Source organism: Pseudomonas fluorescens (assembly GCF_001307275.1).
Lineage (GTDB): Bacteria > Pseudomonadota > Gammaproteobacteria > Pseudomonadales > Pseudomonadaceae > Aquipseudomonas > Aquipseudomonas fluorescens_AA.
Genome location: NZ_CP012831.1, coordinates 173,015 through 230,685 on the forward strand (window position 1 = coordinate 173,015; position 57,671 = coordinate 230,685).

Genomic DNA, 57,671 nt, shown 5'->3' on the forward strand with positions numbered 1-57,671 from the left:
ACCCTGGCGTTTTTCTGCGTGATGTTCCCGCGCTCGACCTACGAGCAAATCGGTGGCCTGTGCGAAGAGTACGGCCTGGGGTTCTTCGAGGATGACGATTACTGCCGTCGCGTACAGCGGCGTGGCATGCGCGCAGCCTGTGCCGAAGACGTCTTCGTTCACCACCACCTGTCCGCCTCGTTCAACACCTTGGGAGCCAGGAAAAAACAGGCCCTTTTCGAAAAGAACCGGGCGATCTACGAGAGCAAGTGGGGATCCTGGGTTCCGCACACGTACCGAGACGTGTAGGCAGCCCCTTTGCATGCAAATTCAAGGGAGCCGATGAATCCGTGGCGAGGGAGCTTGCTCCCGCTGGGCTGCGAAGCGGCCCTGAACCCAGCCTCCGCAGCGTGTCAGGTTGGTCGCATCCTGCCTTTTTTGGGGCTGCTGTGCAGCCCAGCGGGAGCAAGCTCCCTCGCCACGGATCTTGGTTTGCCTTAATGGACAGCGTTATCCCTTTAGCCGAGACGATATTTTGCCCAGATTCAGCCTGAAGTACGCCGTGGTATTGTTGGTTTTACTGGCGAGTGCAGTGGTCGGCGTGTACGGTTTTTCTACGCTTGAACTGGCGTCCATGAACAGCGGCACCCGGACGATATTGCTGTCGATGGCAGCCCTGGCCGCCCTCACCGTCTTCACGCGCAAGCCACCGATCCTGCTTTGCCTGGGTTTGCTGGCGTGCCTGGCCATCGCCTGCGCACAGATTTGGCCGGTGCTTGTCGTAGCGGTGTTCGCGCTGTCTGCCACCGTGCTCGGCAGGTGGGTGCTCAGGCAAGCAGCCTCGGCCGACTGGAGCGTCCACCTGCTGGTGGGAGCAGGCGCGTTCGGTACGCTGACAGGCCTGGCGGCCTACTGGCCGATCAACTACCCCGGGCTGTATGGCGCGCTGCTGTTGTTGCCGCTGGCCTTGGGCCACAGACACGTCACGTCGATAGGCCGTGAACTGCTGCGCCACATCCAGGCCAGCCGATCAACGCAAACACCGGTCCAAACGGCGCTCGACGTACTGATCTGCAGCTTCGCCTGTCTTTACGTGTTGGTCGCCTTCATGCCAGAGGTCGGGCACGACGCATTGGCCATGCACCTCTTCGTCCCTTCACACCTGGCCCAGCGGCATCAATGGTCGTTCGATGCCAGCACCTATGTGTGGGCGGTCATGCCCATGCTGGCCGACTGGATCTATAGCATCGTCTATATGCTGGGCGGTGAAACGGCAGCGCGCCTGAGCAACAGCGCATTCACCCTGCTGCTGGCGTGGCAGATCCGCAACATGACCCTCTGGGCCGGAGGCTCTGCCACAAGTGCCCGTTGGGCAAGCCTGATCTTTGTGTCGACGCCCCTCGCCTTCGCTGAAAGCAGCAGCCTGCATATCGAGTCGGCGTGGACCGCCTTCATGATGGCCGGGACACTGGCGATCATGAAGGTCTCACGCTTCACGCCGGATCCCACGGAGCGCCTGTCGCAACTGCTGCTGGCCGGCATCCTGTTGGGCTTCGCCATGGCGACCAAGGCGGTGACCCTGAGCGTCCTGCCGGTGCTGTTGGTGATGCTGCTGGTGCAGTACAAGGCCTGGGCCGTCCCCGGCATCGTCAAGACTCTCCTGCTCGGCAGTGCCGGGCTGATACTGGCCGGTGCCACCCCTTACGTCTCTGCCGGGTACTTGACCGGTAATCCGGTGTTTCCGTTTTTCAATGCGATTTTCCATTCGCCACTGTGGCCGAACATCAATTTCGAACCGCCAGCCGCTTTCGGTACAGGGATGACCTGGGACACCCTCTATCGAATGGTCTTCAAGTCGCCTCAGTTCATCGAAGGGCGCGTCGGCGCGGCAGGCTTTCAATGGCTGTTGCTGCCCACGGCCGCCGTCGCCGTGCTGTTGAGCGGCAACAAAAAAGCCCTGTGCATCCTCCTGGTCGGCGCCGGCGCGATGTTCATGACGTTCCACTCAACGGCCTACCTGCGTTATGTGTTCCCCTCCTTCGCGCTGTTCTCAGTGATCCTGGCCCTGCCCTTTTCCGACCCCAGGTTCTTCCCCCGCAGCCTCGCCATCGTCGCCGGGGCCGTGTTGGTCCTGACCAATACCCGTTTCATCCAGGCCGCGACTTACTATGGCGACATCAACCCCTCTGCACTGTTGAGCCAGGCCGGTCGGGACGCCTACCTGTTGGAACGCCTGCCCATCCGAAACATGGTCGACACCGTCAACGCCTTGAATAGCGCAAACCAGCCCGTGGCAGTCTTTGCATCGCCCTTGATGGCGGGTTTGCATGGCGATGCCCTTTACACGTCGTGGTACAACCTGAAGTGGAAAAACGAATTCGACACGGTGACCTCGCCCTCGGAGCTTGCCCAACGCTTGCGCCGGCGCCAGGTGAACTGGCTGGTGATCGACCTCAAGTCCCTTCCCCAGGTGCAACTCGATCGGCTGCTCACGGTGTCCACGTCCTATGCCAGACTGGGTAACCTGGAGCTGCGCAAACTCAATGTCACCCACGACGAACACCTGCTCGACCCGCAGCTGTCCAGCCTCGAGGGCTGGAGCCTGACGTCACCCTCGACCTATGACGCGTCGCGCAAGATCCTGACCGTCAACGTCAAGACACCGGCCACACAGCGGGTCGAAGTGACGCCGGGACTGACGTACATCAACAGCGTGTCCGCACGCTGCGCAACGACGACCACCGCCGGAAGAATCCAGGCCAATTGGATGGACGACCAAGGCGACTTCATTACCACCAGCATCGAGACGTTTGACTGCACCACGCAATGGGAGACCCATGAGATGAGCGTCGTTGCCCCCGCAAATGCCACGTCCGTGATCATTTATGCATCCGGGCACACCGACACACCCCTGGAGTTCAAGTCACTTTCATTCAGGCAATAGCGGGCGATATCGATGAACTCAAAAACAGCGCTTTTCACGGACGAACAACGCGTCGCCGTCGTCATCCCCAGCTATCGGGTCACCGCGCACATCGTCGGGGTCATCGAGGCCATAGGACCGGAGGTCTGGCGCATCTATGTCATCGACGATGCCTGCCCGGACGGTTCCGGTGGGCATGTCCTGGCTTCTTGTAACGACCCCCGGGTCAAGGTGCTGCCCCATGAGGTCAACCAAGGCGTGGGCGGTGCGGTCATGACCGGTTACCGAGCAGCCCTCGCCGACGGTGCGAGTATCATCGTCAAAGTCGACGGGGACGGCCAGATGGACCCGACCCTGATCCCGCTGTTCATCGAACCGATCCTGGCCAGAGAAGCGGACTACACCAAGGGCAATCGGTTTTTCGACCTGGAAGAAGTCCAATCGATGCCGCGGCTGCGCCTGTTTGGCAACGCGGTACTGTCGTTGATGGCCAAACTGTCGACCGGTTACTGGGATCTGTTCGACCCCACCAACGGCTACACGGCGATTCACCGTGACGTCGCCAGGCTGTTACCCCTGGACAAGGTCAGCCAGCGCTACTTTTTCGAGACCGACATCCTGTTCCGCCTGAACACCGTGCGCGCCGTGGTGGTGGATATTCCGATGGAGGCCCGATACGGCGACGAAGTCAGTCACCTCAAGATCTCGAAGATCGTTGGCGAATTCCTGTTCAAACACCTGCGCAATTTCACCAAGCGCGTGCTCTACAACTATTATCTTCGCGACATGTCCCTGGCTTCGATCGAACTGCCGATCGGGATTGTCATGTTCTTGTTCGGCATCTTCTTCGGCAGTTATCACTGGTATGAATCGGCGCAGAACGGCATCGCGACACCCGCCGGCACGGTGATGCTCAGTGCACTGCCCATGCTCATGGGGTTGCAACTGATCATGGCGTTCCTCGGTTACGACATCGCCTCGGTGCCCAGCCGGCCACGGCAATCCAGGCGTGTTAAAACAACGTCATTGCGGGAAGAAAACTCATTAAAGCGCTGAGAGATTTTTTATCGGACCCGTCGCTCAAGGCATTGGATGTCGATGGCGGCGAGCGCCTCGAACTTCACGGCAAAGTGCTTGAACGCAAGCGAATGCTCCGGGAAGTCTTCGTGGAGTTCCACCACGCATTTCATCGCCTGGCAGACCGTTACTTCAAGGTCGAAGGCCTTGAGGTGGAGTTGGGGGCGGGCATCGCGCCCATGCGTCATTCATACCCTGAAGTACTGGCCACGGACATTGTCTCCACCGAACAACTGGACATGGCACTCGATGCCGAGGCAATGAGCCTGGACGATCACTCGGTCAGGGCCTTTTATGGCCAGAACTGTTTTCACCACTTCCCTCACCCCGATCGGTTTTTCACGGAACTGGAAAGAACGCTCAAGGTGGGCGGCGGGGCCATTTTGATCGAGCCCTTCCACGGCCCCTTTGCCGCTTTTCTCTATAAACGCCTGTTCAAGTCCGAAGGCTTCGACATGCACTTCCCGTCCTGGGAAACACCCTCGACCGGCCCCATGAACGGCGCCAACCAGGCGCTCAGCTACATCATCTTCGTTCGCGACAGGCAGGCGTTCGAGGGCAAGTACCCAGGCCTGGAAATCGTCCATCAGGAAATCTGCGGCAATTATCTGCGCTACCTGGTTTCCGGCGGCTTGAACTTTCGCCAGTTACTGCCTGATGTGTTGATCCCCGCGCTCAAAATCGTTGAAAAGCTGCTGCTCCCGTTGCGGCGGGTATTGGCGCTGCATCACATCGTGGTCATCAGGAGGACGTCTTGACCTTTATTCGGTATGGCGCCATCCAACTCGTGGCCTATGCGTTGGACATGGGCGCCTTTCTGCTGTTGATCGCGCTATTCGAGGAACAACCCGTGCTGGCCAACATTGCCGGCAAAGGCGTCGCCGGTGTGTTCGCGTTCTTTTTGCATCGGCACTTCACGTTCCAGTCGAGCCATGGCAGCAGCAAGGCTCAAGCGGTGCGCTATTTCTCGTTGCTCGCCATCAATATCCCGGTCGCGTCGGCGCTGTTCAGCGTGGGGCTGGCTATCGTCGACAACCCTGCTCCGGTGAAATTCGTCTGCGACGTGGCCTGCGTGGCCCTGACTTACTGGATCAGCAAACTGTTCGTATTTCATTCCGCGACGCATCCGCCGGTTCCCCCTGACCGCGCCGAAGGCGCATGACGATGAAGCTATTGATCACCGGCGCGACAGGCTACATCGGACAACGGGTGTCCGCCCTCGCGGCAGCAAGGGGACATGAGGTCATTTACGCGACGCGCCAGCCGGGTCCGGCCTCCTCTGCCTGGCTGCCTTATGACCTGCGGGGCCCGGCCCCCGCGTGCCCGGCCGGCATTCAGGCGCTGATCCATTTGGCCGCCGACACCTCGACGGGGACCGACGCCGGCGTGGACGACGAAGTCAACGCGGCCCAAGCGCTGATCCAGTGCGCCCAGCGAGGCTCGGCCAGGTTCATCTTCATCTCCAGTCAAACCGCCGAGGCCACGGCTCCGAGCAGTTATGGCCGGACCAAGTGGCGTATCGAGCAACACGTGCTGGCCGCCGGAGGCACCGTAGTCCGTCCCGGTCAAGTCTACGGCGGCCCCGAACGTGGGCTCTTCGGCTTGTTGTCAGGGCTGGTTCGTCGAAGCCCGTTCATTCCGATCCTCATGCCCGCGCCTGGCGTGCAACCCATCCATGTCGACGACCTCGCGGCCTCGATACTGGCCGTTGCCGAGCGCGACGACCTGCATGCCGAGGTCCTCAACCTGGGCGCCGTGCGGCCGATTGCCTTTGGCCGTTTCCTGAAGTCGATCGCGACGCACCGGGTCCGTGCCACTCGCCTGCCAATCCCCCTGCCAGTGCCATTGCTCAGGTTACTGCGCCGGTCACTCGGACGATCCTTGAGCACGAAACTGGGCCTGGAGCGGATTTTCTCCCTCATCCACCTGCCGCCCATGGACAGCGAGCGTTCCCTGCAAAAACTCGGCATCCAACTGCGCCCCCTTGCCCACGGCATGCATCGCTCCGGCCATGGGCAACGTCGAGGCCTTCTCCAGGAAGCCACGGTGCTCTTGCACTACCTGCTCAAACGCCCGCCGCACAGCAGCCTGGTCAGTCGCTATGCCCGGGCAGTGGAGCGTGCGGGAAAAACCCGCGCCGTCATTCATTCGCCCTTGATGATGGGCTGGCCGATACTCCTGACGCTCCTGGACAACCCCGGCGTCCTGCGCAAGCCCGACGGCCAGGAACTTGCCTGGCGCCTGCAGGTTGCACTCGCTATCGCCGAAGCCAGTCCCCAGGGCGCCCAGGTGTTTCTCGGCGTCCAGCAGTCGCGCAGCCCTGTCGTCACGCTGGTTGCGTTGGGACTCACTGCAGTCAAAGCATCGGTGTGGCAGCTAGCGGCGCTGTCGTGCCGCTCCTTTGCCCGCCAGCTGTTGCTTGGAAGTGAAGCCCACCGTGAAACCTGAATTCGATGTGATCATTGTCGGCAGTGGCCCGGCCGGGACTTCGGCGGCCTATCCACTGGTCAAGGCGGGCCTGAAAGTCCTCATGGTCGATGCCCAGGCCAGTAGCGGCTCATCGGAGCCGCCAACCCGCCCATTCCTCAACGCCAGGAGCAACGACGCGCAGCAGTGGAAATGGATGATCGGCGAAAACTTCCACGCCTTGAACCAACCGGACGCGGTATCGCCCAAACTGAAGACACCGACCCATGCCCATGTCTTCGAAGGGTTCAGCGCCGGCAATCGCATCGAGACCGACAATTTCATCGGCATCGGCTCGCTGGCAACCGGAGGCCTGTCCAATGCCTGGGGTTGCGGCGTGGCAACGCTGGGTGCCAGCGACTTTGCCGAGCTGCCCATCGATTATTCCGAGATGCAGGCGTCCTACGAAACGGTCGCCCGCAGGATCGGCATCAGTGGCCGGATCGACGACGATCTTTCAAGCTATTTCGGCCTTGATGAGTGGTCGCAACCGCCGCTACCACTGGACGCCCTGCATCAACGCCTGCTCGATCACTACGCCCGACGTCGTACAGCGTTTCCCGGCCTGGGGTTCCGCCTTGGCCGCTCCCGGGTCGCGGTCTTGAGCCAACCCCTGGACGAGCGCAAGGCCTGCGACCTGGCGGGAAACTGCTTGTGGGGCTGTCACAACCAGGCCTTGTACAGCGCATCGCAAGAGCTGCAAAAACTCAAGCAATACCCGGGATTCCAGCACGTCCAGGACTTCCTGGTGGACGAGCTGCAGAAACAGGACGGTTCATGGACGATCATCGATCCTCGCTCCGCCCGGCGCTGGCGCGGCACACGCCTGTTGCTGGCGGCGGGCACCCTGGCCTCGACCCGGCTCGCCCTCAAGGGCCTGAACCATTCGGCCCCGATACCGCTGCTGTCATCGCCGACGGCAGCCTTCCTGCTGTGGCTGCCGAAAATGCTCGGGACCCCAAGGGCGCCGGCATTTGGTCTGGGCCAGTTATCGTTTGCCCTGGCGCTGACACCCAGTGCCACGGCGTTCGGTTCGACATTCAGCACCACAGGTTTGCCCATGACCGAGTTTGTCAGCCGGATCCCCCTGAGCAAACGCTACAGCATCGAACTGCTGAAAAACCTGCTCAGCGCCTGCGTCGTCGGGAATCTCTTCCTGCCCGGGCACCTGTCTCACAACACGGTGGTCTTGCGCCCTGACGGTTCGTTGAGCATCAACGGCCACGAGCATCCGGAGCTCCCCGGGCTCATGAAGGCAGCCGAGGCAAAGCTGCGCCGGATCTATTGGAAAATGGGCGCGCTCTTGATGCCCATGAGCTTCACCGTCGGCAGGCCGGGGGCGGATATCCATTATGCAGGCACCCTGCCCATGCACTCGACGCCCAGGATCGGGCAGACTGATGGCCTTGGCGAAGTCGCGGGTCTTGGCGGCGTGCATATTGTCGACGGTGCCTGCCTGCCCAGTCTTACCGAAAAATCCCACACGCTGACCCTCATGGCCAACGCAGACCGGATAGCACGCTCACTTGCCATCACGATAGGAAATCAAAAGGCATGACCCGCAAGGTACTTTGCATCGTTGGTACGCGTCCGGAAGCCATCAAGATGGCCCCCGTGATCAAGGCACTCCAGGCCGAAAATAATATCGATTGCTGGGTACTCGCCACCGCCCAGCACCGAGGCCTGCTGGATCAGGTGCTGGAGGGGTTTGCAATCACCGTCGACCTGGACCTGGACCTCATGCGCCCCAACCAGTCATTGACGGCACTGACCTCACGCTTGCTGCTTGAACTCGACGGCGTACTGCAAGCCGAGAAACCGGACGTCGTACTGGCTCAAGGCGACACGACCACGGTCATGTGCGCCGCACTGGCGTGTTTCTACCTGCGGATTCCCTTCGGTCATGTCGAAGCGGGCCTGCGCACCTGGGACCTGTGCAATCCGTTCCCCGAGGAAGCCAACCGGGTGATCGCCGGCAAACTGGCTCGCTGGCATTTCGCGCCCACCCCGCATGCCGTGGACAACTTGCTGCGCGAGGGGGTCGCCGCCAGCGATATCACCCTGACCGGCAATACCGTGATCGATGCCTTGCTGATGACCGCGGCACGGGACTCAACCTTGGCTATCCCACTGGACGCCAGTAAACGCCTGGTGCTGGTGACCTGCCATCGACGGGAAAACTTCGGCGAACCGTTCCAGAATATCTGCCAGGCCCTCAAGGACCTGGCCGAGCGCAACCCAGGCATCCAGATTCTCTACCCCGTCCACCCCAACCCAAACGTCAAGGATGTCGCCCATCGATTGCTCGGCCAGACGCCGAACATCCTCCTCTGCGCACCGCTGGATTACGCGCCATTTATCGCGGCAATGAAGCGCTCTTACCTGATCATCAGTGACTCCGGGGGCGTGCAGGAAGAAGCCCCGGCCCTGGGCAAACCCGTGTTGGTATTGCGGGAAGAAACCGAACGCCCGGAGGCCGTCGAGCTCGGCGTGGTCAAGCTGGTGGGCACCAACCGGGACACCATCATCGAGCAGGCACAGCGTCTGCTCGATGACCCACAGGCTTACCAGGGCATGGCGCGTGGGGTTTCCCCCTATGGCGACGGCAAGGCCGCAGCACGCATCGTCGACGCTCTAAGACAGTACTTCCAGTCATGCGCATGATCTACCTGTCCCCGGTGCCATGGGCCAGCTTCAGCCAGCGCCCCCATCACTTCGTCAACTGGTATCACCAGCAGGCCGGGGCGTCGGTTCTCTGGCTCGATCCCTACCCGACACGCTTACCGACGCTGACCGACTTCAGGCGCAAGCCGCCTGTTGCCGATCAGCAAAGCGTCAACGTTCCACCCTGGTTGCGGGTCTGCAAACCCCAGAGCCTACCCATCGAGCCCCTGCGAGGCTCGGCTATGCTGCTCAAGCGACTGTGGCGCAACCTGTTCAAAGAGGCCGTGGCATTTTCCGCCCAAGGGCCCTGCATGATCTGCGTGGGAAAACCTTCCGAGCTGGCCTTGCAACTGCTGGCGCTGATCCCGCAAAGCCCTGCCGTCTACGATGCCATGGACGATTTCCCGGCCTTTTATCAGGGCCTGTCACGCGGTTCCATGGAACGTCGCCAGGCGCAGCTCATTCGCCGGGTGGGCACCGTACTGGCGTCCTCCAGCCCGCTTCGCGACAAACTCCTGGGCATGACCGACCAGGTTGAACTGGCCCTCAACGCCTGTGACATGCACGCATTGGCGCCGGTCGAGCGCCTGGACCTCGGAGCCAAGCAACAGGTGCTGGGTTATGTCGGCACGCTGGGTCGTTGGTTCGACTGGGACCTGGTCATAGCCCTGGCAAAGGCCAATCCCGGAAACCAAATCCGGCTGATCGGCCCCGTCTTCACAGCCGCGCCGTGCGTATTGCCTGCCAACATCGAGTTGCTCCCCGAGTGCTCCCACGCCAGTGCAATCGCGGCCATGGCAAGGTTTTCGGTGGGTTTGATCCCGTTCAAGCTCAATCGCCTGACCGCCTCGGTCGACCCGATCAAATACTACGAATACCGTGCCCTCGGCCTGCCCGTCATCTCCACCCGCTTCGGTGAAATGGCCCTGCGCAGCCAGGAACCGGGCGTCTGGATCGTGGATGAAGACAGCGATTTGCGTAAAACCGCCGTCGAAGCACTCGCCAGCCCAAGCGACCGCTCGACGGTTCATCAATTTCGTCAGGCGCACCTCTGGGCCCAGCGTTTTTCTGCGATCAATCTCAAAAACCGCCAATAACGGCCGATACCCAGGATAAGACCCCGCCACTGGGGCGCAGGACAGAACGGTAGGTCAGTCATGACAGAGATTTATTTGCTGATAGCGCACGGCACGGACCAGGGCGAAGCTTACGTGCTGGGCTGGTTCGACGACCGGAGCAAAGCCCGGGAAGTGGCCGAGCAGAAAGAATGGGAAGCGTACCGCGCCAGCCTGAAGGAGAAACACCCATGGTCCAGCCACAAGCCGCTGGCACCGGACCAGACGGACTACCGCCGCTACTGGATCAAGACCATTTCCAAATTCGAACATGTGCCAGTGCCAAGGTCCTTTGCGGTCCATTGATCATCACGCATGAATATTCGACGAAACGAGCGCTATCGGTGGCGGTCTAGACGATTAAGCCCATCCGATGAGAGCGTTCTTATGTTGAAATTCCTTGGCGGTACCGTAGGTATCATTTTCCTGATTGGCCTGATCGTAGTGATTGCGCTGTTCAAGTTCATTTTTTGAGCGTGGCGGCGGGGATCTTTGACTTGGTGTTCCACCTACCTGGAGAGCAGATCGCAATAAATGACAATCACAGGGACGGATAAGGCTGACTGGGAACCGCTGAACCTTGAATGGCATCAAGGCTTCGCATTCTTGGACGGTGTGCTGCTGGGCGATGGGCAAGTGCCTGATGTGTACATCATGCTCAACCCTCAAGGCACACGACCCAGCGAGTTGGCACAATGTGCCAGCGCGGGGCACTATCCGCCCTCGCCCTTGCTGGCCGGTCAGCCGGTTTGGCGGCATCGACGCAACCCGTGGGTGTTGCGCGAAGCCCTGCGTGATTACTACCTGCTTCCGGCCTACCGGGAGCGCCACGGCTACCAGGCGCTGCAACCCCTGCCGTTTCGGTTCGACAAAGGCCTGGAAAGCCTCGGTCACCAGTACTGGCGTGACGCAACTGGCGCCTATTGGTTCGGCGAGTACGCGATCACCCAAATCCACGAAGCGCGACCCGACAGGCTGGCCCTGTTGGCCTCGTCCCCGGCCTCGGTGACTTCAGCGTCCGCGCTGTTCTGCGACGGTGTGCATCTCTTTTTGCAGGGGCACATTATCGCCAGCGCCACGGCGCAGGTGCGGTATTGCAACCACCCGTCCTATCGAGTGATCGACGATCACGTCTATAGGGGCTTCCAGCCCCTGCACCAGAAGGACGGCACGCCACTGCCGGTCGCCAACCCGGACGACTTCCAGATGCTCGCCCAACGCTGGGGCACCGATGGGCAGTCGATCATCGTGCAAGCGCAGCAAGGCTCGAGCATTGCCTATGAATACTTCTACCGCATCGACAATGCCGACCTGGCGACCTTCACCGTGCTTAACGAACGCTACGCCAAGGACAAGCAACGCGCCTATTACCTGACCGGAAAAACCATTCGCTACGTGGGCGACTTCCACCTGCTCCAGTGCTGGCAGCCAGCGTTCGATGAAGGCGGCCGCGTGGTCAGCGCCATCGAATACGAGGATGAGTATTTTGCCGTGGACGACCAGTACATCTACGCCGCCGGGACCCGCCTGCGCGATGCCCATGGCCCGAGTTTTCGTCACTTGGGGTTCGATTACTACCGGGATCACCTACACGTCTACCAAGGCCGGAAACGCCTCGATGTCGACGTGGAGAGCTTCGTCGTGTCCCAGCCCTGTCGTAGTGACCAGGATTACTCACCCGTGCTGGCAGGTGACAAGCACGGCCCGCTGGGCTCTGGCGGCATCATCGATGCGGCCATGCAAGCGGCGTGGGCGCCTTACTTCGAAGCCCATCCGCAGTTGGAGGGTTATTGGTGGCACCGCTTGCAGGCACCACCTGAAGCCGCGCAAACATACACGGAAACGCTGCCGTTACAGGCCATCGGTCTCGGTTTTGAGCTGGGCGACCAGGTGTATTTCCATGGACGCGTGATCAACGGGCTGGACGCTGCGAGTTTCAAATTGCTGGACACGCATCTGTGCGGTGATGCCAACGGTTTGTATCTGATCCCATTCCATAACGCCGACACGGAAGTACCCGAACGTTTTTCCCCGGAATCGGCGGAACATTTTCGCTCACTGGGCTCACCCTACCTGACTGACGGCAAGACGGTGTTCTGCCACCGGATTTTTTACCATCCCCCGGAGCCGATTCGTAGGGCCCAAGCGGCTACGTTCGAATCCTGCGGCCATGGCTGGGCCAAGGATCAGGACACGGTGTATTACTACGGTGAGGCGAAAAAAAAGCTACCTCCCTCGGATACCCGCATGCTCGGCACCTATGCTGTCAGCCCTACGCTGATCTTCTCGGAAGGTAAGCCGCTGGACGTGGCGTTCGATCCCGATGAGGTCCACGTGCCCCACCCTGATTTTTTGCAGTTGGGCACGCGCAAGTTGTTCTGTCATCGACGCCCGTTGAGCGCCAAGCGGATCGACCTGGCCACCCTCGAGTTCCTGAATGACCGCTACGCCCGTGACCAACATCGCCTCTATCACTACGACGGTTATGCAACCCTGACCGAAGTCGACGAAGCGCATTACCGGGAATCCCTCGGCCAGCCAGCGGCAAGCGTTTAGAACTGCGTCACAACCGTAACGCCTGCGGTGTCAAACCGGTCCATGTTCATGAGCGCATCAATCGATTGCTCAAGGCTGATGGTCTTACCCACCAGTTTTTCAGGCGCCAGCTTGCCGGACGTGATCATCTCCATCATCGCGCCGTAACGGTGAGCCTGCATGCCATGGCTGCCGCAGATCTCCAGCTCGTAGGCAATGACCTTACTCATTGGGATCGAGGGCGTGCTGTGGTCCGCCAGCATCAAACCGACCTGGACATGCCTTCCACGCCGTCTCAGATTATTGATGGAGTTGAAGCAGGTCGTAGGATGGCCCAGGGCATCCAGCGAAACGTGAGCGCCGCCCTTCGTAATCTCGAGTACCGCCTCGGTGACATCCGCCACCCGGCTTGCGTTGATTGTCGCGACGGCACCGAGCGACTGGGCAAGCTTGAGCTTATCGTCGCAGATGTCGATGGCGATGACGTTCGCTCCGATAGCGTGGGCGATCATCACGGCGGAAAGCCCCACGCCACCACAGCCATGAACCGCCACCCACTGGCCCGCCGTGACCTTGCCTTGATCGACAACCGCACGGAACGAAGTGACGAACCGACAACCAAGGCTCGCCGCCGTGGCGAAGTCCATGTTTTCCGGCAACGCAACCAGGTTCAAATCCGCCTTGTGAATCCCCACATACTCGGCGAAAGAGCCCCAATGGGTGAAACCCGGCTGAAACTGGCTGTGGCACACCTGCTGGTTGCCGCTATTGCATTCCGGACACGCGCCGCAGCCGCCGACAAAAGGCACGGTGATACGATCGCCCACCTTCCATCGGGTGACATCCCGCCCCACCTCCGCCACGATTCCCGCCAATTCGTGACCGGGCACATGGGGCAGTTGAATGTCAGGGTCATGACCTTTCCAGCCATGCCAGTCGCTTCGGCATACGCCCGTACCCAGGACTTGAACAACCACACCGTGACGCTCGGGGGTCGGGTCTTCGACTGTCATCAAACGTGGGGGTTGGGAAAAGGCTTCGTAAACTACGGCTTTCATGAGAATCCCTCTACTTTAGAAAAGCGCTCTGTCTGAATCCTGGCTCGCGGACCGACCTTGCCGCGAACCAACGCCAACAGTAACCACAAATCCCCCGACACGTAAGAATCCCTGTCACTTATAGGTTACAGCTGTACTGATATTCGAAGGGGAAGAATACGGTATCGACCACCAGTGAGAACGGTGCGTCGATAAGCAAGAAAGGGATCAGCTTTCCTTTGGACGTGCCCACCAGCCACCAGTCAAAGCGCAGGCCAATATAGGGGCACCGATGCTTGTCGTAATCCATCCGCATCGCGGTGGCCATGCAGCTGCTTAAGCTGGCGACCAGAATCAGCAGAATCACTTTCTTTAGCACGTAATGTCCTTATTACTTCTTTTACTTCTTTCCTGAAAACCGCCGCCACTGGACAAAAAAACCACTCAATTGAGTGGCTTTTCTATCGCGATGAAACAACATCGGTCTGAGCCTTTCGAATACATCACCTACGCCGTTCAAGACTCTCAATAAATCGTTTGGCCCAAGGAGAAGCCTCACACACCTTGTTCGGATCGATAAGCCCCAACAGCTTGAAGGAGTGTTCTCCCTTGCTGCCAATCGTCCGAACCCGCTGGTTTTTGCCAACCATCACCCTGACGTTCCTGCAAATGCTGCCACGGTAACTACCGCGCACGACCATCAGGTTGCTGAGCATTCGTCCACCCTTCGCGCCAAACTGTGTTCAACGATGCAGCGCCCCCTCTACGTAGAGTTCCACCAGCGCGTTCCTCCAATCTCACCCCGCGTCCACAACTGCCCAAGCCTGTACTTCTCAAGCCAGGGTTTCAGTTTTTCGGCATCCAGCCGCGTCAGGGTCGTACCGGCTTCCGTTTTTTCGACCCTAGAACAGATTCCGGCTGATCGCTCATCGCATCTACCAGCACATCGGAGTGCGTAGTTACTATAGGTTGATTGGTCTTCCGCTTCGCAGCCCATCATAGAGAGAGCATTTGAGGATACCCACAAAAAACAGGTTTTCTGCGAGCATGAAAAAGCCCAACTGCTAAAGCTGGGCCAGATCAATGAAAATATGGTCGGGACGGAGTGATTCGAACACTCGACCCCTAGCACCCCATCTTCTTTTTCATACTTCTCGAAAGCTTTCAAAACTCTACTCTGGCTTTTACTAAGCTAGTATTTACTTGAGTTCCAGCGGTGTTCTGCTCCACGAGAGTCCAGTAACATCCATCGAGAGCCGACGGTTTTGTGGGGGAAAAGTAGGGGTAACTCATTTCCGACCAAAATCGCCATTAAAGAAGTCGAGTCACTGACGCTCAACGATGCCGGCCGCTCCCTCCGGGAGGATGGCAATCTGGCCGTCGAATCTCAGTTCGTAAGGACGATGTGTCACTCAGACTAATTCGTTGGCAGCCCAAGCTTCTCGAAAAACGCCTTATTGCGCTCCGTCGCAGACTTAATGACACCGTCAAACGACATGACCTCAACATAGGCGTGGAAACTACTCTTGTACCCAAAATACCCCAATCCGTCCGCGGCACGAGTCAAGTCATGCATCTTGCATCGCCTCTCCATCGAAGGCGTAAGATCGCAGATCACGTAGCAGAAGCCTGGGATCTCATTTCCTTTGGGAATAGGTCGCCCTGCGGCGGTTTGAGCGTTACCATCACGAATACGCTGCAGATAGCCAAGCGCCTGCTCAATCGGGTCTTTCTCCTCTCCCTCGCCAGCGTCATTTCGCATCGGACGTTTGATCTCTACAATCGTCAGAGCCGCCGGTGGCATCCTCTTGTTATCGGAAACCAATAATGGCTCATCAAAAACATTCAAAACACAAATATCAGGTTCTTTTGTGTCCGTTGAATGAGTAATCGGAAAGGACCGAAGTGACTTATCCGAGGCTAGAAAGTCGTGGAACGCCAAACGCTCATCGACTAACCAGAGATTGCAGCTATCCAGAAAAACATCATCCGACGTTTTACGCATTGGCATGATGAGCTCATGGATCAACTCCTCCTTGGCGTACTTGCCGTCTTCCCCACGCTCAAGCGCTTTCGCCAAAATGTCCAAAGTCACCTTGCGATGGAATACATAATTGGCTAAGTCCGACTTCTTGATGTCATCCGCTTTCTCAAGATAGCTTACGAGCCTTTCCTGGTACTGAGCAGTGGTTTCACCACTCCCGAAACTCATCACATCATGCCCCTCTGACAGTAAAGCATTCTCAATCTCGGAGAGCTGTTTGTGGAGCAGAAGGTCCAAATCTTTATCTGAAATGTCCGGGTCGACGCTGAGCTTCTCTTCATCAATTCGACGGAGAATTGGTCGATACCGTGGCGCACGTACAGACACAAACTTTTCGACTCGTTCGCGCCCAGTTTTACGGATCTCTTGCAGATAGCCTTCGAGGTAGCCGCTAGACGAAGCAATGACTGCCCTGCGGATGTCGCTCAAGCTGACTTCCGTTTCCGAAAAGAGATCGTCGCTCAACTCTTCGATATCAAAACCGATACGTTCGGGACGTACATTTTGATCAAGAAAGGGAGACGTTACATAACAGGCGTAGATAAAATCACCGTCGTCATCACGAATTTTCCCGTGCAAGCCAGGAACCTTACCGGAGAGCGTTTCCTCTTCAACCACGCGACTGGCAGCACACCAGGCAATGAAAGGCTGTTTCGCCGAACTGGCCTTGAGCTTAAGATGGGTAAGCTCAAATGTCTGCCCCTTGATTTCAATCTGTTCCTTTTTCGATGAGGTGAACAGGTATTGATCGAGCACCTCATCAAGGTCAATTTCTTCCTCACCATCCTTGATGTGGATTTTCGGCGCACCAGAATCACGAACGAAGTACCAAAGGCAATGTTCGAAAAGACTTGTGGCTATCTTCCTAGCTGTCTTGGCGGAATTTTCTCTATACGGTTTATTGAAACCTGAGAGATGGACGCAGGTCTGCAATGCAAAATCGGCTGGCTTCATGGTCGAAGGGAGGCTAGATACCCCTTGCGCCGCCGTGAATGCGAATGAACGGTGCTTGATAGCACCACTTTCATCTTTGTAATCACTGCTGATGTTGACCGCCTCGAACGCTTTCAACCAGAGCAGACGCCCTACACCCCGACAGCCTTGCTGAGCTTTGTATTCACTATCGAGCGTCTCAAACGAGGCCATGTTCTTGTCGTGAAAGCCCGCTCCGTTATCGGTGATCTTGAACCCCATGATAGGTTCTTGGGAAGGCGCACCCCGTTTCGCCTTACTTACGTCCAAGGCCAAAGTGGATTGAGGCACACGCACAATCTCGATCGTGATCCGTCCATACTCGGGATCGCTGCTGGTTTCGGCAATCGAGTGAATGGAATTCACGACAGCCTCGAACAACGGCATCAATCCATGACTGCGGGGTAGCGGCGTGTTACGTAGCCGCCCCGGCAAATATGTGTTTAGGCTCACCTGATCCCTTCCTCCCGATCCTTTGTCATTATCATGGCCCTGTTCATTCTGGTCATGTACGCCCTCGAGGAAATTAACGCATTCGCTCTGCGGTATGCCATTGCCGCTAAAGAAGAAAGCCCCTCAATTCGAACACCTTGATCCTATCGCATCATCGGGATATCTGCCTGGCTGAGAACTAGATGTTGGCGCTGGTGCGATATTGACCCAGGCTACCGGAGTTCATTGCCTCACCGACTGCTCAAAAATGATGAAACTCGCGGGTGATCTCGGAGATAGCATGTGGGTCAGTCAAAATCAGCAGCCTTATTCAAAATCGCACCAGCGCCAACGAAGTACTCTTTCAGTCCCCTTCCCGTCATTTCATCGTTTGAATAACGAGCTGCACAACACACAAGCGGCCCGCAAGAGCCAGACCGTTTACCACCGCCTCACTTCAATTTTGTAGAAATTGCTTTCTACTTGAATCCGGCGCTTGTCAGAAGTCGGAGCGTCCTGAATCTGACTCGCAAGACGGACGTAGTACTTACACCCGTTCGCGTTGCCAAACGCATTAATCGCTTGGGTGGCGCGCAAAAAATCTTCATAGCCTCTATCTTTATTAACCATGAGCGCATCGAAACCTGGCAGCGCTTGTGCGTCCGCAAGTCGTGAAACTGGCCAGGCTGGCTCGAACGTCAGATTATTTTCCTTGAGGTAGACCGTGAGGAACATCTCAGGCTTGCCGGTATCGGGGTTAGCCCAGCACGGAGGGAGATCTCCTCCCTTACCCCGGTTAATTTTGTTCTGTAGAAATTGCACCTGCCCTTTCAGATCGCTGTTCGTCTTCTGCAGTACAGTCGGATTCAGCCCCGCTTTCTCCGCTTCCGCGTATGCCTGCGAATCATGAAGCAGTTTATGAACCTGATCAGTCTTCGGATCGCCCTCGGTGTTCAGAGCATCCTTAATCATCTGCTCCGTAGCCTTCATGTCGGCGATACGCTTCACGATTTCGGTAGGCTTAACGTCTGCGTTTGGATCTGCGACCAGCTGCTTCAACTGGTCATAGGTCATGAGCGTTTCAAGTATCAAGCGTTTGGCTTCTTTGCCTTTGTCTTTACTCCCTGACTGTTCCAACGCTTTGTCGATCGCAGCAAGCGCCGACAACTCTTCGTCTTTCTGAGTGAGCAGTACCTTCAGGCGCTCTGACTCGTCCCGTGCTTTGGAAGCATCTGTCAGTTTTCGGATAAGCTCATCAGGGTTTTTCAAACCCATTTTTGAAAGCTTAGTCTTGAGCGCTGCGGTCGCTTCATTGATCGCCCTCTCACGCTCATCCAGGCTTTGGTAGTCAGCGACTTTTTGCTCCAACGATTTATTGGCATTGGTGAGCTTCCACACTTGCCAGCCGCTCAGAAGTAGCAAAATGAAAGCCAGCACCATCCAAATTTCAGTAATCGACAGGTTGAAGACCTGGTCGTTCTTCTGACTCATCAGGCAGGTCTCACATCTGAGGACATCCGATCAGATGGAAGCAAGGCCACAGAACTGGCCTCGGATGCGATGAGAGGCTCATTAACCGCGGGCTGGCGAATCTCGATTTGATTCACGTGATCGATCTTGCGAACGAGCTCATCAAGGTGCGCATGGGCGGTGTCTATAGCACTGTTCCTCTGAATGACCTGACTGGCCAAATCTTTGTGCGTTTCGTTGCTTTCGTTGATGGCCTGAATGAAAGGCATCAGGGTCGACTTGATCGACTCAGAAAGGGCTTCGTTGGCCCGGAAACTCGCCTCGCCTGCAGCTCTGAACGCTTCGCCCATTTCCTGGCTTAGGACTGCGACAGAATCGTCCCGCTCAAGTCTTGTGTGAAGCCCGTCAAGCTTCTCGACGATCTGTGCAATGACTGCGCGGTTTTCTTTAAGCTCTTGCTCGAAGTCATTTTGATAGTCGTCTAGGGTGTCCAAAAACTCTTTCTGAACCCGCTCGATTCCGCCCACTAGGCTGGCGCCCTGGCTGTTCATAGCGTCCATGAGACGCTGCTGACTTTCAACAATAGAACCCACAGCCGTGAGTGTTTCTTCAAGAGTCTGGGTTTTGGTGTTCAAACCACGAATCGCAGTGCCCACAGCCTTAGCAGCAGATTTAATGTCTTCTGCCAGGGTCGTGATACCCGTGTTGACCCCATCTGTTGTCTCAGCCAAAACGGCAATGGAAGGATTGAGCTTGTTGGCGAACAGATTCTCTGGGAACAGCGTGTGATCCAGGCGTGCCTCTGCTTTCTTCCCGAAATCCAATGCATGCGCTTCCATACGCTCGAGGGTTTTCTCGCTCTTCTCGGAAAGACCATTGATGGTCGACAGCAAGTTGTCGCTGGCGGCCCTGGCGTCCTTGAGCATGGCATCGAACGCTTCATTACTTCGCTGAGTGGCATTGGTGAAGTACGCATCCATGGCACCCATGCTGTGCTTGGAAAGCGCCTCAATCTGATCCTTGGCACCGGTGACGGTTTCTTTGGTCGTGGCAACCACTTCATCTCGGAACACCGTCAACTTCTGGAAGGTGTCATCAAACATCAGGGTGAGATTTTCAGCCGCTGTGATCGCGCGCTCTTCGACGCTTGAGATGGCGTCCTCCTGGTCGTGCTTAAAACCGACGTGAAGGGTGCGGGCGACCATGCCAATCGCAGTGCTCACCATCGCAGCAGCGAAGCGCATCGCCATGTTGCTGAGGTCTTCACCGATACTCTGGATGTCGAACAGACAGATGATGATACTGCCCACGGTGAACAGAAAGCCGAGGTAATAAACAGAGTCAGCAAACTTGGCCAAGGTAAGCTTCACGTCATACAGTTTTCGCACGCGATAACCCACCAGCCAATAAGCCAGCATGATGGTCAACGGAACCCAGAAGCCAAACCACTTAGGGTCGTTAATGTAGAGGCTGATCCCGGCGCAAAAAATCTTCAGAATGAGCGCGAAAACAAACCAGTATTGTACTCGGTGCAGTGGCTTTACAGCGCTCATTTACAGCCCCTCCATGGGGTTTACTCGGTCCAGTGACGCACCATTGGCAGAAAAGTACTGCGCCCAAAATTCCGCGCGCTTGTTGTAGGGAGTAACCGAAGACTCCGCGGCCAACATATTGATGGTGACAGAGACATCCATCAGCGCAGGCGCTACCGCCTCTTGGCCGTAGGCGCTTTTTGCAAAATCTTTGTAGGAGAGCTGAGCATTTTTGTACATGCTGAACCGAGGCATGTTCGCGGCCATGTCCGAATAGATGATCAGATGCTTCTCACCCTGGGCATTCAGATGGTTGAATCCGTGGAGGCTGGCTAGCTGAAGCATCTCGAAAATGGGAGAGGTTTTCGCTCGCACATCCAAAGGAATCTTGCGTACGACCGCATCGAGAGGCTTGGCAAATTTCTCGTTGAAATCCTTGTCCACGAATTTCTGGGTATTCGTGAACTTGTTTTTGTCTCCCCACTGCCCTGGGTTACACATAACGAATACAGGATCGCTGTTGTGCTGGTAATCCTCCCCCAACAGGAACACCGTCACCAGGGTACCTTCCGGAACCTCGTTCAGAATCATGTTTTGAAGCCGCTTGGCCAAAGCCGCTTTCTGCGTAAAGGGAAAGGGAGACGTATTGTCGATCAACACGACGTATTCACCCTTCGCACCACTGCTTGGGCAAAGCGTTACCTTGTCAATTTTATCTTGGTTGAAAGACCAGTAGATTCCGTAGACAACACCAACCACCAGGGCAAGCGTCAGCAAAATCCAGAGAATGGCTACCGTAGCCGATTTTTGTTTTCGTTTTTTGTACAGCGACATGGGACGCCCTTAAATCTGGCTTTCAATGGGTTTGAGCTGGTCAAATTTCTGCGTGAACGACGACTGAACCTTTGCCCGGGTTGGCTGCTCAATGGCGAGCATTTCGCTCAACATCTGCTCCTGAACCCTCAAGCGGTCCTCGTCACGCTCTGTGCTAAAATCTGGAAAACCCTGTTCTTCCAGCACGACGTCATCGTTGAAATAGTCAGGACGAGGTTTATCAGCCGGTCGAACCATTTGGTTCTCATACCGATATGCCTGCGTCAGGGCCAATATGGTGTTGTCAGCCAATACGAGGTGCTCCGTCACCTTTTTCTCGGCGACAGACTTCTCATTCATGTTGGATTTGAAGCGTTTGATGGCCTGCTTGGCTTTTTTAACGTTCTCGTCGATTTGCGCGAGCGTCGTCTGTTTTTCCAGTTCTAGCTCCTCACGCAGGCGGTCGATAACCTCGACCATGCTCTGATAAGAATCAACGTACGCCCCATAGACCTTCGAATACCCCGGGTAGCGATCTTGCCAGGCGTATCCATGGTGCAATGCGAGCAAGCCAAAAATGACAGTCACAACAAACAGACCAATGCTTTCAAAGTCGCTGAAAGGCGACACCAACGAACTGGCGCTTTCCCAAACCAGTTGCAGCTGATTGGCAGTTTCGTCATCAATCTGAGGCATCACATGGCGGCAGTAAGCCACGAAGCAACCAACCAAAAGTGTCCAAGTAACACCGAATAATCCGCAAACCCATCCGAGGGTTTTGCGACCGCTGTTCACATGGTTTTTGTTAGTAAAGAGACGACCAACGAAAAAGCATCCAACGATGTTAGCGACCGCTAACAGCCCTGCCAGCATCAGACCGGCTAGCAGTCCGCCCTGCATTCCTCCTGCGAAGAAGATCGAGTTCGCGAATGCTTCCAGCGCGCAACACAACACGAGCACGCCAACCTTTGTCGCATGATCGGTCCAGCCTGCCAGCTTCGCAGGTGTGTCAGGCAGCTTGTTCTCAGATCTGAAGCGATCGAGGATTTCCTTTTGGGCCCGAGTCGTACGCGCTTCATCCTGAAGTTCAGCGTCTGCCTGGGAGAGAATAGAGTCGGCTTTTCGTACGAACTCCTCACCGAGTTGCACGGTATGGTTCGTCTCTTGAGTCAGGTCGATGCTGTCCAGACGGGCTTGGATTTGCTTGAGCCAACGCTCGCCGCTTTTGAAAGTGGCTGCGCGAAGCTTCCCCACGGTACCCATAATCTGGAGTTCAGTTTCCGTCAGACGAGTATCTCTAGCATCAGGGATACCCGACGCACCATGAGCACGAGCGTTCTCCAGGACTCTGAGGTCAGCTTTGATCTTTTCAGGATCAATTTTAGGAAAGCTTCCTTCTTCGTCGGTCTCGACCCTTTCCCCAAACAAAAATGCCTTAAGCGCCGCCAACAGCTTCCTTAGAAACGACATCACTAACATCCATAAGTCTTTGTTTTAAATGGCTCACTAACTCGAAACGCAACAGCTTCCTGCTTCACGGAGCCAAAAACTGGAGTGATGGAATTATCTGTATAGCCGACTTGGTTGACGGGCGACACGCGACCATGGGCGAATGGCCATCAAATGTAACGGGATGATGACGCTCGTCGGGATTCTTAGCAAGATGTGCATTGCGTAGTTCGACAGTAGGAGTGGTGAACTGCAATTCAGAGACTGGATGCTGGAGATGGAGCTCCTTCACATGTTGGTGCTGACACGTTTTCCACCCTGGCTACCGGAATTCATTGACCACCCTCCACCCAAAAAGTGATGACATTGCGGGCGATTTTAGAGACAGCATGCGAACCACCCAAAATAAGGAGCCGGGTCATAATCGCAGCAGTGTCAGCAAGCAGTCATTGACCAACGTAAAATACGCGCTATATTGTGCCAGTAACGAAAACAAACCACTACATGATGTGTTTTTTGTAGAAATCGACTTAACGATTATATGTAAAAAACCCGCACTCGTAGGAGATTTACGATGACCGATCGACGCCCTATCAACAAAGATGTAAACGTTCCGAAGCCCGGCGGCGGCCAACAGCCTCGCTCTCGAAATCAAGACGGTCAAATTCGAGACAAACGGAGTGACGCCGGTAAGCCTCGGAGCAAATAAATGCATGCTGAACTGCGTCGCCTGGTATCCATGAAGTTACTTGGCGATGCAATGCCATGAAACCACGTCAATGTGACTTGGATTGAACCTTCCCGTTCACCAAGGTCACCATCATGTATACGTAAAGCTCCGTCCCCCACGTATAGACCTGCACGTTGCCGCCGCTGGCGGCCTCCTTACCGGGAATCTTGACGATGTCCAGCACCTGCTCGTAGGTCATACCAGGCTTAATTGCAGCGTATTGTTGATCACTGATATTGGGACGCTGGGCTCTTATCGTTTCAAGATCGGGAAAGCCAGATTGATAGTTGACGTTATTGCCATTGCCAGAAATAACCGGACTGTTGTTACCGCTGGAGCTGTGCGAAACCGCCGGGGTGGGTAGGACAAGCGCCGCCACTGATGCCACAGCTCCCAATATGCCTGTGTACAAGCCAATTTGTTTCATGTATGCCATGTCATTCTCGGAATCTTGGATAATTCAGTTATACGGTCACGGCGAAGCGGTGAGCATCAAGGGCGGCAACAGCCGAGAATCCAACGCCCTTCTTGAAGCCCATGTTATGGACGAAATTCTTCATCGCATCAGACGGGTCGATGGTTTCGAGGTTAAGTCCGTCAACAGTTGGCCTAGAGAACGCAACACTCAAAATTGGTTGTTCCTCCATATGACCTGTCGAGCTGTTGAGCACATTGTCAAGAGCGGTGACGATGACTAGGTCATCCGGCAGAATTGCCAACAACTCTCGACCTACTCGCAGCGCGCAGCTGCACACATAGTCCTGATGAAGTTCGTTGAACCGCCCAGTAGGCATAGCTTTGGTCGAGAGCTTGCCGCTTTTGAGTAGAGATTTGATTTCGGTCGGAATCACGTCAGAGCCATGGATAGCGACTTTGGCTTCTAAGACACCACCTTCATGAACAATCATCTGAATAGCTGAGCCGAGGTGTGATATTTCTGCAAACGACTCGAAAGCCTCGATGGCATCTAGCTTGGCCTGACGATCACCATCAAGGATACGGATCGCAATGTCCCTCTCCTCTGCCCACTCGGTATGGGCAGTTTTCCATTCATCAAACTGAGCCTGATATTGCCTTTCATCTTCCGCCTGTGCGGTGCCAATCTTGGCGATCAGAGCTGCGCGCTGACGAGCCTCTAGCTTGAAGAGCCGAGCCCAGAAATTGGGGCGATATGTAGCAGCCGCGTACGTGGCCTCTTGCTCAAGTGTGCCGCTCTTAAGGGGCTGTCTAGGTTCGGGGTTGGAGAGAAGCCGCTTCCATTTCACAGGCTCGGCACACTCCTTGTGCATCGAAAGGAGGATATCTACGTGATTTTCGTACACCTCAACTTCATACGCCGCTTGTTCCAGCGCTTCCATCTTTGCGTACTCTTTCTGTCGCTTTTCAAGCTCACGCTGACGGCGATGAGCGTTGCGCTCTGATCGCCGCGCAGACGCTTGCAGCGAACGTACAGTCCCTTTCCAACCCATCACGACTCTCCATACCGTTCATATGATGGCACATTAACATAACTCGTGGCGTTGCCTGAATCACCTGAGCATTTGGAACCGAAATGTCAGTTAACCCAGAAAGAACGCATTTGTACTCCACGCTTCCCAGAGCAAAGACACGGCCAGTTATCCAGAAGTAAGGGGACCTTCATGACAACCTTCACAGCCCCCTTGTTTCTCGTTTACTCCGTCGTTTGACGTATGGCCTTCTCAATTCGCTGACGTCCCGCATGAGCAAGCTTGCTTACTCCAACTTCCTTCGCGACCGCGTATATCAAGGATTCCCCTTCGTGTCCCCGCTGCACCATCTCATCAACCAAAGCACGTAGTTCTGGCAGGCAGATTTCAGATAGTCCTCTCGTGGTGTCTTCGTCGCCGGGCTTACGGAAGACGACACTGGCGTCCGACTCGATATGAGTAGGCCAGAAAAAGACTCCTGTCTGCTCCTCTTCATGTGAGCGAAATCGCGCCCGGGCAATTTGGTCAACGCGATCACGTATCCGTGAGCCGGTTCGTACCCAGCCATGAGCACGGGCAATGCGCCTTGCAAGCGCCGTGTCCAGAACCGGTCCCTCTTCCGCCACGACATGAGCAATCATCTGCTCCAACGTTTCCGTGTAACTCGCCTCAAAGAACTGATCTGGATCGACCAACCCTACCGCCTGACGAGGGTCGGATTCTTTATAAATCAAATATTCAAGGGGACGAGCAAAAGCCAGGACATCCTCGTCTGGCTTGATAGATGCAGCCTTGGCGTACTTAAAATCAGGGAGTGCACCTGAGGGATCATTGGATTCGCCCGCACTATCCACTGTGGCGACCACAGCAACCTGACTTACTACCTCAATGACCTCAGCCATCGCTGCGTCGATTTTCAGTCGCTCTGCCTCTTGAGCGGCATCGATGACAGCCTGCTTGGCTCGGGATTCAGCAAGGAGTTCGTTCAGACGTAGATGTACCTTTTCGGCAGTTCCAATTGCATCAACCCACCAGTCTGTCGACCATATCCTAACGATCTCCCAACCAAGTCCACGCAGTACAAACTCACGGAGCTTGTCACGATCACGAGCGGTCGCACTGCGGTGATAGGTAGCACCGTCGCATTCAATCCCGGCAAGGTACCGTCCAGGTGTGTCAGGGTGAACAACCCCAAGGTCTATTCGAAAGGAGGAAACGCCAATCTGGGTAAATATCTGCCATCCCTTTTTAGCCAAGGCCGCTGCAACTGCCTCTTCGAATGGGCTGTCAAAACTACCCACGCTACCAAAGTCAGCCTCTGCGAGAGCCCGTGGGCCACGCTCTGCAAACTCCAAGAAGTGCTTTAGATCTCGAACCCCGATCGCTTGCGTACGAGCTAGATCAATATGCTCTGGGCGCAAGGTCGAAAACACCACAAGCTCCTGGCGAGCACGGGTTATTGCCACGTTCAGTCGACGCTCACCACCAGGGCGGTTCATCGGACCGAAGTTCATGGACAGCACACCGGCAGCGTCTTTTCCATAGGTGGTCGAGAAATAGATGATGTCTCGCTCATCGCCTTGAACGCTCTCAAGGTTCTTGACGAACACAGGCTCCAGCTCGGACTCAGCGAAATACGAATCGAGTGATGGGTCTTTCCGGCAAGCCTCATCCAGCATGTCCATGATGAGCTTCTGTTGCTCGCCGTTAAAGGTTACGACCCCCACGGTCCGCCTGCTTTCGCGGAAGGCCGGAGACTGGAGGCGAGCAACCAAATCAGCAACTAAATATCTTGCTTCAATTAAGTTTGTTCGCGACCCGCCCTTGTCATATATACCCGGGACAGGGCATAACCGTACTGCTTTGTCGGCCGTAAACGGTGATGGGAAGGTCACCAGCTTCGACTGGTAGTATCGCTGGTTCGAGAAAGCGATCAGACTCTCGTGGCGGCTACGGTAGTGCCAGCTCAGGTTACGCATCGGCAGGTTGGCACTGATGCACTCGTCCAGAATACTCTCGAGATCAGCCTCTACATCCTCATCTTCAGCGGTCGACTCAGCTCGGTTAAAAAACGAAGTTGGAGGGAGCTGTTTGGGGTCGCCCACCATCACCACCTGCTTCCCTCGAGCCATGGCGCCGATGGCATCCCAGACAGGTATTTGAGATGCCTCATCGAAGATAACGAGATCGAACGGTGTTGAAGCAGGCGGCAGATACTGAGCAATGGAGAGAGGGCTCATGAGCAAGCATGGAGTCAGCTTGGTTAGCGCTTCTGGCGCACGACTCATCAACTCCCGCAATGGAATGTGCTTGGTCTTCTTGCCCATCTCATGGCGCAGGACGCCCCATTCCGAAGAACGACTTACGCTATCCTGGCTTGGTAGGTCGGAACACAGCCGAGCTCGGAGCCAGTCTTTGGTCAACTCGGTGAACTTGTCATCCAAAGCTCGGAAATCACGAATGCGCTGTTCATGCTCCACGCTGACGAACGTCCGGATCACCTCTTCGTTGTCGACCGTCGTATTCAGCCACCAGCGGGCATAATTTACTTCCAATACACGCCGGACTTTTCCAGAGGTGATGGCTCCTGCTTCCATCGCTTGAACAATTGGCGCCAGACCGACAGCGTAGGCTTCATCGCGAACCTTCCGCCAAGCGCACCATGCCTTGAGGCGCGATTCAGACGAGACGACAGTTTCGCAGTTTGTCTTGATATCACTTAGCGCCAGGTGAGCAGTTTCGGTGACGCCCATTTCGGTGAAATGACCGACAGCCGTCAGGTGCGCCGCTCGCGCCTGTAGCAACTCAAGCCTTTCTCGAAGAGCAACACCGGCATTGGCTATAGCAGCCTCCGGTTCAAGTAGTGCGTTACCATCCCCCAGCAAAGTTTGAAGCGGTGCTTTGTAGGCCGCGACTTGCTCAGGATTGAGTGCTAGCTTCGCCACCGCGGCAGTTATTTCCCCCTGAAACGCTACCGCCCTACGCACGACGTCAACCTTCGTTTTCAAGTCATTCCAGACGGGAACGATTTCTCGTAGATCGGCCAGATCCACCAACTCTCGCTCAACTGCTGCTCTTTTCTTGAGCAACTCAAAATCAGCTTTTAACGACGAGCCACAACGCCCCTCCTCTACATGAGGATAGTCGTCGACAAGCCGACCGCGCTCTTCTATGCCTCGTCGTTCCGCCTGGAAGCGCAGAGCTGAAGTCAGCACGTCAATATCCGTGGTCAAACCGCTCCAGAGAGAGCTAGTTGCTGAGCTGAGATCAGCCAGCTCATCTAACCCAACATCGAGACGAGTCAGCGCACGCAGCCGGCGGAGTTCCTCCTTAAGCTCATCGCCTAGCTGGCCCTGCTCAACCAACTGCAAGCCGTCATCGATCCAGGCAGAATTACTTTTCTGAAGCCGCATAGCCTCTTGCAGCTTGATCGCTGTCGCGAGATGCGTTGCTTCGGATTTAGCGCCTTGCCAAACAGCAACACACTCATGACCTGGCTCCAGCTCATCGATTGCTCGACGCACCGACCGAATCTCTACCCAAGTAGCGAGATCCTTGCCATTGTCGACTTCACCTGTTGACGTCTGCGTCGGAGCCAATAGCCCAGCGATTCGGCGCTTTCCAAACCAAGACTTAGGCCAGAAAGACTCCTCCGCGTCTTTCCACTCGCGCAGCAGGAGATCGATATCAAGTCCTTCAATCGCGTCACCGTAGGACGCCGTTAGCTGGTGCTTGAGGTCGTCTATCTGACACAGCAATGTGACAGCTTGCCCGATAACGTCAGTGACACTTTCTGGCCAAGCTGGGCCTAGATCAACGAAAATAGCGCGGCGTTGCTGCAGCAGATCAATGCCTTGTTTAGCTTCAGCAATTATACGAGAGGGCCAGAGAGCTGAGAGCCCGGAGTTAGTGTCCCGGTGCTCTTCGACCCAAGTACAACCCTCACTCAGACGCTGAGAAATCGAGCGTGCATCGGGTCGCAGTGCGAAACACCAATCCTGCCCAGCGGCAGCAGGAAGTGCTCGAGAAAGGATCGATAGCCCCTCAAGCGCTGTTGGGGTGTACTCCGTAACAGGAAGCCCGGACAGCTCAACAAAGCGATCAGCAGCTCGCTGAACCTCAAGCACAGCGGGAAGCACGTCACGAGCAGCCTGCACGAATTGTTGCTGCCAATGAGGCGACCACTCTGCTTGGCCTACTGCGGACAAAGCGTTGTTTGCCAACTGACTGTAACCCACAGCCTGGGCGTTCACTTCAAGGCGATCGCCCAGCTCTCGAAGCTCAAGCATGGCCTTCTGATCATGCGTGCCCGGAGATGGCCAACCAAGTGGAGCTACTGTCTCATCAACACCTGATGTCACCGTCCCGATGGCATCGTAGATGGAGTAGCCGTTGCGGTGCCGGCGATGCAAACGCTCGACATAAATATTGAGGCTGTCACGCAGGGAAGCGAGCCGCTGCGCTTCCACCTCCCATGCGGCAGCGTCTACCTGCCCTTTCGCTTCCCAAGCCGACTGCAACTGAGCAAGGACATCCGTTTTTCGAGCTTTGCTGGAGTGAAGTTCAAGGCAGAACTCGCCCAGACCGATTTCACGCAAGCGCCGGTACACGACATCCAGGGCGGCAATTTTCTCAGACACAAACAGCACCCGACGTCCTTGAGCGATCGACTGGGCAATCATGTTGGAAATCGTTTGGCTTTTACCCGTGCCAGGTGGGCCGATGAGAACGAAGTCTTTGCCCTTGGCTGCTGCCATCACAGCCGCAAGCTGAGATGAATCAGATGGCAGTGGGCAAAACACATCAGTCGGGCCGTAATCACGGTCTAGCGACTCAGCTTCCGGAAACGGGGTATCGGAGATGAACGAATCGCGTGGCGTATCCAGAAGATGCTGAACTACAGGACTCTGTCGAAGGTGCCCCGCATTCTCGGCAAGATCCTTCCACATTAGATACTTAGCAAACGAGAACATCGAGAGCACAACGTCCTCGTTAAGCTCCCAGCCAACGATGTCCTTAATCGCATGACCAACCTTGTTCCAAATGCCTGTTATATCCAGACCGGACTCGTCCCGAGGCAGCTCCTGCTCCAGCGAACCCAAGCCCAACTCAAAGTCTTGGCGCAGCATCTCGATCAAAGTCGGGTTAAAACGAGGTTCGTCATCGTGCAGCACCATCGTGAATCCGGAGCGGGCGCTCTTGCGTTCCAACGTAACCGGTACCAACACTAGCGGCGCTTTATATTTCTGGCCGGCTCTATCCTCACGCGTCCAGCTAAGAAAACCGATGGCCAGGAACAGAGTGTTGGAACCACCTTCCTGCAAAGCAGTACGAGCGCTTCGATACAACTCAGTTAGGCGGGCATCCATTTCGACGGACGTCAGAGCAACGAATATTTCCCTACGCTTGAGAGCATCTTCAGCATGACGACGACGAACATCCTCTCGCTCACGTTGCTCGTAGAGTGCACGTTCCCGTGGATCTGCTCCATCCATCAGGTCAGGCCTGGTAAGCAGCTTCAGTACCTGTCCACTTGCTAGAATGTCCTCAAGCGCACCTGGATCAGGAGACTCAAGCTTCAGCGCTCGCTTACCCATTTTGAAATTGAGTAAGTTATTTCGAAGTGACAGATCCAAAAGCTTACGCTGCCATCGGCCGAGGCGATCTGCTGGGTCGAGCTTGGAGAGATCCTCAACCTGCACAATGTTGTCATCGGCGATGCCGAGCCCTTCCTCCACCAGAAGCAGTGGAGATTCGTCAGACTCAGCAACGACAGCACGCGCGATCTGAGCCTCTGAGCTGGCGAGTGGCTTGATACGTTGCATACGGGCACGACGGATATCCAGCAGCATCTCGAAAGCATTTTCAGCGTCCTCGGCTACCTGTTTTGTACCCATCTCTACCGCATAAGAGAATGACGGTATTGAGTTGTGGGTAATGAAGGTCGTCTCGAACAACACGAGTTCCTGAAGCTTCACACGCTTACGTACTGCTGTGGCATCGTCCACCAGGGCAGTCGTAAACTCTTCTGGCTTAAGCCACAAACCAGCAAAAGCATGACCATGGGTAAATACGATCACAGGGTTAAGACCGATCTGCTCCAATGCCGCGCAGAAAAGCAGCGTCAGGTCGAGACAAGTAGCCAACCCGGAGTCAGCAATCTGACTGGGGCTTCGAATTTTCTGTCCTGATTGTTCAAAGCTAGCCGGTGGCAATGCATAGTCGAGCTTCATGCGCGCCACCGCGCCCCACACTGCCGACGCCAACTGCCACGCTCTTTTTGCCCCCCCCTCATATCCATTAAGTGCGGATGGCTTATCGCTAAGACGTAGCAACTCGGCCGCCTGTTTAAGCAATCGCTCAACCGCCGCATCATTCGGCTGAACAAAAGCCGCAGTCATATCTGGTATATGCCGCAATCCGCCCCACTGGTTTCTGGGCAAAAGGTCTACGACTTGTTCAAACCGAGCAACCTCCTTGCGACCACTCCCCGCCTCCTTATCATCGGTCTCAAGAAGGAAGGTAAAAGTCGACATCTCCGCTTCTGTCAGACGATTCAACAACGGGCCATCCAATACAAGATCAAGCCCAGGTATGACTCGGAAGCTATCAGCAGCAATCTCGTCAATCCGCCAGATCTTGGACTTAAATACCTCGGGCACCGAGCTAAGGGTAAGGGTTGCATTGACAAAACGATCACTCGTTTCATTCGAGATGCGCAACTCGCGTATTACAGGAATGGCGTTCTGGAAATCTGCAAGATTCAGCTTCGCCACCAAGGTGGCAAGGATCTTTACTTCCTTAGGCTGGGCTTCTTCTTGGGGCGTGAGGGACTGAACGATCTCATCCATGCGCAACCATCCTTGTCTTTATGCCCAAGGGAGTGCCGGGATTGGCCGGCCAGGGGGCCCCTCTTGAACTGATAGCAGGATGATAGCTTTTCTAACGAGAGCCGTAATATGTCTTTAGTATTGCTGATTTCTCATCCCATCATCGGATGGCCGCCAGGTAGGCGGGAGCAATCACCGCCAAAAGCTTCTAGGCAAAAAATCCGATATTGGTACCACACCTGAAAAATCCATTCAGAGCTAGCCGTTTTCTGGGGGTAACAACGACCAAACATAAAAAAGGGTCGCGAGATAAAATCTCGCAACCCTTTGAATTATATGGTCGGGACGGAGTGATTCGAACACTCGACCCCTAGCACCCCATGCTAGTGCGCTACCGGACTGCGCTACGCCCCGACTAGGCGTGAATCTTGTTCCGCTTCTCAACGGAACGCTCAGGAATATATCGCAAGCTTTTGAAAACTGGAAGTATTTAAAGCAGAAATTTTATTTCTTGAGCACCACCAGCACATCTTCAAGCTCGGCGATCATCTGGCGGATCATTTGTTTGTACTGGGTTGTATCGTCCTTGGCCTCATCACCGGAGAGGCGCAGGCGTGCGCCGCCGATGGTGAACCCTTGATCGTACAGCAGCGCGCGGATCTGCCGGATCATCAGCACGTCTTGTCGCTGATAATACCGGCGGTTTCCGCGGCGCTTGACCGGGTTGAGTTGAGGAAACTCCTGCTCCCAATAGCGCAGCACGTGCGGTTTTACCGCACACAACTCGCTGACTTCACCAATGGTGAAGTAGCGTTTGCCCGGGATGACGGGTAGTTCGTCGTTATGACTTGGTTCCAGCATAAGCCTCAACTCGGGCCTTCAACTTCTGCCCTGGACGAAAGGTGACCACACGGCGAGCCGTGATCGGGATTTCTTCTCCCGTTTTCGGATTGCGGCCAGGCCGCTGGCGTTTGTCCCGAAGGTCGAAATTGCCGAAACCGGACAATTTGACCTGTTCGTTGTCTTCCAGAGCGTGCCTGATTTCTTCGAAAAACAGTTCGACCAATTCTTTGGCCTCCCGTTTGTTCAGGCCCAGCTCCTCATACAGACGTTCCGCCATCTCAGCTTTCGTCAGAGCCCCCATACGTCACTTCCTTAACGTGGCGTTCAACCTGTTTTCGAGCGAGGTGAGGATATTCTGCGTTGCGGTATTCACCTCATCGTCATTAAGAGTGCGCGATGGATGCTGCCAGGTCAAGCCAACTGCAAGGCTTTTTCTATGCGGATCAATGCCTTTACCCTGATACACGTCAAATAGCCTGAGGTCCGTCAGCCATTCGCCTGCATTTTCACGGATTACCTCCAGCACGGCGCTGGATGCAACGTCACGGTCGGCCAGCAACGCAAGGTCACGACGCACTTCAGGAAAGCGCGATAACTCCTGGAATTTCGGCATTTTCCCTTGGGCCACTTCGGCCAGCACCAGCTCGAAAACGAAGACTGGACGATCGAGGCCCAGGGTTTTCGACAGTTCCGGGTGGATGGCGCCGACATAGCCGACTTCACGCCCGTCTCGCTCGATGCGTGCGGTCTGCCCTGGGTGCAGCGCCGGGTGCTTGCCTGGTACGAAAGTGAATGCGTCGAGCGCGCCGGCGAAGCCCAGCACCGCTTCCACGTCAGCCTTGACGTCGAAGAAATCGACGACATCGCGACCTTGCGCCCAGCCTTCCGGCAAGCGACTGCCGCAGACGACACCAGCCAGCATCGGCTCTTGCTTCAAGCCGTCCAGTTGACCGACGAAGCGTAGACCGCTTTCGAACAGACGCACGCGATCCTGCTGGCGGTTGAGGTTGTGCTGCAGCGACTTGACCAGGCCCGGCCACAAGGACGAGCGCATGGCCGCCATGTCGTTGGAGATCGGGTTGGCCAGCAACAGCGGCTCGACACCGGGGCTGAACAGCTCGAACTGGCGTGGATCGATGAAGCTGTAGGTGATCGCTTCCTGATAACCACGGGCCACCAGCAGGCGACGCAGTTCCGGCAGATCGCTGCGGGCTTCGGCCTTGGCTTGCGGGGCCAGGCGCGCTTGCGGGTAGCGAACCGGCAGACGGTTGTAACCGTACAGGCGGGCCAGTTCTTCGATCAGGTCGACTTCCAGGCTGATATCGAAGCGATGGCTTGGCACTTCGACGCGCCACTGCCCTGCCCCATCGGCGCTGATGTTCAGGCCGAGGGCGCTGAGCAGGCGTTCGACTTCGGCCGGGGCCATTTCCATGCCCAGCATCTGGGTGATGCGCTGGGCACGCAGGGTGACCGGTGCAATCTTCGGCAGGTGCTGTTCGCTGACGGTTTCGATGATCGGGCCGGCTTCGCCACCGGTGATCTCCAGCAGCAGGCCGGTGGCGCGCTCCATGGCTTCACGGGCCAGTTGCCAATCCACGCCACGCTCGTAGCGGTGCGAGGCGTCGGTGTGCAGGCCATAGGAACGCGCCTTGCCAGCGACGGCGATCTGGTCGAAGAACGCGCTTTCCAGGAATACATCGCGGGTCGTGGCGGATACACCACTGTGTTCGCCGCCCATTACGCCAGCAATCGCCAAGGCGCGGGTGTGGTCGGCAATCACCAGGGTGTCGCTGCGCAGGGTCACTTCCTGGCCGTCGAGCAGCACCAGCTTTTCACCCTCTTCAGCCATGCGCACGCGGATGCCGCCGTTGATTTCGGCGAGATCGAACGCATGCAGCGGTTGACCCAGCTCCAGCATCACATAGTTGGTGATGTCGACGGCGGCGTCGATGCTGCGCACGTCGGCGCGACGCAGGCGCTCGACCATCCACAGCGGTGTTGGCTTGGACAGGTCGACGTTACGGATCACACGGCCCAGGTAACGCGGGCATGCCGCCGGCGCCAGGACGTCAATCGAACGCACTTCGTCATGCACCGCCGGCACGGTCGCGACCACCGGACGCGTCACGGGGGCGGCATACAGCGCACCGACTTCGCGGGCCAGACCGGCCAGGGACAGGCAGTCGCCACGGTTCGGCGTCAGGTCGACCTCGATGCTCGCATCGTCCAGGCCCAGGTACTCACGGATGTCCTGGCCCACCGGCGCATCAACCGGCAGTTCCATCAGGCCATCGTTGCCTTCGCCGATCTGCAGTTCGGCCTGGGAACACAGCATGCCGTTGGACTCGACGCCACGCAGCTTGGCTTTCTTGATCTTGAAGTCGCCCGGCAGCTCGGCACCGATCATGGCGAACGGGATCTTCAGGCCTGGACGCACGTTAGGTGCGCCGCAGACTACCTGGAAGGTTTCCGCGCCATTGCTGACCTGGCAAACCCGCAATTTGTCAGCGTCCGGGTGCTGCTCGGTGCTCAACACCTCGCCCACCACCACGCCACTGAATTCGCCGGCGGCCGGCGTGACGCTATCGACCTCAAGACCGGCCATCGACAGGCGAGCAACCAGCTCGTCCCGACTTACCTGCGGGCTTACCCAGCCGCGCAGCCATTGTTCACTGAATTTCATCCTGCTCTCCTAATAGATTCGTTACCGGCTGCGACCTAGCGAAACTGCGCAAGGAACCGCAAGTCGTTGTCGAAGAACAGGCGCAAGTCATTCACACCGTAACGCAGCATGGCCAGGCGCTCGACGCCCATGCCGAAAGCAAAGCCCGAGAATTCTTCCGGATCGATCCCGGACATACGCAGCACGTTCGGGTGAACCATGCCGCAGCCCATGACTTCCAGCCAGCCAGTCTGCTTGCAGACGCGGCAGCCTTTGCCGCTGCACATCACGCATTCCATGTCGACTTCAGCGGAGGGCTCGGTGAACGGGAAGTACGAAGGGCGGAAACGCACCGCCAGTTCTTTTTCGAAGAACACCCGCAGGAACTCTTCGATCGTGCCTTTCAGGTCGGCGAAATTGATGTCGCGATCAACCAGCAGGCCTTCGACCTGGTGGAACATCGGCGAGTGGGTGATATCGGAGTCGCTGCGGTACACACGGCCTGGGCAGACGATGCGGATCGGCGGCTGCTGCGATTCCATGGTGCGGACCTGTACCGGCGAGGTATGGGTGCGCAACAGCATGTTCGCATTGAAATAGAAGGTGTCATGCATCGACCGGGCCGGGTGATGGCCTGGGATGTTGAGTGCCTCGAAGTTGTGGTAGTCGTCTTCGACCTCAGGGCCTTCGGCAATGCCGTAGCCGATGTGGGTGAAGAACTGCTCGATGCGTTCCAGGGTCCGGGTCACCGGATGCAAGCCACCGGAAGTCTGGCCACGGCCAGGCAGGGTCACGTCGATGGACTCGGCGGCGAGCTTGGCAGCCAGATCCGCCTCCTCGAACAACGCCTTGCGCGCATTGAGGACTTCTGTGACACGCTCCTTGGCAACGTTGATCAGCGCACCGACCTGCGGACGCTCTTCGGCTGGCAGGTTCCCCAGGGTCTTCATCACCTGAGTCAACTCGCCCTTCTTGCCAAGGTAGTGAACCCGGATTTGCTCCAGGGCATTGATATCTTCAGCGCTTTGCACAGCCTCTAGTGCTTGAGCGACCAGCGCGTCCAGGTTTTCCATGTACAGACTCCAGATACAAAATAGGGGAAGAGCTTTAAGGCTCTTCCCCTATTTATGACGTTTGACACCTGGGTCCACAGAGGTGGGCCCGGGTGACTGCCGGGGGTACTTAAGCCAAGGTGGCTTTAGCTTTCTCGACAATCGCAGCAAACGCCGCTTTTTCGTTCACTGCCAGATCAGCCAGAACCTTACGGTCGATCTCGATGGACGCTTTTTTCAGGCCAGCGATGAAACGGCTGTAGGACAGACCGTTAACACGAGCACCAGCGTTGATACGAGCGATCCACAGAGCGCGGAACTGACGTTTTTTCTGACGACGGTCACGGTAGGCGTATTGGCCTGCCTTGATTACCGCTTGCTTGGCAACACGGAATACGCGGGAGCGCGCGCCGTAGTAGCCTTTAGCAAGTTTCAGAATTTTTTTGTGACGCTTACGGGCAATGACGCCACGCTTTACACGAGCCATGAGTTACTTCCTCTATTCTTGATCCAAAAATTAACGAAGGCGCAGCATGCGCTCGACTTTTGCCACGTCAGACGGATGCAGCAAGCTGCTACCGCGCAGTTGACGCTTACGCTTGGTCGACATTTTGGTCAGGATGTGGCTCTTGAAAGCGTGCTTGTGCTTGATACCGTTAGCAGTTTTCAGAAACCGCTTAGCAGCACCACTTTTGGTTTTCATCTTTGGCATGTTCGGATACTCCGCATTCAGTTGATAAACATAATCGCAAGGCCTGCCGTGCCCTGGTGATTACTTCTTCTTTTTCGGGGCGATGACCATGATCAGCTGGCGTCCTTCCATCTTAGGATGCTGTTCGACCGAACCGTACTCGAGCAGGTCTTGTTCAACCCGCTTGAGGAGTTCCATCCCCAGCTCCTGGTGGGCCATCTCACGGCCGCGGAATCGCAAGGATACCTTGGCCCTGTCCCCATCACTCAGGAAACGTACCAGGTTGCGCAGTTTTACCTGGTAATCCCCTTCCTCCGTCCCTGGACGAAACTTGATTTCTTTTACCTGAATCTGCTTCTGGTTTTTCTTCGCCGCGGCAATCTGCTTCTTCTTCTCGAAGATCGACTTGCCGTAGTCCATCACCCGGCAAACCGGTGGGACTGCGTCCGCGGAAATTTCTACCAGATCAAGCTTTGCTTCTTCAGCAATACGAAGCGCTTCATCAATCGAGACGATGCCAATCTGCTCGCCGTCAGCGCCAATTAACCGAACCTCGCGTGCCGAGATATTCTCGTTGATCGGGGCTTTCGGTGCAGCTCGTTTATCTTGTCTCATTTCACGCTTAATAATAATTACTCCAAATCTGGGCGACCACGCCGGGAAACCGCTTGCGCGAGGAACTCAGCGAATTCGGCGACGGGCATCGAGCCCAGGTCAGCACCTTCACGAGTACGCACAGCGACAGTCTGCATCTCGACCTCCCGATCTCCAATAACCAAGAGAAAGGGAACCTTGAGCAAAGTATGCTCGCGGATTTTAAAGCCGATCTTTTCATTTCTCAAGTCGGACTTGGCACGAAATCCGCTTTGGTTGAGAGTTTTTTCGACTTCAGCGGCAAAATCTGCCTGTTTATCAGTGATATTCATGATCACTGCCTGGGTCGGCGCCAGCCACGCAGGGAACGCGCCCTCGTAGTGTTCGATCAGAATCCCGACGAAACGCTCGAACGAACCGAGGATCGCGCGGTGAAGCATGACCGGGTGCTTGCGGCTGTTGTCTTCGGACACGTATTCGGCGCCCAGACGGATCGGCAGGTTAAAATCGAGCTGCAGGGTACCACACTGCCAGACGCGACCGAGGCAATCTTTCAGCGAGAACTCGATCTTCGGACCGTAGAAGGCCCCCTCGCCCGGCTGCAGGTCATACGCAAGGCCCGCGCTATCGAGGGCGGCGGCCAGGGCCGCTTCGGCGCGATCCCACAGCTCGTCGGAGCCGACGCGTTTTTCCGGACGAGTGGACAGCTTCATCTCGACTTCGGTGAAGCCGAAGTCCCGGTAGACGTCCATGGTCAGCTTGATGAAAGCAGCGGATTCGGCCTGCATCTGCTCTTCGGTGCAGAAGATGTGGGCATCGTCCTGGGTAAATGCACGCACGCGCATGATGCCGTGCAGCGCACCCGACGGCTCGTTGCGGTGGCAGGCACCGAACTCGGCCAGGCGCATCGGCAGCTCGCGGTAGCTTTTCAGGCCCTGGTTGAACACCTGCACGTGGCACGGGCAGTTCATCGGCTTGATGGCGTAGTCGCGGTTTTCCGACTGGGTGGTGAACATGTTGTCGGCGTAGTTGGCCCAGTGCCCGGATTTCTCCCACAGGCTGCGGTCGACCACTTGTGGCGTCTTGATCTCCAGGTAGCCGTTCTCACGCTGGACCTGGCGCATGTACTGCTCGAGCACCTGGTACAGGGTCCAGCCGTTCGGGTGCCAGAACACCATGCCCGGGGACTCTTCCTGGGTATGGAACAGGCCCAGGCGCTTGCCGATCTTGCGGTGATCGCGCTTTTCGGCTTCTTCGATGCGCTGGATGTAGGCCGCCAGCTGCTTCTTGTCCGCCCAGGCAGTGCCGTAGACGCGCTGCAACTGCTCGTTCTTCGCATCGCCACGCCAGTAGGCGCCGGACAGCTTGGTCAGCTTGAAGGACTTGAGGAAACGCGTGTTCGGCACGTGCGGACCGCGGCACATGTCGACGTATTCTTCGTGGTAGTACAGGCCCATGGCCTGCTCGTCCGGCATGTCTTCCACCAGACGCAGCTTGTAGTCCTCGCCACGGGCCTTGAAAACCTCGATGACTTCGGCGCGCGGGGTGACTTTCTTGATGACGTCGTAATCTTTCTCGATCAGCTGCTGCATCCGCTGTTCGATGGCGGCCATGTCGTCCGGCGTGAAAGGACGCTCGAAGGCGATGTCGTAATAGAAGCCTTCGTCGATGACCGGCCCGATGACCATCTTCGCGCTCGGGTACAGTTGCTTGACCGCGTGGCCAACCAAGTGCGCGCAGGAGTGGCGAATGATCTCCAGCCCCTCTTCATCCTTGGGCGTGATGATTTGCAGCGTGGCGTCGCTGTCGATGACGTCGCTGGCGTCGACCAGTTTGCCGTTGACCTTGCCGGCCAGGGTGGCCTTGGCCAGGCCCGCGCCGATGGATGCGGCGACCTCGGCTACGGAAACCGGGTGATCGAACGAACGTTGACTGCCGTCGGGAAGAGTAATAGTTGGCATGGCGCCTCCTCTCCTAGTGGTGACCCCTACCAAAGGTCACGTGGGTTGGGATGAGCCAGTACAAGATCCAGTCCAGGCCATTCAATGACGAACGCCTGCCTTACAGCGGCAGGAGCCTTGCGGCCAACCGGGAAAACCGAACCAGAGTGACTGGGATTCAAATCAGGGTTATTCGGACTCTTTGCCACCGGGACGAACGAGCATCCACAGCCTGGAAATAGCCGAGCCCGGCATGCTAGCACAGATGAACGGTCGTCGATGCACAAGGCTGTCGCAGGAAGGCAAATCGTCTGCTTTTATGCCAGAGTGCTGAACTTGATCGGCCCTAGAGCCCTCGAATCACAGAACATCGACCCACAAGGAGCATCCCCGCATGCGTCTCAATACCCTGTTCGCCGTAGTCGCCCCCATTGTTCTGCTGCTGCCGTTGAGTGCCCACGCCGACTGGCCGAAGGGCGAGCGGGATAAATACATGGCCCAGTGCACCCAGGCCGCTACCCCGCAGATTGGCGCGGCGGCGGCGAAATCCCACTGCGCCTGTGGCGCCGACGCCATCAAGTCCTACCCGGCGAGTGATATCCAGGCGCTGATGGACAACAAGGCCACCCCCCAATTGCAGCAAAAAGCCCTCGGCGAGATCGCCAAATGCAAGGCCAATGCGCCTGCGAAAAAGTGAATAACTGGAGCCTTTGATGCCGCCCGGGGCTGGTAAAAGGCCAAAAAAAGCGCTTTTTCGTACTATTTATGCAGGTTTTACAGCTTTTTTTATCGTCTTTACTTTCGGCTCAAAGCCTTTAAAACCGGGCCTTTCAGCGGGTAAAGGCGATAAAGTAAACACGACTGATTGGCAAACAACGCCTGCGGGGGGCTCCCAAATCGAACATTTCGACTATGATACCCGGGTGTGCCCAGTTGGCCTGAGCAGCACAGTACACTGAAAATATATGTTTCTTGGAGATACACCATGTCTAATCGCCAAACCGGCACCGTTAAATGGTTCAACGATGAAAAAGGCTTCGGCTTCATCACTCCTCAAGGTGGCGGTGACGACCTGTTCGTACACTTCAAAGCTATCGAAAGCGACGGTTTCAAAAGCCTGAAAGAAGGCCAGACCGTTTCCTTCGTGGCTGAGAAAGGCCAAAAGGGTATGCAAGCTGCACAGGTTCGCCCAGAGTAATTTCTCGGCGCACAAAAAAACCCCGTCCATGTGACGGGGTTTTTTATGGGCGATTGAAAACCATCAATCAGCCACAGTTCACCCGGTTGATCACCAGGTTGGCATCGGTATTGAGGTTCAGGCGATCGGAGCGGTACTCGAGCGTGACCATGTCGTTGGGCTTGAGGATCCGGGCATTCTGCGCGCCGGCACGGGTACGGGCCTGCTCCAGCAACTGTGGCGAGGCCTTCTTGCCAATCGCGAACTCGGCGGCCTTTGCTTCGCAGCGGCTGTGACCGGTCTCGGCCGCCACAGGTTCGGGGGTCGATTCAGAGGTGCTGCTGCAACCGCTCAAGAACATGGCGGCCAGCAAAGTACTCAATGACGCGAGCTTCCAAGGCATGAAGCCTCCTTTTTTCGATGAATAAACAGAAAACGTGCGACAGCCCAAACGGCGCTTGGTTTCAACACCGCAGGCATCAGCCTGGGGAAAGCTGGCAGTTTGCCTGAGCCCGTTCCCGCTGTTCAGGCCTGAATCGTGACTGGATATGAACGCGGCTCAATAAACATCAATGTAATCGAAGGGCGGATTGGGCCAGTTGTCCTTCAGCGCGTTGTAGATCTGCATGACCCAGACCTCGTCGCTGGCAGCGACCCGACCGACGTACCCCGAACCCTTCGCCCAAGTTTCGAGCCGAAACCGCAAACCCTCGATGTCAACGCCACCGACCACACCCGAGGACAAATAGGCGATGCCGTCCTTGGTCACGCGCAGCTGGGTATGCTCGTCGTCACTGGCCGAGGCCAGCAATTGACGAACCGCCTCGACGGTCAGGCCATCAGGAGCGTTCAAATCTATCTGCACGGCGAAGCTCCTTTGAAAAATAAAGGAACAAGTGTCGCACAGCCCTCCCCCAATGCCTAAGTCGCAGTGCCAAATCCCGGGCAAAAATGTTTAACTCAGCCTACAGACCTCCAACTCGCGAGCCCGACCATGAGCACCGTCAGTATCGAAGCCACCATCAATGCCAAATGGTCGGAGGGCCACAGCTCCTATAGCCCCGGAAGCCCGGAGGAACTGGCAATCATCTGCATAGAGTTGTTGGTGAAAGAGTTGGGGATAGAAGTCGCCCGCAACTTCATCCAGCAGACATTCGAGCGCTACCCGAGCATCGTCGACACCGTGGATTGAGGCACGCGCCCGCAGGTCCAGCCTGGGGGCGCTATAAGCCAGGCAGATTACTTCAGGCGCGCCAGGCGCTCGGTCAGCAAGTCAAAGAACCCCTGGGCATCGCCGTTTTCCACCCAGAACGCGTTCTTCGGCGCTTTCAGGCCATCGTACCAGTCGACGATGGTCTGCCCGAACGTCGGGCCCTCGCGACTGTCCACCACGACATTGACCGAACGGCCAGTGAACAATTGCGGCTTGAGCAGGTAGGCAATCACGGTCGCATCATGCACCGGCCCGCCCGTCATGCCGTAGTGCTCCATGTCGCCCTTGACGTATTCGTTGAGGATATCGCCCACCAGCTTGCTGGCATTGTTGTTCAGCGCCGCGATCTGCTTCAGGCGCGCCTCGCTGGTGAGAATCTTGTGGGTCACGTCCAATGGCAGGTAGGTCAGCTTCACGCTGCTCTTGGCCACCACCTCGGCCGCCTGCGGATCGGCGAACAGATTGAACTCGGCCACCGGGGTGATATTGCCGCCGTTGAAGTGCGCACCGCCCATGATCACCACTTCCTTGATGCCCTGGACAATGTCCGGTTCCTGGACCAACGCCAGCGCCAGGTTGGTCTGCGGCCCCAGCATGGCAATGGTGATGCTGTGGGGCTTGGCCGCCTTCAGCGTGTCGATCAGGTAGTTGACGGCATTGCCTTCGGCGAGCCCCTTCTTCGGCTCGTGCACCGTGACACCCGACAGGCCTTCCTTGCCATGGATGTTTTCTGCGTAGATGGGCGTGCGCATCAAGGGTTTCGGCGCACCGGCGTAGACCGGCACGTCTTCGCGCCCCGCCCATTCACGGGCCAGGCGAGCGTTGCGCGAGGTCTTGTCCAGGCGCACATTGCCGGCGACGGTGGTCAGCGCACGGATATGCAGCTCCTCGGGCGACGCCAGGGCGAACAGCAGCGCCACCACGTCGTCGGCGCCTGGGTCGGTGTCGATGATCAGGTCGATCTTTTCCGCCGCCTGGGCGCTCGTTGCAGTGATCAATGACAAAAGCAGCAGACTCCGGATCAGTTGATGCATTTTCTCAGCATAGCGGTGCATGGCGCACTCCTTGTGCAGGGTAGAACAGGGTTAGAACGTCACTCCAGCGACCAGCACGATATTGCAGTACGGCGAGCATTCGCCTGTGCGAATGATCGCCCGTGCCTGTCGGCTGATGACCTTGAATTGCTCATGGCTGACCAACGCCCGCTCACCCAACGCCCCCTCGGCATTCAGCGTCTCTAGGGTTGCCAGGGCCAACGGCTGTTTGTCGAGGATTTCCTCGGCCAGGACATGGCTTTCCACCTGCATTTCGCTGAGCACCACCTTCAAGGTGCTGACGAAGTCAGGAATGCCATGGGTCAGGGCCAGGTCGATCAATTCGACCTGGGGCGGCACGGGCAGGCCGGCATCCCCGATGACCACCTTGTCGCCATGGCCGAGGGAAGCGATCAGTCGGGACAGTGCCACATTCAATAACGGCGTCTTTTTCATGATTTGAAAGCCTGTACTTCCAGCAACGTGGGGATTGAAGGTTGCGCGCCGGCGCGGGTGACCGACAGCGCGGCGGCGACCTGGCCGAAACGAATCGCATCGACCTCGCTTTTGCCGCAGGCCAAGGCTGCCGCGAAGCCGCCGACAAAGGTATCCCCGGCGGCCGTGGTATCCACGGCCTTGACCCGCGGGGCCGGGAAATGCTCGAAGCTGGCGCCGTTGGCGAACATCAGCCCCTGGGCCCCCAGGGTGACGATCACCTTGCCGGCACCGGCGGCGATCAAATGCGCTGCGGCGGCCTCTGCGGTTTCCAGGGAATCCACCGCCAGCCCGCTCAGCACCGCGGCTTCGCTTTCATTGGGAATCAAGTAGTCGATGCAGGCATACCAGTCGGCGGGCAACGCATGGGAAGCCGGCGCTGGGTTGAGGATGACGATTTTGCCCAACGCCCGCCCGCGCTTGAGGGCATGGCCGACGGTGGCATCCGGCACTTCGAGCTGGCAGATGATGACATCGGCGCTTTGCAGCACGTCATCGACACCGTCCAGGACCTCGGCGGTGAGCGCACCGTTGGCACCGGCGACGATAACGATCGCATTCTGGCTGTTGTCGTCGACGACAATCAGCGCCACGCCACTGGAGCCCTGCTCCACGCGGACCGCCTGGCAGTCGATGCCCTCGGCCAGCAATGCGCCGCGCAATTGCTCGCCATAGGCATCGTCGCCCACGCAACCGACCATCGACACCTGCGCCCCCAGGCGCGCGGCGGCTACCGCCTGGTTGGCGCCCTTGCCACCCGGAATGGTGGCGAACGACTCGCCGATCAGTGTTTCACCGCCACGGGGCAAGCGCGGCGCCCGGGTCACCAGGTCCATGTTCAGACTGCCTATCACCACTACTTTTGCTGGCATACATCACTACTCATCAATTCGGTTCAGCGGTATTGGGCGAATGTACCGGACAGCGGTGCAGTCGACTCTCGCAAGACAATACTCGGCGTCACGATCCGCTGGTCGGTGGCAAGGCCCGGCGTAGCGATACGCCGCAGCAGCACTTCGGCCGCCATCTCCCCGAGCTGCAGGATCGACTGCCCCACCGTGGTCAACGCCGGGTAGACATAGCGGCTCATCTGGATGTCATCGAAACCGATGACCGACAGTTCGCTGGGCACGCGCACATTGCGTTCAGCCGCGGCGCGCAGCACACCGATGCCGATCATGTCGTTGGCCGCGAAGATCGCGCTGGGCGGCCGCTGTTCAAGCAGTTGCGCAGCGGCGCGGTAACCGCCGGTACTGGTGAAATCGCTTTCGAGCATACGCTCGACGGGCAGCTCGATCCCGGCCTCTTTCAGCGCCCGGCAGTAACCGGCCAGGCGCATCTGCGCCACGCTGGTATCGGCCGGGCCGCCGATGAAGGCGATGTCGTGGTGACCCAACTCCAGCAGGTGCCGGGTCGCCAGGTAGGCGCCGTATTCATGATCGATGCGCACCAGGTCCGCGTCGACGCCCTCGAGCCCGCGGTCGACGATCACCATGGGCGTGCGCACGCTGGCCAGGCCCTCGGCCAGGCCGACATCGCCTCCGGCGGACGCGAAGATCAGGCCATCGATGCGTTTTTCCAGCAGCACCCGCAGGTAGCTGCGTTGCTTGTCCGGGTTGTCGTCGGAGTTGCACAGGATCACGCAATAGCCGTTGCGCTCACAGTAATCCTCGATGCCCCGGGCCAACTCGGCAAAGTAAGGGTTGAGGCTGTTGGGCACCAGCAGGCCGATGGTCGCCGTGGTCTTGGCCTTGAGCGACCGGGCCACGGCGCTGGGCACATAGTCCAGGCGCTCGATGGCCGCCTCGACCTTGAGCCGCACTTCTTCGCTGACCGGCCGCGTCTTGTTCACCACGTGGGACACGGTGGTGTAGGAAATCCCCGCGAGCGCTGCTACATCCTTGATCGTCGCCATGGTTCAACCCCGCCGACTGGCGCGCTGACTGCGATAGGTATCGAGCACGACCGCCACCACGATCACCGCACCGGTGATGATGCGCTTGGTCGGCTCGGTAGCGCCGATCTGCGCCAGACCCGCCGCCAGCACGGAGATGATCAACACGCCAAAGAAGGTACTGATGACCGAGCCTCGCCCACCCATCAGGCTGGTACCGCCGATGACCACCGCCGCGATCACCTGCAGTTCCAGCCCTGAGCCGGCGTTCGGGTCCGCGGCTTCCAGGCGGGAAATCTGGAACAACGCCGCCACGCCGGCCAGCAAGCCCATCAGGCTGAACACCAGGATCTTGTAGGGCTTTGGATTGATGCCGGCCAGGCGCACGGCTTCTTCATTGGTGCCGATGCCGATCAGGTAGCGACCGAACACTGTGCGGGTCAGCACCGCCTGGGCAATGAAGATCACCAGCAAGGCGATGATGAACGAAGGCGAGATACCAAAGGCGATGGGGTTGGACAGCCAGGCGAACGAGTCGCCGATGTAGGCGGTCCGGGAACCGGTCATCTGGTACGCCAGGCCCCGGGCCATTTCCAGCACGCCGAGGGAGACGATGAACGATGGAATCCGCCACGCAACGGTGATCGAACCGGTGACCGTACCCGCCAGCGCCGCCACGGCCATACCGAGCAAGGCCGACGGCCAGACGCTCCAGCCCCAGCCGAGCACGGCCACGCTGACCGTCGAGGCCGCCAGTGCCAGCACCGAGCCCACCGACAGGTCGATGCCGCCGATGATCAGGATGAACGTCATGCCGACCGCCAGCACCATCAGATCGGGAATCTGGTTGGCCAAGGTGCTGAACGTGTCATAGGACAGGAAATGGCTGCTCAGGGTTGAGAACAGCGCGACCATGGCCAGCAGTGCGCCGGCCAGGCCCAGGTAGGTCCCGAGGCCATAGAAGTTGCCACTCGATTTGCCGACGGCAGATGCGGTTTTCATGAAAAATCCCTAGGCGCTGCATCGTTGAGCAACGCATCACGTTTCTGGTAGCCGGCGAATGCGGCGGCAAGCAAGTCATCCTGGGTCCAGCTGTCGCGCTCGAAGGTGTCGATCAGGCGCCCGGCGGACAGCACGCCGATTCGGTCGCAGATCAACATCAGTTCCCGCAGGTCACTGGACACCACGACCAGCGCCTTGCCCTGGCGAGTCAGCTCGCCGAGCAGCGCATAAATGTCGAATTTGGCGCCGACGTCGATGCCACGGGTCGGCTCGTCGAACAGCATGACCGCGCAATCGCGTTCAAGCCAACGACCGATCACGACCTTCTGCTGGTTGCCGCCCGACAGCTCGGACACCAACTGGGTCGGGCTGGAACTGCGGATGCGCATGGCATCGACCTGGCGCTGCGCCAAGGCCAGTTCGGCGCTGCCGTTGACCAGGCCGGCACTGGAAATCTCCGGCATGTTACCCAGGGCAATGTTCGCGGCGATGGACTGCGTCAGCAGCAAGCCTTCGCCCTTGCGGTCTTCGGTGATCAACGCGATGCCATGGGCCACCGCATCGGACGGCGAGCGAATGCTCACCACCCGGGCCGGCGAACCCAGCGCCACCGTGCCGCTGTCGGCCGGATCGGCACCGAAGATCAGCCGCAACAGTTCGGTGCGCCCTGCCCCGATCAGGCCAGAGATGCCGAAGATCTCGCCACTGCGGACTTCGAAGGACACGTCGCGGACCTTGTCGGAACGGGTCAGGCCTTTAACGGTCAACGCCGGCGCGCCGATCTGGCGAGGGCCAAGGTCGATATGCTCGCCCAGCTCCCGGCCGACCATCAGGGTCACCAGTTGCTCGCTGTCGTAGTTGGCCATCGGCTCGACGCAGACCAGGTTGCCATCGCGCAGTACCGCAATGCGCTGGGCGACCCGCGCCAGTTCTTCGAGACGATGGGAAATGTAGATGATCGCCACGCCACGCGCCTGCAAGCGGGTGATCTGCTCAAAGAGCATTTCGACTTCGCGGGCCGTCAGCATGGCGGTCGGCTCATCGAGAATCAGCACATGGCAATCGCCAATCAGGTTGCGGGCGATCTCGACCATCTGCTGGTGACCGATCCCCAGCTCGCCGACCAGCGTGTCGGGATCGATCGCATCGAGCCCCACCTGGGCCATGGCCTCGATGGCCGCCTTGCGCAATTGCTTGCGACTGATCCAGCCGCCGTGGCTGGGCAGGTTGTCGAGGAATAGGTTTTCAGCCACGGACAGGGTCGGCAGCAGGTTGAGTTCCTGCATCACCATGCGCACACCCAGCTCTTCAGCCTGGGTCCGGCTGCCAGGACGATAATCCTGCCCCTGAAACTGCATCTGCCCGGTCGTCGGCGTCACCAGCCCGCCGATGATCTTGGACAGGGTGCTTTTGCCGGCGCCATTTTCACCGGTCAGGGCCAGCACTTCACCGCGCATCAACGTCAGGTTGATATCGGTCAGTACCGGCTGGGCATAGGTCTTGCCGATACCGCTGACGCACAGGACAGCGTTCGGGTCGCGAACGGACATAACAAACTCTCCAATGCGCTCGCCCGGATGGGCGAGCACCGTTGTGGCGCCAGGATTACGGCTTGGTCACCAGCTCGACCGGAGTTTCGATAACGCCGTTGGTACCGCTGTCGACTTTTTCGCCCTTGAGCATCTTCAGCGCTGTTTCGATGCCGAACACGGCCTGCTTGGCGGCGAACTGGTCGGCAGTCGCCAGGACACGACCGTCCTTGAGCATTGGCTTGATGGCATTGATGTTGTCGTAGCCGACCACCTGTACTTTGCCGGCCTTGCCCGCCGCGCGCACGGCCGATACGGCACCGACCGCCATGCTGTCGTTGCCGGCCAGCAGTGCCTTGATGTTCGGGTATTCGCTGAGCATCGACGCGGCAACCTGGTTGCCCTTGTTGATTTCCCAGTCGCCGGATTGCAGGGACACGACCTTGACCTGCGCCGCCTCCATCGCATCCTTGAAGCCCGCGGTGCGTGCCTGGGCGTTGGTAGTGGTGGAGACACCTTCGATGATGCCGACTTCGTCACCGGCCTTGAGTTGCTTGGCCAGGTACTCGCCCACCAGCCGCGCGCCCTTGCGGTTGTCAGGGCCTACGAACGGTACGTTGATGTTCTTGCTCTTGACCACGGCCGGATCGAGTTGGTTATCGATGTTGATGACCGTGATGCCGGCATCCACGGCTTTCTTGATCACCGGCACCATGGCCTTGGAGTCCGCTGGCGCGATGATCAGGGCATCGACCTTGGACACGATCATCTGCTCGACGATGCGGATCTGGTTGGCGGTGTCGGTTTCATCCTTGATCCCGTTGGAGATCAGGTCGAAATCGGCGGAGTGTTCCTTCTGATAAGCCTTGGCGCCGTCTTCCATGGTCAGGAAGAATTCGTTGGCCAGGGATTTCATAACCAGGGCAACCTTGGGCTTTTCTGCGGTCTGGGCGAATGCCGAGGAGATAGGCAGCGCAGCGGATGCGGCCGCGAGCATGGCAACAGCGAGAAGGCGTCCAGCGAATGGCAACTTCATGGGTTCACTCCGATCTTATGATTATTGTGAGCAAATCAATGCACGGAACGCCGCGCAAACGTTTGCGTGAAGTGAACTATGGTAAGGCTTCGCAGATTTGTCAACGTTGCGGTTTGACCCGCAACGTTGAAACTCAGGCCGTCGTATTGACCACCGAACCCGAACCGCTGCCTTTGGACAACTCCGTGACCAGGTGGCCGGTGACTTCCAGCAAAGCGCCACTGGTATCGGCGATCTGCCCCTGGACTGCCATGACCGCCGAAGTCTTGGCTTCCTCCGTGGCATAGTCGCGCGCCTGTGCAGCGGCCAGTTGCTGTTGCTGCTCCCTGAGCTGCTGCTGAAGCTCTTGCATCCGCTTGAGCAGCACCTGGACCGCCACGCTCTGGGTGCTGCCACCCTCCTGCGCCTGGTCGGTTGCTTCAGCGCCAGCGCCCATGCCCGTACGGACCTTGCCCGAGGTTTGCGTTGTACCCAGGGCCTCATCGGCGGCCTGGTCTTCTGCCTCGCTCAAAGCCTTCAGGGTGGCGGCGGATTTTCCGCCGATGGTCACCGCTGCCGCATTGGGAAAGCCGATGGAAAACGACATGTCAAAACTCCATGAAGGGGGATTCCTACGAAGGTCATCGCCCGCCGAAGCCGTTTCTTGAGCGCCCACTGAAACCCGTCGATAGCTTCGTCACCCTGAGCGGCAACACCCGTGTACATCAGCCGATAAAAAATTCCTTTTTCCCACACCAAAACGAAAAAAGTGCTGTCAGACGATCTTCTTGAATTTTAAGTAGTTGCGTAAATGCCTACGGTTAAATACTGTATGCCCGTACAGCTTAATAAGGATAATCCTGTGGCCACCCCCTCCGCTGCAACCACCCCCTTAGATTCCTATACACGACTCGGCCTCCGGGTCTCGAAAATCATCAACGCCCCCACCGCGCAAAAAGCCAAGGCCGCCCTGATCTTCCGCCTACCCGACGAGCCGGTGGATGAGTGGGAGCGCCTCCTGGAAGAAATCGACGAGAACGACAACGTGACCCTCGCCTATCGCGACGATGGTGGTGTGCAGGTTTTCTGGGTTGTGCCGAAGGAAGATTGAGCCTGATGAGTGTTCGCTGTTTAGCTTTTTTGCTTGTGTTCATCGCCATGGGCGCACAGGCCGGCGCCCCGCGCACCTTCAACGAAGCCAAGAAAATCGCCTGGAAGCTCTATGCTCCGCAATCCACCGAGTTCTACTGCGGCTGTAAGTACACCGGCAATCGCGTGAACCTGGCCGCCTGCGGTTACGTACCGCGCAAGAATGCCAGCCGTGCTGCCCGCATCGAGTGGGAGCATATTGTCCCGGCCTGGCAGATCGGCCATCAGCGTCAATGCTGGCAAGAAGGCGGTCGCAAGAACTGCACCCGCTATGATCCAGTCTATCAACGGGCCGAGGCCGACCTGCACAACCTGGTGCCGAGCATCGGGGAAGTGAATGGCGATCGCAGCAATTTCAGTTTTGGCTGGCTGCCGGAGCAAAAGGGCCAATACGGCTCATGCCTGACCCAGGTGGATTTCAAGGCCAAGAAGGTCATGCCCCGTCCTTCCATCCGGGGGATGATCGCCCGGACCTATTTCTACATGAGCAAGCAATATGGCCTGCGCCTGTCGAAACAGGACCGGCGCCTGTATGAAGCCTGGGACAAGACCTACCCGGTCGAAAGCTGGGAACGTCAGCGCAACCAGAGCGTGGCGTGCGTCATGGGACGCGGGAACGAGTTCGTGGGACCGGTGGACATGAAGGCCTGCGGTTGACCTGGCATTTGTGAACAGCACAAAACCAACTGTGGGAGCGAGCTTGCTCGCGATAGGGACAGGCCAGTCAACATCAACGTTGGCTGATCCACCGCTATCGCGAGCAAGCTCGCTCCCACAGGTTTTGGGGCTTGGCTGACTTTTTGGGCTGCCCGATTACTGAGCCGTCGGGTAATCCACCACCAACGTCTCGATGTTGCGCTTCTTCGCCCGGACCAGGGCGGCCGTGACCTGCTCCTGCTTGGCTTGGGCTTCGGCCTCGGAGCTGAAAGGGCCGACCAGGATGCGCTCCTTGCCGTTCTCCCGTACTACGTTCGACATGAAGCTGTGCTCGATGAGCCAACCGGTCAGGTCGCTGACAGCCTGCGGTGTCTCGCCACGAACCTCGACGGCCCACTGCGGCGCGGCAGCGACGGCCGGTGCGGAGGTGGCGGCGGGTTTCGGCTTCGGTGCTTCGACGTCACGCCCTTCACCGCATCCTGCCAGCACCAATACCGCGATAACCCAAGCCAATTTACGCACAACGTTTCCCCTGGAAGACATGAGGCATGGATTTTAGCACCCGTGCCTCTCAAGATCGCCGCAAACAATGCTCAAAACACGAGAATCCTGCCCGGCGTCTCTGTATAGTCGCACCCTGGGAATTAATGCTGCATCTGCACGTCAGAAAGAGGCACCCACATTGTGACACTTAGCACTAATCTATAAGCAGTACCGACATCTGCACTGTCTGAATCAGGTGCCCTATAAAGCAATCAAGGAGAACACCATGCTGATACTCACCCGCAAAGTCGGTGAAAGCATAAATATTGGTGACGACATCACGATCACCATTCTGGGCGTTAGCGGCCAACAAGTACGGATCGGCATCAACGCCCCGAAAAACGTTGCGGTGCATCGTGAAGAGATCTATCAGCGTATTCAGGCCGGCCTTACCGCCCCTGACAAGCCGCAAACTCCCTGAACATTGCAGCAGTCCGCAGCCAGCCCGTTTGCATCGTCGCAATGGCTGGCTAAAGATTCTGGCCGACTGCGCCGCACCCTGCCCCACCCCGCCTTCTTTCGCCCCGCCCGTGAATCGATACTAATGGCATGGCGTTTGGCATGGCTGTCAGACGTTTCGTTTTAATGATGACGAAGCAGGCGTTCGCGGCCGGTCAGCCCAAGCCAACGCCGCGCGCCATGCCTGTGGCGGCGACGACCATCAAGATCAGTAACAAGGCTTCGATGTGGCTGATCCGTGCAAGTCGGCCGGCTTTCGAAGGATCGATCGCCCTCCCTTTGCCCAGTGCCATCCGCCATTTGATCAAGGCGATCATCGGCACGATCTCTAGCAGCAGAATCAGCAGCAGCAACGTCATCTTCAAGTGAAAAAGCGGCTGATGCAGGTAGTAATCCGTGCCTTTTTCGTACCCGCCGAAAGCGCGCATCCCCCCGGTCACCAACAGCACCAGGGCCGACAGGCCCCACAGGTTGTCTGCAACCAAGACACCCCGCACCGCGTCCACACCGCCCGCCAGGCGCCGTAGCGCCGTGCCGCGCGTCAGCACCGCCCAAAACCCGAGGGCGAACGCCAGCAGATGAATTGCCGCAAGCGACCAATGAGCCAACATGGAAGACTCCTGACAGTGGGAACGTCGAATCGACCAGACAGTACTAGCTCATGAAGGAATGATTGCCAGGCTGAGCACAAAAAAATTGTGGGATCTTCAATGTATGCGATGCCTGGAACCGCTCAAAAAACTGTGGGAGCGAGCTTGCCCGCGATGGCAATCTTTCATTCAACATTACCGTTGACTGATCCGACGCTATCGCGAGCAAGCTCGCTCCCACAATTGGATGAACACCACCGGCCCTGTGGGAGCGGGCTTGCCCGCTCCCACATAGACCCGGGTGGACTCAGTCCGCCAGACGCCAGGTCGTCCCGCCCTTCCCGTCTTCCAGCACCACGCCCATGGCGGTGAGCTGGTCGCGGATGCGGTCGGATTCGGCCCAATCCTTGTTGGCCCGGGCAGCCAGGCGCGCCTGGATCAATGCCTCCACCTCGGCGGCGTCCACACGGCCTGCGGCACCGGCCTGCAGGAAGTCATCGGCTTCGAGCTGCAACACACCCAGCACGCTGGCCAGTTCTTTCAGGCGGGCCGCCAGGCCAGCCGCGGCATTGAGATCGCTCTCACGCAGGCGGTTGATCTCACGCACCATCTCGAACAGCACCGCGCAGGCTTCCGGCGTGCCGAAGTCGTCGTTCATCACTTCGGTGAAACGCGCCACGAACGCTTCGCCACCGGCAGGCGGCACGGCGGGCAGGCCCTTCAACGCATGATAGAAACGCTCCAGGGCACCCTTGGCGTCCTTGAGGTTATCTTCCGAGTAGTTGATGGCGCTGCGATAGTGGCTCGACACCAACAGGTAACGCACGACTTCCGGGTGATACTTGTCGAGCACGTCGCGGATGGTGAAGAAGTTGTTCAAGGACTTGGACATCTTCTCGCCGTTGATCCGGATCATGCCGCAATGCATCCACGCGTTGGCGTAGGTCTTGCCGGTGGCCGCTTCGCTCTGGGCGATTTCGTTTTCGTGGTGGGGGAATTCCAGGTCGCTGCCGCCGCCATGAATGTCGAAGGTCTCGCCCAGGCAGCAGGTGGACATCACCGAGCATTCGATGTGCCAGCCCGGACGCCCGGCGCCCCATGGCGATTCCCAACTCGGCTCGCCCGGCTTGGCCGCCTTCCACAGCACGAAGTCCAGCGGGTCCTGCTTCGACTCGTCGACTTCGATGCGTGCGCCGATGCGCAGGTCTTCGATCTTCTTGCGCGACAGCTTGCCATAGCCCATGAACTTGCCGACGCGGTAGTACACGTCACCATTGCCCGGGGCGTAGGCGTAGCCCTTGTCGATCAAGGTCTGGATCATCGCATGCATGCCCGGAATATGGTCGGTGGCACGCGGCTCCATGTCCGGCTTCTTGATGTTCAGGCGCGCTTCATCTTCGTGCATCGCCGCGATCATGCGCTCGGTCAACGCTTCGAACGACTCGCCGTTCTCATTGGCGCGGTTGATGATCTTGTCGTCGATGTCAGTGATGTTGCGCACGTAGGTCAGGTCATAACCGCTGAACCGCAGCCAGCGGGTCACCAGGTCGAAGGCGACCATGCTGCGACCATGGCCGAGGTGGCAGTAGTCGTACACGGTCATCCCGCAGACGTACATGCGCACCTTGTTGCCATCCAGCGGCTTGAAGACTTCTTTGCTCTTGGTGAGCGTGTTGTAGATCGTAAGCACGGTGTTTCCTTAAGACTTGATCACTGGCCCCACGAATCACGCAGGGTCACGGTACGGTTGAATACCGGCTGACCTGGTTTCGAGTCCTTGATATCCGCGACGAAGTAGCCTTCGCGCTCGAACTGGAAACGGTCTTCCGGCTGTGCATTGCCCAGCGAGGGTTCAGCACGACAACCGGTCAGCACTTGCAGTGAGTCAGGGTTGATGTTGTCCAGGAAACTCGCGCTGTCTTCGGCCTTCTCCGGGTTCGGAGAGCGGAACAGGCGATCGTACAGGCGCACTTCGCACTCGACGCTGGCCGCGGCCGGCACCCAGTGGATCACGCCCTTGACCTTGCGGCCTTCAGGGTTCTTGCCCAGGGTGTCCGGATCGTACGAGCAACGCAGCTCGACGATGTTGCCGTCGGCGTCCTTGATCGCTTCGTCGGCACGGATCACGTAGCTGCCGCGCAGACGCACTTCGCCGTTCGGCTCCAGGCGCTTGTAGCCTTTTGGCGGCTCTTCCATGAAGTCATCGCGGTCGATGTAGATTTCACGGGCGAACGGCAGTTTGCGCACGCCGAGTTCTTCTTTTTGCGGATGACGCGGCAGTTCGAGGTTTTCGACCTGGTCTTGCGGGTAATTGGTGATCACGACCTTCAACGGACGCAACACGCACATGGCGCGCGGGGCATTTGCGTCCAGATCCTGACGGATGCTGAACTCGAGCATGCCGAAATCGACCACACCATCGGAACGGTTGGTGCCGATCATCTCGCAGAAGTTGCGGATCGACGCCGGCGTGTAGCCGCGACGGCGGAAGCCCGACAGCGTCGACATGCGCGGATCGTCCCAGCCATTGACGTGTTTCTCATCTACAAGCTGCTTGAGCTTGCGCTTGCTGGTGATGGTGTAGTTCAGGTTCAAGCGGCTGAATTCGTACTGGCGCGGGGTGGCCGGCACGGGCAGGTGCTCGAGGAACCACTCGTACAACGGACGATGGCTTTCGAACTCCAGGGTGCAGATCGAGTGGGTGATGCCCTCGATGGCGTCCGACTGACCATGGGTGAAGTCATAGTTGGGGTAGATGCACCATTTGTCGCCGGTCTGGTGGTGATGGGCGTGACGGATGCGGTACATGATCGGGTCGCGCAGGTTCATGTTCGGCGAGGCCATGTCGATCTTGGCGCGCAGCACCCGTGCGCCGTCCGGGAACTCACCGGCGCGCATGCGGGCGAACAGGTCCAGGTTCTCTTCCACGCTGCGCTCACGGAACGGGCTGTTCTTGCCCGGCTCGATCAGGCTGCCGCGGTACTCCTTGGCCTGCTCGGGGGTCAGGTCGCACACGTAGGCGTTGCCGGACTTGATCAGCTCCACCGCCCAGTCGTGCAACTGGTCGAAATATTGCGAGGCGTAGCGCACCTCACCGGACCATTCGAAACCCAGCCACTTGACGTCGCTTTCGATCGCGTCGATGTATTCCTGGTCTTCCTTGGCCGGGTTGGTGTCGTCGAAACGCAGGTGCGTGACGCCGCCGAACTCCTGGGCCAGGCCGAAATTCACGCAGATCGACTTGGCATGACCGATGTGCAGGTAGCCGTTGGGCTCCGGCGGGAAACGAGTGACGATCTGTGTGTGCTTACCCGAGTCCAGGTCCGCCTGGATGATCGGGCGCAGGAAATTGACCGGCACGGCCGGGCCGGTCTTGGAATTCGAGGTAGGGTCGACAGTGGGCTTGCTCATAGGATCCTTGAACTTACAAGTGCGCGGCCGGGTGCGGCCTGATAAATCAAAGCCCGTATCATAGCCGATGCTGTCAAGTACCTGACAGGCCAGGCCGGCAAACGATTGAATTTAATCGACGGCCAGATGAAAAACAGCCTCGAAATTCGTGCCCGGCACGCTAAACTGCCCAACCTGGCCGATTGCAGCCAGACCGGTTGCGGGCGTTTGTGCCCCGAAACCCACGAATTCCTTGAAAGAGTACCGACCATGAGCAAAGTCAAACTGACCACCAACTTCGGTGACATCGTTCTGCAACTGAACGCCGAGAAAGCGCCGCTGACCGTGGCCAACTTCATCGAATACGTCAACGCCGGCCACTACGAAAACACCGTGTTCCACCGCGTCATCGGCAACTTCATGATCCAGGGCGGTGGCTTCGAACCGGGCATGAAGGAAAAGAAAGACAAGCGCCCGAGCATCCAGAACGAAGCCGACAACGGCCTGCCGAACAAAAAGTACAGCGTCGCCATGGCCCGTACCATGGAGCCGCATTCGGCTTCCGCGCAGTTCTTCATCAACGTGGCCGACAACAGCTTCCTGAACCACAGCGCCAAGACCGTACAGGGCTGGGGCTACGCAGTGTTCGGTGAAGTGACCGAAGGCACCGACGTGGTCGACAAGATCAAGGGCGTCGCCACCACTTCCAAGGCTGGCCACCAGGACGTCCCGGCAGACGACGTGATCATCGAGAAAGCCGAGATCATTGAGTGATATTGCTGATTTCAGACTTGCATCTGGAAGAGGAGCGCCCGGACATCACCCGGGCGTTTCTGGATTTACTCGCCACACGCGCCCGCTCGGCGCAAGCGTTGTACATTCTGGGCGACTTTTTCGAAGCCTGGATCGGCGACGATGCCATGACGCCGTTCCAGCGTTCCATCTGCCAGGCCCTGCGCGAGTTGAGCGACAGCGGCACGGCCATCTTCCTGATGCACGGCAATCGCGACTTCATGCTGGGGCAAGCCTTTTGCAAAGCGGCCGGCTGCACCCTGCTCAAGGACCCGAGTGTCGTGCAGCTCAATGGCGAGCCGGTGCTGCTGATGCATGGCGACAGCCTCTGCACCCGCGACGAAGGCTACATGAAGCTGCGGCGCTGGCTGCGCAACCCGGTCACGCTGTTCATCCTGCGGCACCTGCCGCTGGGCAGCCGCCAGAAACTGGCGCGCAAACTGCGCAGCGAAAGCCGCACGCAGACACGCATGAAAGCCAATGACATCGTCGACGTCACGCCCGAAGAGATCCCGCGGATCATGCAGCAATACGGCGTGAAGACCCTGGTCCACGGCCACACCCACCGCCCCGCCATCCACAAGCTGCAACTGGGCGAACACGCCGCCCGGCGCATCGTGCTGGGGGATTGGGACAAACAAGGCTGGGCGTTGCAGGTGGATGAACAGGGGTTTGCGTTGGCGCCGTTTGGTTTTGGTAATGCGCAGTTGGCGTTGCCAAGCACTTAAAGACCCCATGAGATGCCTGTGGGAGCAGCCTGTGGGAGCAAGCTTGCTCGCGATGAACGGTGACACGGTCTTGCAGTTGAACCGTGTCGCCTGCATCGCGGGCAAGCCTTGCTCCCACAGGCTCGCTCCCACATTGAATTGCATTGACCTTTGGATCAGTGCCCCGCCGACGCCGGCCCCGCCTTCGCCGCAAACGGCGGTTTGGCCAGCCACACCAGCACGATCAACCCCATGAATGCCCAACCCAGCAGCGTGAAGTAATCCACGGTGGAGAGCATGTACGCCTGGCTGTTGAGAATCTGGTCGAGCTGGGCATAGGCCGGTGTGCTGGCACCGCCAAGCTGGTTGAGCGCCTCGCGGGTGGCCGGCTCGAAAGTGCTGATGCTTTCGCTCAGGTAGGCGTGATGCTGGTCGGCACGGCGAATCCAGATCCAGGTGGTCAACGATGCGGCAAAGCTGCCGCCCAGGGTCCGCAGGAACGTCGCCAGCCCCGCGCCGTCGGCAATCTGGTGCGGCGGCAGGTCCGACATCAGGATGCTCAGGGTCGGCATGAAGAACAGCGCCACGCCGATGCCCATGAACAACTGCACCAAGGCAATGTGCTGGAAATCCACCTCGTTGGTGAACCCGGCACGCATGAAGCAGCTCAGGCCGATGGCCAGGAACGCCAGCCCCGCCAGCAAGCGCAGGTCGAACTTGTGGGCGT

General features: G+C 57.9%; 54 protein-coding genes and 1 tRNA gene (2 of these 55 running past the window's edge). 20 read left to right on the forward strand and 35 right to left on the reverse strand.

Annotated elements, in window-relative coordinates; all coding sequences use genetic code 11:
• The 11 genes from AO356_RS00765 to AO356_RS00815 all read left to right on the forward strand — a co-directional run.
• Positions 1 to 288, forward strand: partial view of a glycosyltransferase gene (locus tag AO356_RS00765; protein WP_060743044.1) — the final stretch only. 2,160 nt of this gene lie to the left of the window's left edge; the window shows 288 of its 2,448 coding nt (coding positions 2,161–2,448); its start codon lies beyond the left edge, outside the window; it ends in the stop codon at positions 286 to 288.
• Between the two features lie 226 nt (positions 289 to 514).
• On the forward strand, positions 515 to 2,923 hold the full coding sequence (locus tag AO356_RS00770) for a phospholipid carrier-dependent glycosyltransferase (RefSeq protein ID WP_237140793.1): 2,409 nt from the start codon (positions 515 to 517) through the stop codon (positions 2,921 to 2,923).
• A gap of 12 nt (positions 2,924 to 2,935) precedes the next feature.
• Positions 2,936 to 3,958, forward strand: a complete 1,023-nt coding sequence (locus tag AO356_RS00775) for a glycosyltransferase family 2 protein (RefSeq protein WP_060738158.1) — start codon at positions 2,936 to 2,938, stop codon at positions 3,956 to 3,958.
• 92 nt (positions 3,959 to 4,050) lie between these two features.
• A complete protein-coding gene (locus AO356_RS00780) occupies positions 4,051 to 4,737 on the forward strand; it encodes a class I SAM-dependent methyltransferase (RefSeq protein WP_237140794.1) in 687 nt (228 codons plus the stop codon).
• Complete coding sequence (locus AO356_RS00785) at positions 4,734 to 5,141, forward strand: GtrA family protein (RefSeq protein ID WP_060738160.1); 408 nt, start codon at positions 4,734 to 4,736, stop codon at positions 5,139 to 5,141. The genes AO356_RS00780 and AO356_RS00785 overlap by 4 nt, the downstream gene beginning before the upstream one ends.
• 2 nt (positions 5,142 to 5,143) lie before the next feature.
• On the forward strand, positions 5,144 to 6,427 hold the full coding sequence (locus AO356_RS00790) for an NAD-dependent epimerase/dehydratase family protein (protein ID WP_081015302.1): 1,284 nt from the start codon (positions 5,144 to 5,146) through the stop codon (positions 6,425 to 6,427).
• A complete protein-coding gene (locus AO356_RS00795) occupies positions 6,417 to 8,003 on the forward strand; it encodes an FAD-dependent oxidoreductase (protein ID WP_060738161.1) in 1,587 nt (528 codons plus the stop codon). The genes AO356_RS00790 and AO356_RS00795 overlap by 11 nt, the downstream gene beginning before the upstream one ends.
• Positions 8,000 to 9,109 carry a non-hydrolyzing UDP-N-acetylglucosamine 2-epimerase gene (gene wecB / locus AO356_RS00800; protein ID WP_060738162.1) on the forward strand — a complete coding sequence of 370 codons (1,110 nt, stop codon included), beginning with the start codon at positions 8,000 to 8,002 and terminating at the stop codon, positions 9,107 to 9,109. The genes AO356_RS00795 and wecB overlap by 4 nt, the downstream gene beginning before the upstream one ends.
• Positions 9,100 to 10,206 carry a glycosyl transferase gene (locus AO356_RS00805; RefSeq protein WP_060738163.1) on the forward strand — a complete coding sequence of 369 codons (1,107 nt, stop codon included), beginning with the start codon at positions 9,100 to 9,102 and terminating at the stop codon, positions 10,204 to 10,206. The genes wecB and AO356_RS00805 overlap by 10 nt, the downstream gene beginning before the upstream one ends.
• Before the next feature lie 60 nt (positions 10,207 to 10,266).
• The gene (locus AO356_RS00810; protein WP_003203536.1) at positions 10,267 to 10,530 is read left to right on the forward strand and encodes a hypothetical protein; all 264 of its coding nucleotides are present in this window, start codon (positions 10,267 to 10,269) and stop codon (positions 10,528 to 10,530) included.
• A gap of 228 nt (positions 10,531 to 10,758) precedes the next feature.
• A complete protein-coding gene (locus tag AO356_RS00815; protein ID WP_060738164.1) occupies positions 10,759 to 12,780 on the forward strand; it encodes a DKNYY domain-containing protein in 2,022 nt (673 codons plus the stop codon).
• Here the strand turns inward: AO356_RS00815 and AO356_RS00820 are convergent.
• The 20 genes from AO356_RS00820 to thrS form a co-directional block, all read right to left on the reverse strand.
• Positions 12,777 to 13,817, reverse strand: a complete 1,041-nt coding sequence (locus tag AO356_RS00820) for a zinc-dependent alcohol dehydrogenase family protein (protein ID WP_060738165.1) — start codon at positions 13,815 to 13,817, stop codon at positions 12,777 to 12,779. The two genes, AO356_RS00815 and AO356_RS00820, sit on opposite strands and share 4 nt — an antisense overlap.
• A gap of 118 nt (positions 13,818 to 13,935) precedes the next feature.
• Positions 13,936 to 14,175, reverse strand: coding sequence for a YceK/YidQ family lipoprotein (locus AO356_RS00825; protein WP_060738166.1), 240 nt, complete (start codon positions 14,173 to 14,175; stop codon positions 13,936 to 13,938).
• Positions 14,176 to 14,299: 124 nt separating this feature from the next.
• Positions 14,300 to 14,512, reverse strand: coding sequence for a hypothetical protein (locus AO356_RS32685; protein WP_203225773.1), 213 nt, complete (start codon positions 14,510 to 14,512; stop codon positions 14,300 to 14,302).
• A 701-nt stretch (positions 14,513 to 15,213) separates the two neighbouring features.
• Positions 15,214 to 17,178 carry an ATP-binding protein gene (locus AO356_RS00830; protein WP_237140795.1) on the reverse strand — a complete coding sequence of 655 codons (1,965 nt, stop codon included), beginning with the start codon at positions 17,176 to 17,178 and terminating at the stop codon, positions 15,214 to 15,216.
• A 507-nt stretch (positions 17,179 to 17,685) separates the two neighbouring features.
• Entirely contained in the window at positions 17,686 to 18,735 is a 1,050-nt protein-coding gene (locus AO356_RS00835) for a hypothetical protein (RefSeq protein ID WP_060738168.1), read from the reverse strand.
• Positions 18,735 to 20,267: a methyl-accepting chemotaxis protein gene (locus AO356_RS00840; RefSeq protein ID WP_060738169.1), complete on the reverse strand. Its 1,533-nt coding sequence runs from the start codon at positions 20,265 to 20,267 to the stop codon at positions 18,735 to 18,737. The genes AO356_RS00835 and AO356_RS00840 overlap by 1 nt, the downstream gene beginning before the upstream one ends.
• Positions 20,268 to 21,080: a hypothetical protein gene (locus tag AO356_RS00845; protein WP_060738170.1), complete on the reverse strand. Its 813-nt coding sequence runs from the start codon at positions 21,078 to 21,080 to the stop codon at positions 20,268 to 20,270.
• A 9-nt stretch (positions 21,081 to 21,089) separates the two neighbouring features.
• A complete protein-coding gene (locus tag AO356_RS00850; RefSeq protein WP_060738171.1) occupies positions 21,090 to 22,529 on the reverse strand; it encodes a hypothetical protein in 1,440 nt (479 codons plus the stop codon).
• A 755-nt stretch (positions 22,530 to 23,284) separates the two neighbouring features.
• Complete coding sequence (locus AO356_RS00855) at positions 23,285 to 23,665, reverse strand: hypothetical protein (RefSeq protein ID WP_060738172.1); 381 nt, start codon at positions 23,663 to 23,665, stop codon at positions 23,285 to 23,287.
• Positions 23,666 to 23,702: 37 nt separating this feature from the next.
• Positions 23,703 to 24,596, reverse strand: a complete 894-nt coding sequence (locus tag AO356_RS00860; protein ID WP_310650586.1) for a hypothetical protein — start codon at positions 24,594 to 24,596, stop codon at positions 23,703 to 23,705.
• A gap of 314 nt (positions 24,597 to 24,910) precedes the next feature.
• Complete coding sequence (locus tag AO356_RS00865) at positions 24,911 to 31,537, reverse strand: DUF3320 domain-containing protein (protein WP_060738174.1); 6,627 nt, start codon at positions 31,535 to 31,537, stop codon at positions 24,911 to 24,913.
• A gap of 316 nt (positions 31,538 to 31,853) precedes the next feature.
• Positions 31,854 to 31,930: transfer RNA gene (locus tag AO356_RS00870), tRNA-Pro, on the reverse strand.
• A 90-nt stretch (positions 31,931 to 32,020) separates the two neighbouring features.
• Positions 32,021 to 32,377, reverse strand: a complete 357-nt coding sequence (locus tag AO356_RS00875) for a MerR family transcriptional regulator (RefSeq protein ID WP_003179985.1) — start codon at positions 32,375 to 32,377, stop codon at positions 32,021 to 32,023.
• Positions 32,358 to 32,660, reverse strand: a complete 303-nt coding sequence (gene ihfA / locus AO356_RS00880) for an integration host factor subunit alpha (RefSeq protein ID WP_002553164.1) — start codon at positions 32,658 to 32,660, stop codon at positions 32,358 to 32,360. Before ihfA ends, AO356_RS00875 begins: the two co-directional genes overlap by 20 nt.
• 3 nt (positions 32,661 to 32,663) lie before the next feature.
• On the reverse strand, positions 32,664 to 35,042 hold the full coding sequence (pheT, locus tag AO356_RS00885; RefSeq protein ID WP_060738175.1) for a phenylalanine--tRNA ligase subunit beta: 2,379 nt from the start codon (positions 35,040 to 35,042) through the stop codon (positions 32,664 to 32,666).
• 35 nt (positions 35,043 to 35,077) lie between these two features.
• Positions 35,078 to 36,094, reverse strand: a complete 1,017-nt coding sequence (gene pheS / locus AO356_RS00890) for a phenylalanine--tRNA ligase subunit alpha (RefSeq protein WP_003203624.1) — start codon at positions 36,092 to 36,094, stop codon at positions 35,078 to 35,080.
• Positions 36,095 to 36,203: 109 nt separating this feature from the next.
• The gene (rplT, locus tag AO356_RS00895) at positions 36,204 to 36,560 is read right to left on the reverse strand and encodes a 50S ribosomal protein L20 (RefSeq protein ID WP_002553161.1); all 357 of its coding nucleotides are present in this window, start codon (positions 36,558 to 36,560) and stop codon (positions 36,204 to 36,206) included.
• Positions 36,561 to 36,590: 30 nt separating this feature from the next.
• On the reverse strand, positions 36,591 to 36,785 hold the full coding sequence (gene rpmI, locus AO356_RS00900; protein WP_002553160.1) for a 50S ribosomal protein L35: 195 nt from the start codon (positions 36,783 to 36,785) through the stop codon (positions 36,591 to 36,593).
• Positions 36,786 to 36,845: 60 nt separating this feature from the next.
• On the reverse strand, positions 36,846 to 37,397 hold the full coding sequence (infC, locus tag AO356_RS00905; protein WP_169432615.1) for a translation initiation factor IF-3: 552 nt from the start codon (positions 37,395 to 37,397) through the stop codon (positions 36,846 to 36,848).
• On the reverse strand, positions 37,397 to 39,319 hold the full coding sequence (thrS, locus tag AO356_RS00910) for a threonine--tRNA ligase (protein WP_014337550.1): 1,923 nt from the start codon (positions 39,317 to 39,319) through the stop codon (positions 37,397 to 37,399). Before thrS ends, infC begins: the two co-directional genes overlap by 1 nt.
• A gap of 373 nt (positions 39,320 to 39,692) precedes the next feature.
• On the opposite strand from thrS, the gene AO356_RS00915 reads away from it, so the two are divergent.
• Genes AO356_RS00915 through AO356_RS00920 form a run of 3 tightly spaced genes read left to right on the forward strand, consistent with a single transcriptional unit; the run spans position 39,693 to position 40,496 of the window.
• Positions 39,693 to 39,995 carry a hypothetical protein gene (locus tag AO356_RS00915; RefSeq protein ID WP_060738176.1) on the forward strand — a complete coding sequence of 101 codons (303 nt, stop codon included), beginning with the start codon at positions 39,693 to 39,695 and terminating at the stop codon, positions 39,993 to 39,995.
• 16 nt (positions 39,996 to 40,011) lie between these two features.
• A complete protein-coding gene (locus AO356_RS32495; RefSeq protein ID WP_152032404.1) occupies positions 40,012 to 40,257 on the forward strand; it encodes a hypothetical protein in 246 nt (81 codons plus the stop codon).
• A gap of 26 nt (positions 40,258 to 40,283) precedes the next feature.
• Positions 40,284 to 40,496 carry a cold-shock protein gene (locus tag AO356_RS00920; RefSeq protein WP_003179963.1) on the forward strand — a complete coding sequence of 71 codons (213 nt, stop codon included), beginning with the start codon at positions 40,284 to 40,286 and terminating at the stop codon, positions 40,494 to 40,496.
• A 67-nt stretch (positions 40,497 to 40,563) separates the two neighbouring features.
• On the opposite strand, the gene AO356_RS00925 is transcribed toward AO356_RS00920, so the two are convergent.
• Both AO356_RS00925 and AO356_RS00930 read right to left on the reverse strand, forming a co-directional pair.
• The gene (locus AO356_RS00925; RefSeq protein ID WP_060738177.1) at positions 40,564 to 40,878 is read right to left on the reverse strand and encodes an I78 family peptidase inhibitor; all 315 of its coding nucleotides are present in this window, start codon (positions 40,876 to 40,878) and stop codon (positions 40,564 to 40,566) included.
• Positions 40,879 to 41,034: 156 nt separating this feature from the next.
• Complete coding sequence (locus tag AO356_RS00930; protein WP_060738178.1) at positions 41,035 to 41,340, reverse strand: hypothetical protein; 306 nt, start codon at positions 41,338 to 41,340, stop codon at positions 41,035 to 41,037.
• A gap of 129 nt (positions 41,341 to 41,469) precedes the next feature.
• Here AO356_RS00930 and AO356_RS00935 point away from each other — a divergent pair, with 129 nt between their 5' ends.
• Positions 41,470 to 41,667, forward strand: a complete 198-nt coding sequence (locus AO356_RS00935) for a hypothetical protein (RefSeq protein ID WP_060738179.1) — start codon at positions 41,470 to 41,472, stop codon at positions 41,665 to 41,667.
• A gap of 47 nt (positions 41,668 to 41,714) precedes the next feature.
• Here AO356_RS00935 and AO356_RS00940 read toward each other — a convergent pair whose 3' ends face one another.
• The 8 genes from AO356_RS00940 to AO356_RS00975 all read right to left on the reverse strand — a co-directional run bounded on the left by AO356_RS00940 (position 41,715) and on the right by AO356_RS00975 (position 49,264).
• On the reverse strand, positions 41,715 to 42,743 hold the full coding sequence (locus tag AO356_RS00940) for a nucleoside hydrolase (protein ID WP_060738180.1): 1,029 nt from the start codon (positions 42,741 to 42,743) through the stop codon (positions 41,715 to 41,717).
• A gap of 30 nt (positions 42,744 to 42,773) precedes the next feature.
• A complete protein-coding gene (gene rbsD / locus AO356_RS00945) occupies positions 42,774 to 43,178 on the reverse strand; it encodes a D-ribose pyranase (protein WP_060738181.1) in 405 nt (134 codons plus the stop codon).
• Positions 43,175 to 44,089 carry a ribokinase gene (gene rbsK / locus AO356_RS00950; protein ID WP_060738182.1) on the reverse strand — a complete coding sequence of 305 codons (915 nt, stop codon included), beginning with the start codon at positions 44,087 to 44,089 and terminating at the stop codon, positions 43,175 to 43,177. Before rbsK ends, rbsD begins: the two co-directional genes overlap by 4 nt.
• Before the next feature lie 23 nt (positions 44,090 to 44,112).
• A complete protein-coding gene (locus tag AO356_RS00955) occupies positions 44,113 to 45,132 on the reverse strand; it encodes a LacI family DNA-binding transcriptional regulator (protein WP_060738183.1) in 1,020 nt (339 codons plus the stop codon).
• Positions 45,133 to 45,135: 3 nt separating this feature from the next.
• Positions 45,136 to 46,113, reverse strand: a complete 978-nt coding sequence (locus AO356_RS00960) for an ABC transporter permease (RefSeq protein ID WP_060738184.1) — start codon at positions 46,111 to 46,113, stop codon at positions 45,136 to 45,138.
• On the reverse strand, positions 46,110 to 47,663 hold the full coding sequence (locus AO356_RS00965; protein ID WP_060738185.1) for a sugar ABC transporter ATP-binding protein: 1,554 nt from the start codon (positions 47,661 to 47,663) through the stop codon (positions 46,110 to 46,112). The genes AO356_RS00960 and AO356_RS00965 overlap by 4 nt, the downstream gene beginning before the upstream one ends.
• Positions 47,664 to 47,718: 55 nt before the next feature.
• Positions 47,719 to 48,678, reverse strand: a complete 960-nt coding sequence (locus AO356_RS00970; protein ID WP_060738186.1) for a sugar ABC transporter substrate-binding protein — start codon at positions 48,676 to 48,678, stop codon at positions 47,719 to 47,721.
• A 133-nt stretch (positions 48,679 to 48,811) separates the two neighbouring features.
• Positions 48,812 to 49,264, reverse strand: coding sequence for a hypothetical protein (locus tag AO356_RS00975; RefSeq protein ID WP_060738187.1), 453 nt, complete (start codon positions 49,262 to 49,264; stop codon positions 48,812 to 48,814).
• Between the two features lie 204 nt (positions 49,265 to 49,468).
• On the opposite strand from AO356_RS00975, the gene AO356_RS00980 reads away from it, so the two are divergent.
• Together AO356_RS00980 and AO356_RS00985 are read left to right on the forward strand one after the other, a co-directional pair.
• On the forward strand, positions 49,469 to 49,768 hold the full coding sequence (locus AO356_RS00980; protein WP_053121397.1) for a DUF1654 domain-containing protein: 300 nt from the start codon (positions 49,469 to 49,471) through the stop codon (positions 49,766 to 49,768).
• 5 nt (positions 49,769 to 49,773) lie between these two features.
• Positions 49,774 to 50,463: an endonuclease gene (locus AO356_RS00985; RefSeq protein ID WP_060738188.1), complete on the forward strand. Its 690-nt coding sequence runs from the start codon at positions 49,774 to 49,776 to the stop codon at positions 50,461 to 50,463.
• Positions 50,464 to 50,619: 156 nt separating this feature from the next.
• Here the strand turns inward: AO356_RS00985 and AO356_RS00990 are convergent, their stop codons facing one another.
• Entirely contained in the window at positions 50,620 to 50,985 is a 366-nt protein-coding gene (locus tag AO356_RS00990) for a hypothetical protein (RefSeq protein ID WP_060738189.1), read from the reverse strand.
• Positions 50,986 to 51,232: 247 nt separating this feature from the next.
• Between AO356_RS00990 and csrA the strand changes: the two genes are divergently transcribed.
• Positions 51,233 to 51,427 (forward strand): carbon storage regulator CsrA, encoded by a 195-nt coding sequence (csrA, locus tag AO356_RS00995; RefSeq protein WP_003179932.1) that lies wholly within the window; start codon positions 51,233 to 51,235, stop codon positions 51,425 to 51,427.
• A 193-nt stretch (positions 51,428 to 51,620) separates the two neighbouring features.
• On the opposite strand, the gene AO356_RS01000 is transcribed toward csrA, so the two are convergent.
• The 3 genes from AO356_RS01000 to AO356_RS01010 form a co-directional block, all read right to left on the reverse strand.
• On the reverse strand, positions 51,621 to 52,076 hold the full coding sequence (locus AO356_RS01000) for a DUF2214 family protein (RefSeq protein ID WP_060738190.1): 456 nt from the start codon (positions 52,074 to 52,076) through the stop codon (positions 51,621 to 51,623).
• A gap of 286 nt (positions 52,077 to 52,362) precedes the next feature.
• Positions 52,363 to 53,745 (reverse strand): cysteine--tRNA ligase, encoded by a 1,383-nt coding sequence (gene cysS, locus AO356_RS01005; protein ID WP_060738191.1) that lies wholly within the window; start codon positions 53,743 to 53,745, stop codon positions 52,363 to 52,365.
• A 20-nt stretch (positions 53,746 to 53,765) separates the two neighbouring features.
• Positions 53,766 to 55,466 (reverse strand): glutamine--tRNA ligase/YqeY domain fusion protein, encoded by a 1,701-nt coding sequence (locus AO356_RS01010; protein WP_060738192.1) that lies wholly within the window; start codon positions 55,464 to 55,466, stop codon positions 53,766 to 53,768.
• Positions 55,467 to 55,715: 249 nt separating this feature from the next.
• Between AO356_RS01010 and AO356_RS01015 the strand changes: the two genes are divergently transcribed.
• Complete coding sequence (locus tag AO356_RS01015) at positions 55,716 to 56,219, forward strand: peptidylprolyl isomerase (RefSeq protein WP_060743046.1); 504 nt, start codon at positions 55,716 to 55,718, stop codon at positions 56,217 to 56,219.
• Positions 56,216 to 56,965: a UDP-2,3-diacylglucosamine diphosphatase gene (locus AO356_RS01020; RefSeq protein WP_060738193.1), complete on the forward strand. Its 750-nt coding sequence runs from the start codon at positions 56,216 to 56,218 to the stop codon at positions 56,963 to 56,965. Before AO356_RS01015 ends, AO356_RS01020 begins: the two co-directional genes overlap by 4 nt.
• Positions 56,966 to 57,120: 155 nt before the next feature.
• On the opposite strand, the gene AO356_RS01025 is transcribed toward AO356_RS01020, so the two are convergent.
• Positions 57,121 to 57,671 carry the end of a DHA2 family efflux MFS transporter permease subunit gene (locus AO356_RS01025; protein ID WP_060738194.1) on the reverse strand. The gene runs 979 nt beyond the window's last position, so the window shows 551 of its 1,530 coding nt (coding positions 980–1,530); the start codon falls outside the window, past its right edge — the gene reads right to left on this strand; it ends in the stop codon at positions 57,121 to 57,123.

Coding starts and splice junctions, on each gene's coding strand:
- AO356_RS00775 (WP_060738158.1), top strand. CDS start 2,936: ATGAACTCAAAAACAGCGCTTTTCACGGACGAACAACGCGTCGCCGTC.
- AO356_RS00780 (WP_237140794.1), top strand. CDS start 4,051: ATGCTCCGGGAAGTCTTCGTGGAGTTCCACCACGCATTTCATCGCCTG.
- AO356_RS00790 (WP_081015302.1), top strand. CDS start 5,144: ATGAAGCTATTGATCACCGGCGCGACAGGCTACATCGGACAACGGGTG.
- wecB (WP_060738162.1), top strand. CDS start 8,000: ATGACCCGCAAGGTACTTTGCATCGTTGGTACGCGTCCGGAAGCCATC.
- AO356_RS00805 (WP_060738163.1), top strand. CDS start 9,100: ATGCGCATGATCTACCTGTCCCCGGTGCCATGGGCCAGCTTCAGCCAG.
- AO356_RS00810 (WP_003203536.1), top strand. CDS start 10,267: ATGACAGAGATTTATTTGCTGATAGCGCACGGCACGGACCAGGGCGAA.
- AO356_RS00815 (WP_060738164.1), top strand. CDS start 10,759: ATGACAATCACAGGGACGGATAAGGCTGACTGGGAACCGCTGAACCTT.
- AO356_RS00820 (WP_060738165.1), bottom strand. CDS start 13,817: ATGAAAGCCGTAGTTTACGAAGCCTTTTCCCAACCCCCACGTTTGATG.
- AO356_RS32685 (WP_203225773.1), bottom strand. CDS start 14,512: ATGCTCAGCAACCTGATGGTCGTGCGCGGTAGTTACCGTGGCAGCATT.
- AO356_RS00835 (WP_060738168.1), bottom strand. CDS start 18,735: ATGAGTCAGAAGAACGACCAGGTCTTCAACCTGTCGATTACTGAAATT.
- AO356_RS00840 (WP_060738169.1), bottom strand. CDS start 20,267: ATGAGCGCTGTAAAGCCACTGCACCGAGTACAATACTGGTTTGTTTTC.
- AO356_RS00845 (WP_060738170.1), bottom strand. CDS start 21,080: ATGTCGCTGTACAAAAAACGAAAACAAAAATCGGCTACGGTAGCCATT.
- AO356_RS00850 (WP_060738171.1), bottom strand. CDS start 22,529: ATGTCGTTTCTAAGGAAGCTGTTGGCGGCGCTTAAGGCATTTTTGTTT.
- AO356_RS00855 (WP_060738172.1), bottom strand. CDS start 23,665: ATGAAACAAATTGGCTTGTACACAGGCATATTGGGAGCTGTGGCATCA.
- AO356_RS00860 (WP_310650586.1), bottom strand. CDS start 24,596: ATGGAAGCGCTGGAACAAGCGGCGTATGAAGTTGAGGTGTACGAAAAT.
- AO356_RS00865 (WP_060738174.1), bottom strand. CDS start 31,537: ATGGATGAGATCGTTCAGTCCCTCACGCCCCAAGAAGAAGCCCAGCCT.
- AO356_RS00875 (WP_003179985.1), bottom strand. CDS start 32,377: ATGCTGGAACCAAGTCATAACGACGAACTACCCGTCATCCCGGGCAAA.
- ihfA (WP_002553164.1), bottom strand. CDS start 32,660: ATGGGGGCTCTGACGAAAGCTGAGATGGCGGAACGTCTGTATGAGGAG.
- pheT (WP_060738175.1), bottom strand. CDS start 35,042: ATGAAATTCAGTGAACAATGGCTGCGCGGCTGGGTAAGCCCGCAGGTA.
- pheS (WP_003203624.1), bottom strand. CDS start 36,094: ATGGAAAACCTGGACGCGCTGGTCGCTCAAGCACTAGAGGCTGTGCAA.
- rplT (WP_002553161.1), bottom strand. CDS start 36,560: ATGGCTCGTGTAAAGCGTGGCGTCATTGCCCGTAAGCGTCACAAAAAA.
- rpmI (WP_002553160.1), bottom strand. CDS start 36,785: ATGCCAAAGATGAAAACCAAAAGTGGTGCTGCTAAGCGGTTTCTGAAA.
- thrS (WP_014337550.1), bottom strand. CDS start 39,319: ATGCCAACTATTACTCTTCCCGACGGCAGTCAACGTTCGTTCGATCAC.
- AO356_RS00915 (WP_060738176.1), top strand. CDS start 39,693: ATGCGTCTCAATACCCTGTTCGCCGTAGTCGCCCCCATTGTTCTGCTG.
- AO356_RS32495 (WP_152032404.1), top strand. CDS start 40,012: ATGCCGCCCGGGGCTGGTAAAAGGCCAAAAAAAGCGCTTTTTCGTACT.
- AO356_RS00920 (WP_003179963.1), top strand. CDS start 40,284: ATGTCTAATCGCCAAACCGGCACCGTTAAATGGTTCAACGATGAAAAA.
- AO356_RS00925 (WP_060738177.1), bottom strand. CDS start 40,878: ATGCCTTGGAAGCTCGCGTCATTGAGTACTTTGCTGGCCGCCATGTTC.
- AO356_RS00935 (WP_060738179.1), top strand. CDS start 41,470: ATGAGCACCGTCAGTATCGAAGCCACCATCAATGCCAAATGGTCGGAG.
- AO356_RS00940 (WP_060738180.1), bottom strand. CDS start 42,743: ATGCACCGCTATGCTGAGAAAATGCATCAACTGATCCGGAGTCTGCTG.
- rbsD (WP_060738181.1), bottom strand. CDS start 43,178: ATGAAAAAGACGCCGTTATTGAATGTGGCACTGTCCCGACTGATCGCT.
- rbsK (WP_060738182.1), bottom strand. CDS start 44,089: ATGCCAGCAAAAGTAGTGGTGATAGGCAGTCTGAACATGGACCTGGTG.
- AO356_RS00955 (WP_060738183.1), bottom strand. CDS start 45,132: ATGGCGACGATCAAGGATGTAGCAGCGCTCGCGGGGATTTCCTACACC.
- AO356_RS00960 (WP_060738184.1), bottom strand. CDS start 46,113: ATGAAAACCGCATCTGCCGTCGGCAAATCGAGTGGCAACTTCTATGGC.
- AO356_RS00965 (WP_060738185.1), bottom strand. CDS start 47,663: ATGTCCGTTCGCGACCCGAACGCTGTCCTGTGCGTCAGCGGTATCGGC.
- AO356_RS00970 (WP_060738186.1), bottom strand. CDS start 48,678: ATGAAGTTGCCATTCGCTGGACGCCTTCTCGCTGTTGCCATGCTCGCG.
- AO356_RS00975 (WP_060738187.1), bottom strand. CDS start 49,264: ATGTCGTTTTCCATCGGCTTTCCCAATGCGGCAGCGGTGACCATCGGC.
- AO356_RS00980 (WP_053121397.1), top strand. CDS start 49,469: ATGCCTACGGTTAAATACTGTATGCCCGTACAGCTTAATAAGGATAAT.
- AO356_RS00985 (WP_060738188.1), top strand. CDS start 49,774: ATGAGTGTTCGCTGTTTAGCTTTTTTGCTTGTGTTCATCGCCATGGGC.
- csrA (WP_003179932.1), top strand. CDS start 51,233: ATGCTGATACTCACCCGCAAAGTCGGTGAAAGCATAAATATTGGTGAC.
- AO356_RS01000 (WP_060738190.1), bottom strand. CDS start 52,076: ATGTTGGCTCATTGGTCGCTTGCGGCAATTCATCTGCTGGCGTTCGCC.
- AO356_RS01010 (WP_060738192.1), bottom strand. CDS start 55,466: ATGAGCAAGCCCACTGTCGACCCTACCTCGAATTCCAAGACCGGCCCG.
- AO356_RS01015 (WP_060743046.1), top strand. CDS start 55,716: ATGAGCAAAGTCAAACTGACCACCAACTTCGGTGACATCGTTCTGCAA.